Below are 48,889 nucleotides of genomic sequence, written 5' to 3'. Positions count from 1 at the left end.
ACAGTGACCTCCTATATGTTTAAATTTTGGTTATCTAAAAAATGTGGATAACTTAAAAGAATGAGCATAGTCGATTTTAGCATTTTTTTAAAACTTTTTCCACAAGCAATTGTTCAATGTGGAAAAAAAGTACACAAGGGTGAAAAAAGTTTTCCACAGGGTGTCGACACTTGCGGAAGAAAGTGGTTGTTGAATGAGTTATCCACAAAAAGTTGAGAATAATTAAGCTTGACACAATCATGTTTCAATAACTTATCAACAGCTAAAAAAACACCTGTGTAAAACTTTTTAACAGGCTGTTTTTTTGTGTAAAACTAGTGGAAAAATGGCTGTGAACAGAAAAAAATGTGGAAAACTATCCACAAGCTACTCACAGGAAAATTTAATTTGTGGATAATTGAAACGAATCTTTCTCAGGAAATATTTCTTAAATTTTATTGACAAAAGACCCTATTACTCGTTATACTATCAAAGTATGTCTATATATTGATGGATAGTTACAATTTCAGGAGGTGTAATTGCATGAAAAGAACGTATCAACCAAACAAACGTAAACGCCAAAAAGTTCACGGATTCCGTAAACGTATGAGCACTAAAAATGGCCGTCGCGTATTAGCAAGCCGTCGTCGTAAAGGTAGAAAAGTTATTTCTGCTTAATGATGGTCTGGTCTTTTAAACAGTCAATTTCTAAGAACCCTTAGTTATCTCCATAATTTTTTGGAAGATGTGAAGATAACTAAGGGTTCTTTTTCTGTTTTCAATAAAAGAAAGCAGGATTCTATAGAAAAGGCTACTAAAAAAGAGCGGAAATATGCTATTATTATTAAGAAGTAAAAAAATATAGAAACAAAGGGATGCCGATGAAAAAGTCCTACCGTGTCAAGAAAGAAAAAGAATTTCAACAGGTGTTTAATAAAAAACAATCTTGTGCAAATCGTCGTTTCGTGGTGTACGTTTTAGAGAAACCACAACAAGTCCATTTTCGAGTGGGGATTTCTGTTGGGAAGAAAATTGGAAACGCGGTCACAAGAAATGCTGTGAAGCGGAAAATCCGCGCGAGTTTATTTCAATTAAAAGACCGTATCTCTCCAGAAATTGATTTTATCGTGATTGCACGTCCAGGATTGGAAAAGTTATCGTCTGAAGAAGTGAAAGCTAATTTAACACATGTGTTAAATTTAGCTAAAATATTAGATGTAAGAGAGGGAATTGAGTAGTGAAGAAGTATAAGCGCTTATTATTAATGGCTGGGTTAGTGACCTTAGTCTTTGTTTTATCCGCCTGCGGAACCGCGCCCGTAAGTGAAAGTAGTACAGGAATTTGGGATCGATACATTGTTTATTATTTTGCCCAAGCGATTAAGTTCCTATCATTAGGCGGCAGTGTCGGAATTGGGATTATCCTATTTACGTTAGTCATCCGGATTATTTTATTGCCGTTGATGCATTTCCAAACGAAGAGTATGCGTAAAACACAAGAGTTGCAACCGCAATTAAAGGCCTTGCAACAAAAATATTCTTCAAAAGATCCTGAAACACAACGCTTATTCCGAGAAGAACAGCAACGTTTGTATGCAGAGAATAATGTGAATCCTTACATTGGCTGTTTACCACTGTTGGTTCAACTACCAATCATGATGGCTTTGTATCAAGCCATTTCACGCGTGCCTGAGTTAAAAGAAGGAACGTTCTTGTGGTTAAGCCTCGATAAGCCGGATCCGTATTTAATTTTACCGATTTTAGCAGCTGTCTTTACGTTTGCTAGTACGTATCTTTCAAGTATGAGCCAACTAGAAACAAATGCCTCACTGAAAATTATGAATTACGTTATGCCAGCGATGATCTTCTTTATGGGGATTTCATTAGCCAGCAGTTTATCTCTTTACTGGGTGGTCTCAAATGCCTTCCAAACAGGGCAAACATTGTTATTAAACAATCCATTCAAAATCCGTAAAGAGCGGGAGGAAGCAGCACGTCAAGCCAAAGCACGGGAGCGAGCGCTTGAACGAGCAAAAAGTCCTAAGAAAAAAGGGAAGAAAAAATAAAGGAGGTCGTTCAGATGCCGATTTATGAAGGAAATACAATCGAAGAAGCAACGCAGAAAGGCTTACAAGCACTTGGTTTAACCAAAGAGGATGTTACAATTGATGTGTTAGACGAAGGAAAAAAAGGATTTTTAGGTCTAGGAAAAAAACTTGCCCAAATTTCAATGGAACCAACGATTAGTGAGCAAGTCACAGAAGCGGTCGAAGAAACAGTGGAAGATATTGTTGTTGCCGATGAAGCAACAGCAGTGGAAGAAGCAGTTGAGGAATTAACCGAAGCAATTCCTAGTCTCTCAGAGGAATCAACACATTCTTTAGAAAATCTGGAAGACGAAGCTGCTATTACTGAATTAGCGATGTATTTAACGAATATTTCAAATGAACTGAACGCCCCTGCCATGGTTCGCATAGCGCGCGAGAATGGCAATATTATCTTCCATTTAGAAACAGAAAAACAAGGTATCTTAATTGGAAAACACGGAAAAGTGTTAAATGCGTTACAGTATTTAGCGCAAGTCTTTATTCACCGCATTGCAAGCAATAAGCTATCGATTGTTGTGAATGTCGGAAATTATCGTGAAAAACGTCATGAAATTTTGGAACGTTTAGCGAAACGCACCGCGGAAAAAGCCAAACGTACTGGGCGGCCAGTCTTCTTGGAACCAATGCCGGCTTTTGAAAGAAAACAAATTCATCACACGCTAAGTAAAGATGAGCAAATCAAAACCCATTCTGAAGGGGATGAACCTTATCGGTATTTAGTGGTTGAACCAGTTAAGAAGTATTTTTAAACAAACAAAGAAACGTTGGCAACTCTCAGCAGGGACTGAATAGTTGCTAACGTTTCTTTGTTAAATGATTTTTTAGCCATCTTCGTTTCTTTTTTTATGTTATGATAATCAGTAATTACTCCAGTAGTAAATTCAAATGAAAAAGTTTTGTAAAGAGACGTAGGGGGAGCAACAGGTATGCGTACGGAGAAAATACTGGTTGTAGATGATGATGCAGCAGTTCGTCGCTTGATTTGGAAAGCATTACAATCAACAGGTATTCTTATTTACCAAAGTGAATCAATTGAAAAAACAAAAGATATCGTGTCCAGAGTTACCTTTGATTTGTTCATTTTAGATGATAACTTGGAACATGACAGCGATGGTTACTACTTAGTCCAAATGATTAGAGAGAAATATCCACTAGTGCCAATTATCTTTTTTAGTAGCAAAAAAGAAGAAGAGGATATTATTGCAGCCTTGGAAATGGGCGTGGATAGTTATATAACGAAACCTTTTTCCTTGAATGTTTTTAAGGCTCAGGTGATTGCTTCGTTGAATCGAGCTCGAATGATTCGAAAACAATTGAATGTTTATAAAAAAGAAGAGCTACAGGTAGGCGATTTCCGTTTTGATTATGGTCGTTATCAACTATTTAAAAAGGATTTACCTATTTCATTGTCTTCGAAAGAAGTTCAATTAATTCAATTTTTTCTGGAGAATCCCGAGCAAGTATTCTCTAAAGAACAAATTTACAGCAGTGTTTGGGGTACTGGGGATGTCGATGCGAATACGATTATGGTTTTTATTAATCGTTTACGAAGTAAATTAGAAGAAAACCCGAAAGAACCTTGTTACCTTCGGACCGTTTGGGGCATTGGTTATACCTTTACGCCAGATGGTTGCGTACAAAAAAAATGAAAAAAGGCCCGCAGTTGCACGAGCGACTGCGGGTCTTTTTTGCTTATTCAATTTGCCGACGTTCCATTTCTTTCAAAATAAATTGAAGCGAACGATTTAGATGTTCATGGGTTAAAAGTGTGATCTGGTCAATATTCTTTGTTTTCATTCCGCGGAAAATTAACCAATGTTCTTCTAGGGCAATACTACGACGTTCTGAGGCACGAATCGCAATATCTCTGAAATAGATTAAGTAAGCATGGAGATCAGTCACAATTTTTTTTAAACGTAGCATCTGACTCTTAGTATAAATAAAGGAATTAAAATCTGAAAAGTTCTGTAGTAAGTCATCTACTTGGTTATTTTTATTGTATTGTTCTCCTTCGAGAAGTAAGGCTTCCAATTCATCAAAATCTTCTGGTGTCATGAGTTCCATGGCTTTAATGGTTGCTAAAGTGTCCAAAGATTTACGAATATCATAAATTTCATAAGCATCTTTCATACTGATCCCTTTAACCACGATACCCACCATAGGTATATGTTCCACCAATTGTTCTTTGACCAATTCTTGTAAAGCAAAGCGAATGGGCGTCCGACTAATGTTTAATTGCTCGGAAAATTCTTTTTCGTTAATCCGTTCACCTGCAGGAATATCCCCTAAAATAATGGTTTTTTTAAAGGCTTCGTAGGTACAAATTTTTAGAGGTTTACTGCTGGTTAAATCTAAGTTCCGTTTTACTGCTTCAACCGTTGGATTCATATGAGGCACCTCCCTATAGGTTATTTTTATAGATAATAAATATAATATTAAAAATGAAAATATAACGCAAGAAAAGACAAAATGAAAAGAAAACCGAGGAGAAAAGGTACTCCTACGGTTTCAGCGACGACGTTTAATTTTGTGGAATAAATAAAGGCATGTGACCTAAAGCAACAATTGTTACAACGAAAATAACGAAAATTCCTAAGGCATATTTTGCCGATTCTTTTTGCCATTGACCCATATCTAAACCAGTTAAACGTAATAGCAAGTAAATAAATGCCACTAATGGACTTAATAAGTGGAACGCTTGCCCCATTAAGGAAGCTAAAGCCATAGACATATTGTCAAATCCATAAGAACGTCCAGCTTCTGCTAGGACTGGTAAGACACCGAAATAGAAACCATCGTTTGAAATAAAGAATGTTCCTGGTGCTGAAATGAACGCAATCACTAAGCCCCAAGCGCCGGCTAATTGTTTTGGAATAATATTAACAAAGCTATTTGCTAAGGCATTGGCCATACCAGAACCTTGGAATAAGCCCATGAAGACGCCAGCAGCAAAAACTAAGATAACTACTTGCACAGCATCACCAGCATTTGCACTGATGCGGCTGCTTTGATCTTTTAATTTTGGATAGTTGATCATTAAAGCGATACAAGTACCAACTAGGAATAATAATAACGGTGGCATTTCAATCCACGAAGGCAAACCTAATTGACCAACGAATGAACTTAGGACTAACCAACCGATTAAGATAATCGTTAAAATACCATTGAATGCAAAATTCTTTGGACGACGAATTTCTAATAACTCAGGATCGTTAACAATAGTCATTTCTTCCAATTCTTTATCAGTAAGCGTTGTCACGCCTAAGCGAGCACGTTCTTTTTTCCCCATGCGATAAGCAACAAAGAAGATAACATACAATACAGATAAAATCATACCAGGTGCTAAATAAGAAAGAATATCGGCATCAACTTCTAGTACGGCCATGGCACGAGCTGTTGGACCGCCCCAAGGTAATAAGTTCATAATGGTGTTTTGTAAGATAACAAGCACACCTAAATTCATCAATTTCATATTAAGTTTTTTGTAGATGGGAATAAACGCAGAACAGCAAATCAAGGTCGTGGTTGTTCCATCTCCGTTTAAGGAAACAGCAGCAGCAACTACCGCAGTAGCCATCAAGACTTTCATTGGATCGCCTTTAGCAAAGTAAATCATTTTTTTAGTGATTGGGTCAAACAAACCAGCATCCAACATAATAGAGAAGTAAAGAATGGCAAATAATAACATAATACCAGTTTTTGAAGTAGTTGAAATCCCATCTAAGACGAAATTCCCAATGTTGACTTCAGGGACAACACCGTCAGCACCAGGTGGCGGACTCGCTACTCCAGTTGCAATTGCAATCAAAGTAAAAATAAGAGGAATAATTACTAAAGATGTAAACGGTGACAATTTCTTTTTCATGATTACATACATAAAGATGATAATCATACCATAAGCTAAAATAGTGAGTAACATGTTTTTCTTCCTTTCTTTTTTAGAACTTTTTTGTAAGCGTTAACAACCGGTGTTAATAAAAAAGAATAGCCATGAGAAATGTTTCACAGTATTCTGGTTTACAACAAAAAATATTTTTTGTGTTTGTCTATAGTGTGAGAATATACAAACTTTCGCAGAGAATAAATAGCCTAAAACAAAAAGAACATCAAAAAAACAATTCAACAATCAAATTCTTATTAATAACTTAATATAATATTAATAGAATCTTAACGTCTGATAAATGCTTATATACCAATGTTTACAGAGTTTTTTTCACAAAATAAACAATAAAAGAACAATCTGAGCTAGTGTTTTCACTAGGTTTTTTAACGGTTTTTTCTATAATGAACGTATACCAAGAATTAGTGAAAGGAGAGACAATATGGGCCTATTTAAGTCCTTATTCAAGAAAGAGCAACACACGCAGGATACCGAGATTAATGAAAGCGTTATCCAACGTGAAGCGGATAACTTGGAAAAGCGATGGATAGATATACCAGCATATATTCCTGCTGAGCCAAAAGAATATCAATTGGTAAGTATTGTGGCCACTGCCATCGCAGCAGGAGAGTTTCCAGAAAGTCGTTTTGTTATCAAAAAAATCGCAAAACGAAATCCAGAAGCAAAAGAAGTTGCCATTATTGCAGCCAGTATAGCTGCAGAGCTTTCAGAAGAGTCTCAGCTAGTTGTCAAAAGAATTTCAAAACAAAACCTTGAGGAGGATCATTATGTTACGCAAATTTAAAATTTCAATTGATGGGAAAGAATATTTAGTCGAGATGGAAGAAATCGGTGGCGTCCCACAACCAGCACCTGTTGCGCCACAACCAACAGCGCCAGTTGCTACGACAGAAACACCAGCCCCTGCTGTTGAAGAAGCCCCAGCGCCAGCAGCACAGCCAGCCGCCCCAGCAGGAGCAGATGCAATGCCTGCGCCAATGCCAGGAACTGTGTTAAAAGTATTAGTCAATGTTGGTGATACGGTGTCTGAGAACCAACCATTGTTAATTTTAGAAGCAATGAAGATGGAAAATGAAATCGTTGCAGGAAAAGCAGGTACGGTAACAGGAATTCATGTTACCCAAGGCCAAATTGTGAATCCAGGGGAACCATTAATAACAATTAACTAGAATTAATTTAAGAAGAGGAAGTGATTTGTGTGGAGACACTGATTCAAGGTGTTATAGGAATGGGCCAAGAACCAGGACGCATTGTGATGATGCTGATTGGTGGACTATTAATGTATTTAGGAATAAAAAAAGAGTATGAACCAACACTTTTAGTGCCGATGGGTTTAGGAACGATTTTAGTGAACTTTCCCAATTCCGGCGTATTGAGCGCTGGCGGCGAGCCAGGTCCGTTTAATGTTCTTTTTGATTTTGGAATAAAAACAGAGTTATTCCCGTTATTATTATTTATTGGGATTGGGGCAATGATTGATTTCGGGCCATTGTTACAAAATCCGTTTATGTTGATGTTTGGTGCCGCTGCACAGTTTGGGATTTTCTTTACAGTTATTATGGCTGTTTTATTAGGTTTTGATTTAAACGATGCTGCTTCGATTGGGATTATTGGTGCCGCTGATGGTCCAACGTCTATTTTCGTAGCAAATACCTTACATTCAAAATACATGGGGGCCATAATGGTTGCCGCTTACTCCTACATGGCGTTAGTTCCGATTATTCAACCAGTAGCGATTAAAGCAGTGACGACGAAAGCCGAACGTCGGATCCGTATGACTTATCGGGCCGGTGAAGTTTCTCAAACAGCGAAAATTCTTTTCCCGGTTGTTATTACGATTGTCGCAGGGTTAATTGCGCCGGTGTCATTACCATTAGTTGGTTTCTTAATGTTTGGGAACTTATTAAGAGAATGTGGCGTTTTGGATCGTTTATCCATTACAGCTCAAAATGAATTGGTCAATATTATTAGTATCTTGCTAGGACTATCTATTTCCGTTAGCATGAACTATGCAGAGTTCTTAAAAGTCGATACGTTGATGGTTATTGGCTTAGGGTTAGTCGCCTTTATTATGGACTCAGTCGGCGGCGTGCTTTTTGCTAAATTCTTGAATTTATTTAGAAAAGAAAAAATCAATCCAATGATTGGTGCTGCGGGTATTTCCGCTTTCCCAATGTCTAGTCGGGTCATTCAAAAAATGGCTACAGATGAAGACCCACAAAACTTTATTTTAATGCATGCTGCTGGTGCCAACGTTTCAGGACAAATCGCTTCTGTAATTGCTGGTGGCTTACTATTAGCCTTTTTAACATAGGACGGAAAGGAGAACGAATACATGTCTGTTAACATGGAAGATTTAAAAATTGCTTTTGAACTGTTAGGTTTTGGTTGGGGCGGCGTTTTCGTTGTTTTATTTATCATTTATCTAGCGTCTAAATTACTAACAAAATTATTTCCAATTAAAAAATAAAGGAGGTTATTGCTGTGAGCAGCGTATATACAATGAAAAGAATCTGGTTGCAAAAAGATAAAAAAGCTTATCAAGCTTGGCGCGAATTAATGGAAAAAGCCGAATTGCAAACGACAGAAGCACTTGATTACACCGTTGGCATATATGATGACACAGCATTAATCGCCTCTGGCTCGCTTTCAGGCAAAACGATTAAGTGCGTGGCCGTTTGTAAAAAATATCAATCTGAAAATTTGTTAACCCAATTGGTGGTTCATCTACTTGAAAAACTGAGAGAAGAAAACCAATTACACAGTTTTTTGTATACAAAACCAAAAAATGAACAAATTTTTCAGTCGCTAGGCTTTCAAAAAGTGGTTGCGAATCAAGAGGTGCTATTTATGGAGCAAGGCAAACCAGATTTTGCCGATTATCTTGGTTACCTGACACAACATAAAAAAGCAGGGCCAGCCAGTAGCATTGTCATGAATGCAAATCCTTTTACGAAAGGCCATCAGTACTTAGTCGAAAAAGCAGCCCAAGAAAGTCCGCACGTTTATGTGTTTGTTTTATCTGAAGATAAATCGCTATTTTCAAAAGAAGCACGTTTCGCAATGGTGCAAAAAGGGGTCGCCCATTTACCCAATGTGACAGTCCTATCTACAGAAGATTACTTAGTTTCGTCTGCGACTTTTCCTACCTATTTTTTGAAAGAAAAAGCGCCATTAGAGGTAGCTGCAATTCAAGCAACGCTTGATGCAACGTTATTTAAAGAAAGAATTGCGCCAATACTTGAAATTCAGCAACGTTATGTGGGAGAAGAGCCTTATTCAGAAGTGACCGCTGTCTACAATCAAGCAATGCAACTAGTTTTCGGACAAACGATAACGCTAACCATTGTCCCGCGATTAGCGAGTGATGGAGAGCTGATTAGTGCGACGAAAGTTCGCAAAGCGATGGCTGAAGGCGACAAAGAGACACTCAAGAAGTTTTTACCAGCAACAAGTTATCAATACTTAGTAGAACACAAGAAACTAATGAGGTGAAGAAAGTGAAGATTATCAAAAATGCTACTGCAGGGACAGTAGAATCAAGTGATATTATGATTACCGTCCAACCCATTGAATCAACAGAAAATACCATTGAATTAGAAAGTAGTGTCGAAAAACAATTTGGCAATCAAATTCGTCAGGTGATTACGACAACTTTGGAACATTTAGATGTCCAAGGCGTTGCGGTCAAGGCGATTGATAAAGGGGCATTAGATTGTACGATCAAAGCTCGGATGATTACAGTTTTACATCGAGGCGCTGAAAAAGAAACGTATGATTGGAAGGAGTTGGACTCATGGAACGTTTAAGAAGAACAATGATGTTTGTCCCTGGAGCGAACGCAGCAATGCTAAGAGATGCACCTTTGTATGGGGCAGATTCAATCATGTTTGATTTAGAAGATGCAGTTTCATTAAAAGAAAAAGACTCTGCCCGTGTTTTAGTCCATTCTGCTTTGAAAACTTTCGATTATGGCAATATTGAAATTGTTGTTCGGATCAATGCTTTAGATGCCGGTGGCGCAGAAGATATTGAAGCAATGGTCTTAGCTGGTGTCGATGTGATTCGTTTACCAAAAACAGAAACAGCCCAAGATATCATTGATGTCGAGGCAGTCATTACAGAAGTAGAACAGCAAAATGACATTCCCGTAGGAACAACGAAAATGATGGCTGCCATCGAATCGGCTGAAGGTGTTCTAAATGCGCCCGCGATTGCCAAAAGTTCAACTCGCTTGATTGGCATCGCGTTAGGCGCCGAAGACTATGTTACCAATATGAAAACACGGCGCCATCCAGATGGCCAAGAACTATTCTTTGCTCGTAGCATGATTTTACATGCCGCTCGAGCAGCTGGGATTGCAGCTATTGATACGGTCTATTCAGATGTAGACAATACGGAAGGCTTTGAAGCCGAAGTTCGTTTGATTAAACAGCTAGGTTTCGATGGGAAATCGGTGATTAACCCTCGTCAAATCCCATTAGTTAATACTATTTATGCGCCAACAGAAAAAGAAATCCAGAATGCTAAGGAAGTAATCTGGGGCATTCGGGAAGCCGAAGCAAAAGGTTCCGGTGTTATCTCCGTAAATGGAAAAATGGTTGATAAACCAATTGTTGAACGAGCTGAACGGGTCATTGCGTTAGCATTGGCGGCTAAATTAATTACCGAGGAGGAAATATAGACATGGTAGTAAATAAAGTAGGCAAAGACATTCCTCAATCTTATGCAGAGCAATACGGCATTTATGAAGGAGAATTAGCACACATTGATGCTTATCAAGAAGCGAGCCGAGCAATTAAACCAGTGAAACCTCGGGAGACAAAACTTTTAGGAAGTATTCGTGAAGCAATTGAAAAAACAGGTTTAAAAGATGGCATGACCATCTCTTTCCATCACCATTTCCGTGAAGGAGACTATGTGATGAATTTAGTTTTAGCCGAGATTGCCGCCATGGGGCTGAAAAACATTTCGATTGCACCTAGTTCAATTGCAAATGTTCATGAACCTTTGATCGAACACATTAAAAATGGAGTAGTCACCAACATTACTTCTTCAGGTTTGAGAGATAAAGTAGGCGCCGCTATTTCAGCAGGTATCATGGAAAATCCTGTGGTGATTCGTTCACATGGTGGCCGGGCACGGGCAGTAGCAGCAGGCGATATCCATATTGATGTAGCTTTCTTAGGTGCACCAAGTTCAGACGCTTATGGAAATGCGAATGGAACCAAAGGAAAAGCTACCTGTGGTTCTCTTGGATATGCGATGGTCGATGCAAAATATGCGGATCAAGTGGTCATCATTACTGACACATTAGTACCATATCCTAATACCCCTATCAGTATTCCACAAACAGATGTTGATTATGTGGTAGAAATTGATGCAATTGGTGATCCAGATGGAATTGCCAAAGGCGCAACACGTTTTACAAAGAATCCTAAAGAATTATTGATTGCTGAATATGCCGCAAAAATAATTACACATTCTCCTTACTACAAAGAAGGCTTCTCATTCCAAACAGGAACAGGTGGCTCTTCACTAGCAGTTACGCGGTTCATGAGAGAACAAATGCTTAAAGATGGTATTAAAGCAAGTTTCGCTTTAGGCGGAATTACGAATGCAATGGTGGAACTTTTGGAAGAAGGCTTAGTAGAAAAAATTATTGACGTCCAAGACTTTGATCATCCATCAGCTATTTCTTTAGGGGAAAATGCCAATCATTATGAAATTGATGCCAATATGTATGCTTCACCGCTTAGCAAAGGGGCGGTTATTAATCAATTAGACACAGCTATTTTATCTGCTTTAGAAGTGGACACAGATTTTAATGTAAATGTCATTACTGGTTCAGATGGTGTTATCCGTGGTGCTTCTGGCGGACATTCCGATACAAGTATGGCTTGTAAAATGAGTCTAGTGATTGCACCACTTGTTCGTGGACGGATTCCAACAATTGTTGAGCAAGTAAATACAGTCGTTACACCAGGTACGAGTGTCGATGTCGTAGTAACAGAAGTCGGCATTGCAATCAATCCAAAAAGAACAGACTTAATTGATTGTTTTAAAACTTTAGATGTTCCTCAGTTTACGTTAGAAGAGTTGAAAGACAAAGCCTACAACATTGTTGGCACCCCGGAACCAATTAAATATGGAGACAAAGTCGTTGCGTTAATTGAATACCGAGATGGTAGTCTAATTGATGTGGTACGCAATGTTTAATGGGGAAAAAGTAACACTTTTAGAGATGTTGGATGCTCGCGAACAAAGAGCTGCCACACAGAAGGAGTTGTTAGAAACAGCACCAGAAGCTAGTCTCTTATCTGCCACAATGAATATTCCTGGAGAAGTGAAAAATTCGCCCACCTTAACGGCTGTTTTTTTAGAAGTAATTGACGAAGTCGAGCAACAATTGCTGGATCAAGTACCGATTGTTAATTTTTACCGGAATGAAAAGACAGGTCCTGAATATTATTTGGCGGTTTCGTTAGCCCCACAAGAATTAAAACAAAGAATGGTCAAAATTGAAGAAACACATCCTTATGGTCGTTTAGTGGACCTAGATGTTTTATGGGGAAATGAAGAACTAAAAAGCCTTCATCGAGGAGATTTAGGCTTGCCACCACGGCGCTGTTTTATTTGCCAAGAAGAGGCGAAAGTCTGTGGACGAAATCGACGTCACAGTCTTGAAGCAATGCAAGAAAAAATAACAGAAATAATTTTGACACGAAAGGAGCAGCCAAGTGAGTAAAAAAATTCGTTTTACAGAAACGGTGCTACGGGATGGACAACAAAGTTTAATTGCAACACGGATGCCAACCTCAGATATGCTGCCGATTATTAAAACAATGGACGAGGCAGGATTTCATGCATTAGAAATGTGGGGCGGGGCAACGTTTGATTCCTGTGTCCGCTATTTAAACGAGGATCCTTGGGAACGTCTTCGCCAAATTCGCAAAGAAGTTAAAAATACCAAACTTCAAATGTTATTACGAGGACAAAATTTACTAGGATATCGTCATTACGCTGATGATGTGGTGCGGGCCTTTGTCGAAAAATCAGTTGAAAATGGGATTGATATTATTCGTATTTTCGATGCCTTGAATGATGTCCGTAATTTACAAACAGCAATTCAAACAACAAAAGAAGCTGGCGGACACTGTCAAGCAGCGATTTCTTATACCACGAGTGAAATTCATACCATCGATTACTTTGTAAAATTAGCCAAAGAATTAAGTCAAACAGGAGCGGATTCCATTTGTATTAAGGATATGGCAGGCGTTTTGACGCCACAAACGGGTTTTGAATTAGTGAGCAAAATGAAAGATGCCATTGATTTACCTTTAGAGGTGCATACGCATGCGACTAGTGGTATTTCTGAGATGACCTATTTAAAAGTTGCTGAAGCAGGTGCGGATATCATCGATACAGCTATCTCTTCTTTCGCTGGCGGTACGAGTCAACCAGCCACAGAATCTGTAGCCATTGCGTTAGAAGATTTAGGCTTTGAAACAGGTTTAAATATGGAAAAAGTAACAGAGATTGCTGACTATTTCAATCCGATTCGTGATCGTTTTAGAAGTGAAGGCATTTTAAACCCTAAAGTTAAAGATACGGAACCGAAAACCTTGATTTATCAAGTGCCTGGTGGTATGTTATCAAACTTATTAAGTCAATTAACGGAGCAAGGTTTACAAGACAAATATGAAGAAGTTTTAGCTGAAGTACCTAAAGTAAGAGCGGATTTAGGGTATCCACCACTAGTTACGCCGCTTTCACAAATGGTCGGAACACAAGCTTTAATGAATGTGATTTCTGGGGAAAGATATTCCTTAATACCGAATGAAATCAAAGATTATGTGCGCGGAGAATATGGCAAATCACCAGCACCTATCGCAGAAGAGATTAAGCAAAAAATCATTGGGGATGAAGAAGTAATTACTTGTCGACCAGCGGATTTATTGAAACCAGAGTTGCATAGTTTAGAAAAGGAAATCCAACAATACGCAAAATCTGAAGAGGATGTCCTATTATATGCGATGTTCCCACAACAAGGAAAAGACTTTTTAGGACGTCGTGAAGATCCTTTTTACGATGTACCGTTACAGAAAGTGACAGTCAAACTTGACTTGCCAGAATAGAACGGGCAAGTGCTCCGCAAATGTATAAAGAAGCAAGGGTTTGAGCGACGATAACGGTTGTTCAAACCCTTGCTTCATCAAATAGAAAAAAGGCAGCCCGTGAAAGGAAGTGACAATGTGTTAGAAGAAGTTCTAGCAATTCATCAAAAAAATATTGGTGTGCTAAGTCTTGAAGCAACAGAAGCGGTATTAAACCATCATGATTTAGCCAAAATGTATACACCTGGTGTCGCAGAATTGAGTTTAATGATTGCCCAAAATCATGAATTAGCGCGCGAGTGGACCATTAGTGGTAAGTTAATTGCGGTTATTACAGATGGGTCAGCTGTTCTGGGTCTCGGCAATATGGGCACGCAAGCGGGCTTGCCAATTGTTGAAGGCAAAGCTTTACTTTATAAAAATTTGGCGGGGGTCGATGCTATTCCTTTAGCACTGGAACAAAAATCAGTTGACGAGATGGTTCAAACAATTGAAAATTTACAAAATAGTTTTGCAGGAATCCATTTAGAAGATATTTCTGCACCAAAATGTTTTGAAATTGAAGAAAAACTTCAACAACGTTTGAACATTCCTGTGTATCATGATGACCAAGAAGGCACAGCCATTGTCGTTTTAGCTGGGCTAATCAACGCAGCCAAAATTAAAGGAAAACCTTTAAATCAATTGCGTGTGGTGATTAACGGAGTTGGTGCTTCTGGTGTAGCGACCGCTAAGTTATGTATTCAAGCGGGAATTACGCATCTTACCTTAGTAGATCGCCAAGGTGTTTTAAGAGAAGAAGACCCGACATTGAATCCTTACCAACGTGCTTTGCTTCGACAGGTAATAAAACCATCAGTAGAAAACAAAGATTTAGCCACCGCTGTCGTCAATCAGGACGTTTTTTTAGGCTTATCAGAAGCGGATGTGCTAACGCCAGCCCTGATTAAATCAATGAACCAAGACCCAATTATCTTTGCTTTAGCAAATCCTAAACCAGAAATTGAACCAGCCCTCGCCCAAGCCAATGGCGTCCGTTTATTAGCAACTGGTTCTTCCAAATATCCGAATCAAGTGAACAACATTTTAGCTTTTCCAGGTCTTTTTAAAGGGTTATTGGCAGCGAAAGGCAGAAAAGTCGATGTCGGTTTGCAAATGACAGTAGCACGAAGCTTGGCCGCTATGATTTCAGAACCCACAGCAGAAAAATTCATACCTAATGTATTTGATGGCGGCGTAGTTGACACGGTTTTTAATGCTGTACTAGACTATATAAAACAAGAAAAGACCACGGCACAGAAGAAGGGACGTAAAAGGCAATGACAAAGCAAGCAAGGAGTAAATTAGCGCAGCAAGCACAATTGGCACTACTCTATGAAGTGACCTGTTTAAATAAACCAGGCTTGGTGGATCCAGTCGATGCAGGCGCCCATCAAGATATGGATGTTTTCACTTTTTTAGAAAGTAGTGTGGTTTTGACTCCTTATTTTGAAACCTTCGTTCAAGCTGGGACAGAGCTACGTCATTTGCCGATTGAGGCAACATTTCGCGCGATTCGACAAGTTGGTTTAGAAGCAGAACGAGCGATGTTTGAGGCAACAGAAGGGATCAATACACATAAAGGAGCAATTTTTTCTCTAGGTATTTTTTTAGCTATCTGTGGTCGTTTAATGATTTGGGAGACCCCTTGCACCTTACAATTGTTTCAACAAACGCTTCAAACAATGACGCAAGACTTACTGGCCGACTTTGAAAACCTCGCTACGAATGAGCTAGAAAAACTAACTTGGGGTGAACGACTATTTGTTCAGCATGGCTTGACTGGAATCCGTGGTGAGGCGCAACAAGGGTATCCCGCTGTATTTGAACAGGGAGTGCCTTATTATCAAAAACATCAAGGCACACAACAACAAAAACTCATTGATACGCTCCTTTATTTATCGCTCTATGTTGAGGATACGAATTTGATTAAACGAAGTCAAAATGTCCAAATTTTTGAAATATATCAACCGTTAATCCAGGAATATTTTGCTTTAGGGGGGACACAAACGTTACGGGGAACCCTTTGCTTAGAAAGATTGAATCACTTATTCAAAGAAAAAAATTGGAGTATTGGCGGCAGTGCAGATGCTTTAACTTTGGTGGTGTTTTTAGATAAACTAATGAAATTAAATTGGCTGACGCCTTAATTAAAAAGATAGTTACAACGCTGATTTGGTCAGTTGTTTTGACCTTATATGCCTATGGAAAGGTCTCAAGAGAATTCAAGAAAGCGATTGACAAATACCACGAAACACAGTATATTTTATTACGAAATCATTCTTATCAGAGTATACAAATACGATGATAAACAGTTGAAGCGAATCTTGATTTGCTTTTCCTAAACCTGATTCTTTTAGAATCAGGTTTTTGTTTATCTAAAAGGCGGCATTCGTTCAAAAACGGCTGTCGTCTTTTTTTTATGAAATTTTTTTAATATAAAAAATTTCATAAAAAAATCTTAAAAACAGAAAAAATTGTTATAGATTAGAGTCATTTTTTTGATGTAAAGTTTTTATGACTTACAGCCATAAAATTGATAAAAACAGTCAAAGAAGCAGAAAAAATAATAGTGGAATTTCTCAAAAAAATAAAAAAATTTTCCGTTATTTAATTATCGATTTATCAAACGATAAGTTATAATAAAATAATTTATTTATCTTTAATGATTGGGGAGAAACGTATAAACTTCCTCATTTTCCTCTCATTGTATAATAACTCACTAATGAATTAGTGAGTTTTTTAACATATTTAGGATGCTTGTTATCAAATGAATTTTTATATAAAAATTCACAGCATTATATTTTGAAAAGCTGAGGAAATGTACTAAACTGCAGGTGTTAAATCCATTTAAATCGCTAAAGGGGGAGATGAACAACTAGGGGAAGCTAATGATCTTGGTATTTATCGTTTATTTTAAAGAAAAGAGGGACGATCAGATGAAAAAGAAAATTGTTGAGGATTTTAATCGGAAAAGTCAGCATAAAAAATGGACAAAACGCAAGATGCTTAATTTAGCAATATCAAGTGGTTTATTATTTACGTCATTAGCAATCCCTGTAAGTATAGCTGTTACCTCTGGCACAATCAGTGCATCAGCAGCGGTCTTGGATATCGAACTATTATCAAATGTTACGTCAAATAATGACAGTGGTACTTCAACGAGTAATCGTTGGACAGCCGCAAACCAAAATCAACCAGTTAATTTCACGGTTTCTGGTGGCGCTTTAGCAGATGCTTCCGCTGTGTTTAGTGGACAAAAACAAGCGGTGTTAGTGGTTCCTCCTGAGTTAAGAGGAAATGTAGCTGCAGCAGGCAGCGCAGCAATCAATACCAACGTTACGATTGATCTTTCAAAAGTTACTTTTTTGACTGCCGTTTTGAATGCAGCCAATGATTTAACCAATGTCATTACTCAAATTACCAGTGGAGCGTTAGGGAATTTAACTGGTGTTGATATTGATCTGACGGAAGTGAATCGTCAGTTGGAATTAGTGAATAACATTGAAAACTTAGGTGCTGCTTCATTTACAGCTCCGGAAACGTTAGCAGCTGACGGCTCATACATTAGTGCACCGATTAGTGATGGTTTAGGGTTAGTTTTAGCCCAAAATGTTTCAAACATCTTACAAGATTTGAATGCGGCCGTTCAAGCTTTGGAGGCAAAAGGAACCAGTATCCCAAGTAATCTTGTCGCTACAGCCATAAATGCAGCCTTGCTTCCTGTCAAAGGCACGGTAAACGTGGCTGTTTCAGGTGCTTTGCCTTTATTAGCGGTTGGTGGTTCAGGTGTGAATGAGTTAGTGGATGCTTCTTTACTAGGCGCAACTACGGTTACTTTACCAACTACCGTTTCAACACCTCAAAATTTATCCAATAATTTAGATGCTCGTTTTGTAGGAACAGTCGTTCAAACAGATCTTTTAGACGTTAATTTATTAGCAACAGCAGACGGTGTATCCAACATTTATTTTGCTGCAGGTACTACTAGTGAAGTAACCGCACCTACCGTAACAGGAGTAACAGGCAATTCAACAGCAGGTTACGAAGTTAAAGGAACTGCCGACGCCAATGCCACGGTTGAAATCCGAAATGCAGGAGGTGCCGTGATAGGTACAGGTACTGCTGATGGGACAGGGGCATTTACAGTTACCATTCCCGCAGGTGAAGCAGGCGCCAATGAAACGTTAACCGCCGTAGCGAAAAACGCCAGCGGTACAGAAAGTACGCCAACAACGTTCCAAACACCAGCGGATGAAGCAACCGTAACCGCACCAACAATCACAGGAGTGACAGGTAATTCAACGGCAGGTTACGAAGTTAAAGGAACTGCCGATGCCAATGCCACGGTTGAAATCCGAAATGCAGGAGGCACCGTAATAGGCACAGGTACCGCTGATGGGACAGGAGCGTTTACAGTTACCATTCCCGCAGGTGAAGCAGGTGCCAATGAAACGTTAACCGCCGTAGCGAAAAACGCCAGCGGTACAGAAAGTACGCCAACAACGTTCCAAACACCAGCGGATGAGACAACCGTAACCGCACCAACAATCACAGGAGTGACAGGTAATTCAACGGCAGGTTACGAGGTTAAAGGAACTGCTGATGCCAATGCCACGGTTGAGATCCGAAATGTAGGAGGCACCGTAATAGGTACAGGTACCGCTGATGGGACAGGGGCATTTACAGTTACCGTTCCCGCAGGTGAAGCAGGCGCCAATGAAACGTTAACCGCCGTAGCGAAAAACGCCAGCGGTACAGAAAGTACGCCAACAACGTTCCAAACGCCAGCGGATCCTAATACGCCCGTGGCGACGCCAATTGTTGAGACTGTAACAGGTAGTACAACAAAAGGCTATGAGGTCAAAGGGACTGCTGAAGTTGGCACCACCATTGAGGTTCGCGATGCAGCTGGCACGGTCCTTGGTACTGCAACAACTGGAACTGATGGAAAATATACAGTGACTTTAGCTCCAGGAACAGCAACAGCAAATCAAACGCTGAGCGTTGTAGCGAAAAACGCTAGTGGCACGGAAAGTCAACCAGCAACGGCGACAACACCAGCTGATGTCACTGCACCAACAGTTGATAACATCACAGGTAACTCTGGTTCGGGTTATGAAATTACAGGAACAGCAGACCCTAACACAACAATCGAAGTTCGTGATCCAGCTGGGGCAGTCATTGGTACAGGTACCTCTGATGCGAATGGTGATTTTACTGTCACACTACCAACGGGAACGACCAATCCTGGGGATACGTTAACAGTGATTGGAAAGGATAACGCGGGAAATGAAAGTCAACCGACTGAAGTCCTTGTTCCTTCTGATGCCACGGTTACAGCACCAACTGTAACAGGAGTAACAGGTAATTCAGTTGCTGGTTATCAGGTGACAGGCACCGCTGATCCGAATGCTACCATCGAAATTCGTGATGCAGATGGGAACGTGATTGCAACAGGGACTGCCGATGGGACTGGTTCCTTTGCTGTGAACCTTCCAGCTGGGACGGCAAATGCGAATGAAACATTGACAGCGTTAGCCAAAGATCCTGCTGGCAATACAAGTACACCGACAACCTTCCAAACACCAGCAGATGAAGTAGTGGCACCGCCAAGTGTCGACAAAGTAACCGGGAATACAACACAAGGATATCAAGTGACAGGTACCGCTGAACTTGGCACCACCATTGAAGTTCGTGCAACAGACGGAACAGTTTTAGGCACCGCAACAACTGGACCGACTGGCCAATATACTGTGACGTTAGCTTCAGGAAAAGCAACAGCGAAACAAACAGTGAATGTAGTTGCTAAAAATGATACTGGACTTGAGAGTCAACCAACTACAGCTATGACACCCGCTGATGTTACCACACCAACAATTGGTGACATTACTGGAGATTCAACAACTGGTTATGAAATCACTGGGACGGCGGACCCTAATACCACCATTGAAGTACGGAACCCAGATGGAACAATTATTGGTACAACGACAACGGATGATCAAGGAAACTTTACTGTGGACCTTCCATCGGGAGCCGCTAATCCTGGTGATACATTAACAGTTGTTGGAAAAGACGGTGACGGCAATGAAAGTCAACCAACGGAAGTGACGGTCCCTGAAGATGCAACCGTAGCAGCACCAACTGTGACGACTGTTACAGGAACAACTGCCACTGGGTATCAAGTAACCGGCACGGCAGAGCCAAATGTCACCATTGAGATTCACAATGAAGCAGGTTTAGTTATTGCTACGGGAACGACTGATGGTGCTGGCGCCTTTACAATCACTCTTCCGACGGGCACAGCAACAGCTAACGAAGCCTTAACTGCCATTGCGAAAGATGCTGCTGGGAAAGAAAGTAATCCGACTGCTTTCAAAACACCTGCTGATCCAGATGCACCAGTCGCGACACCTACTGTTGACAAAATCACTGGTAGCACGACAAAAGGCTATCAAGTAGTAGGAGCAGCAGAAGTTGGTACAACAGTTGAGGTGCGTGATGCCGATGGCACAGTCCTTGGCATGGCAACTACTGGAACTGATGGCAAATACACAGTGACTTTAGAGCCAGGGAAGGCCTCAGCTAACGAAACAATAACTGTCGTAGCGAAAAATGCAACAGGAAAAGAAAGTCAGCCAGCTACAGCAACTACACCAGCCGACTTAGCCACACCAACCATTGATTCTATTACCGGAAATTCTGGTAAAGGTTACGAAATCACTGGAACGGCGGAGCCAAAAACCACTATTGATGTCCGTGACGCAGACGGAACCATCATTGCTGCTACCACTGCTAACGAAACCGGCCAATATACGGTGACTCTACCAGCTGGCGTAGTGACACCAGGAGAAACGATTACGATTATTAGCAAAGATGGCGCTGGCAATGAAAGTCAACCAGCTACAGCCGTTATTCCAGCGGATGTTGTTTTAGCGGCGCCAACTATTACGAAGGTTGAAGGAAACAAAGCCAATGGCTATACAGTCACTGGAACTGCTGATCCAAATGTCACGGTTCAATTTTACAATAGCAGTGAACAATTATTGGCAAGTGGCAATACAACTACTGGAGGCACCTTCTCCGTTCATATTGCAGCAGGGTTAGCAACAGAAAAAGAAACGTTAACCGCACTAACCACAGATACACAAGGAAATGTGAGTCCTAAAACCACATTTATGACGCCAGCCGATATTACGGGAGAACCAGAAATTAAAATTGCGGCACCAACTGTTTCTTCAGTTTTAGGAACGTCTAAAGCCGGCTACCTCATCAAAGGAACAGCTGAACCAAACCGAATCATTCAAATTAGTAACCGACTATTAAGAAGTGTGATTACTGTAGGTGCCACCGATGCTGAAGGCAACTTCGCTATCCAATTAACAGCGGGACAAGCGACTGCTCAACAAAGTTTACTTGCGACAGCTACCGATGGCGCAGGACATTACAGTACGGCTACAACCTTCATGACACCAGCCGACCCAACGAATCCTGGAGGAGGCAATGGTAACACTGGCGGAAATAACGGCAATACAGGCGGCAATACAGGAAACAATGGCGCAACTGGCGGGAATAATGGGAATGGTTCAAACACAGGTTCAAATCCAAATGGAGGTTCTGGTTTAGGCACAACAGGTTCTGGCTTAGGTTCACTAGGCAATGGCATCGGTACAAATGGTAGTGGCTACCACCCTAAACTAAGTACCATCAGTTATGGCACTGGAAATCACGGGAAAACAGGCTTCTTACCTAGCACAGGTGAAAAAGAGTCTTCAGCCGTGACAACAAGTTTGTTTGGCGCCTTTGTCGCACTCCTTGCGAGCATGGGAATCATCAAACGCAAACGTAAAAACTAGCTCTCTCCTTTAATTCCTATAGATGAGAAAACGTATTGTTGAGAATTCCCCACTCAATGATACGTTTTCTCGTTCCATTTAATGAAGAAAAATTGCCAAATAGAATAAAATGTGCTATTCTATTTTCAGAAAATCGAAGGAACAAGCAGTGAAAGTGCTAAATCCAACCTGAATTTTTTAATGCAGGAGGAGTGGGCGCTTTTTTTGTTGTTATGAAGAAAGGAAGCTAATTATGCAATCAGCTACAATGGAATTTGATACAATTGCGGCGATTTCTACGCCGCCGGGTGAAGGTGCGATTAGTATTGTTCGTTTAAGTGGCGAGCAAGCAGTTGCTATTGCAAACAAAGTTTATCGGTCAGGCACTAAAGATTTAGCTAAAGTCCCCACGCACACGATTCATTATGGTCATATTGTTGATCCGCAAAACGATCAATTGATTGATGAAGTCATGCTTTCTGTGATGCGGGCACCGAAAACATTTACACGAGAAGACGTGGTAGAAATTAACTGTCATGGCGGCATTGTCGTGGTGAACCAATTATTGCAATTACTGTTACGTGAAGGCGCACGAATGGCCGAACCTGGGGAATTTACAAAACGTGCTTTTCTAAATGGCCGAATGGATCTTTCACAAGCAGAAGCAGTGATGGACTTAATCCGTGCTAAAACGGATAAAGCGATGAATGTTGCATTGAACCAATTGGATGGTAACTTGTCGGCGTTAATTCGTTCATTAAGACAAGAAATTTTAAATACTTTAGCACAAGTAGAAGTTAATATCGATTATCCAGAGTATGATGATGTCGAAGAATTAACCACGAAATTACTTTTAGAAAAAGCCGAATTTGTGAAAGCGCAGATTCAACAATTATTAACGACCGCTAAACAAGGAAAAATTTTGCGAGAAGGTCTAAGTACAGCAATTATTGGCCGACCAAATGTCGGGAAATCCAGTTTGTTAAACCATCTGTTACGAGAAGAAAAAGCTATCGTTACAGATATTGCTGGAACGACACGTGATGTCATTGAAGAATACGTTAACGTTCGCGGCGTTCCTTTAAAATTAATTGATACAGCGGGGATTCGCGAAACAGAAGACATTGTGGAACGAATTGGTGTCGAACGTAGCCGCAAAGCGTTAGCAGATTCGGATTTAATTTTGTTAGTCTTAAATCAAAGCGAAGAATTGACAGAGGAAGATCGTCAACTGTTGGAAGCAACGAAAGGCTTAAAACGCGTTATTCTTTTAAATAAAATGGACTTACCGACAAAACTGGATCCTAACGAATTACAAGAATTAGTCCCTGCAGAAGAAATTTTATCCGTTTCGGTGTTGTCAAACACAGGCTTAGACCAGTTAGAAGCGAAAATTGCTGATCTTTTCTTTGGCGGCCAAACAGGCGAAAAAGATGCTACCTATATTTCTAATACACGTCATATTGCTTTGCTAGATCAAGCAGCGCTTTCGTTACAAGAAGTGATTAACGGCATCGAAGCAGGTATGCCAGTCGATTTAGTTCAAATTGATATGACCCGTTGTTGGGATTATTTAGGGGAAATCGTCGGCGATAGTGTCCAAGATGAATTAATTACACAGTTATTTAGTCAATTTTGTTTAGGAAAATAAGACAAGAGAGGAATTTTTTATGAATCAATATCAAGCAGAATCATATGATGTTATTGTCGTCGGTGCTGGACATGCTGGCTCTGAAGCAGCCTTAGCAGCCGCACGAATGGGCGTTAAAACGTTACTTTTAACGATTAATTTAGATATGGTTGCTTTTATGCCATGTAACCCTTCTGTTGGTGGACCTGCCAAAGGAGTCGTTGTCCGAGAAATCGATGCATTAGGCGGCGAAATGGGTAAAAACATTGATAAAACCTACATCCAAATGCGGATGCTAAATACTGGTAAAGGTCCAGCAGTGCGTGCGTTGCGCGCGCAAGCTGACAAACATGCCTATGCGACAGAAATGAAACATACCATTGAAAAAGAAGAAAATTTAACCCTTCGTCAAGGGATTGTTGAAGAATTAATCGTGGAAGATGGCGTTTGTCGTGGTGTTGTAACTTCAACAGGTGCCGCATACCGTAGTCAAGCAGTGGTGATTACTGCCGGTACTGCCTTGCGTGGCGAAATTATTATTGGTGAATTAAAATATTCATCAGGACCAAACAATTCGCAACCTTCCGTTGGTTTAGCCAATCATTTAAAAGAATTAGGTTTAGAAATCGATCGCTTTAAAACAGGAACGCCGCCGCGAGTAAAATCAAGTACGATTGATTATTCTGTGACAGAGGAACAACCAGGCGATAAAGAACCCAACCACTTTAGTTACAGCACGCCAGATAGTGCCTACAATCAAAACCAAGAACCTTGTTGGTTAACTTATACGAATGAAACAACGCATGAAATTATTCAAAAAAATCTACACCGCGCCCCAATGTTTACTGGGATTGTGGAAGGTGTGGGCGCTCGGTATTGCCCATCCATCGAGGACAAAATTGTTCGTTTTGCAGACAAACCAAGACACCAATTGTTCTTGGAACCAGAAGGGTTGAATACCGAAGAAGTTTACGTCCAAGGCTTATCTACTTCTTTACCAGAAGATGTCCAAACAGAAATGCTTCATTCTATTGAAGGATTAGAAAAAGTAGAAATGATGCGTACAGGTTACGCCATTGAATACGATGTGGTAGTCCCTCACCAATTACGCCCAACATTAGAAACAAAGGTCATTGAAAATCTTTATACAGCAGGTCAAACGAACGGAACTAGTGGCTACGAAGAAGCTGCTGGTCAAGGCTTGATGGCAGGAATTAATGCTGCATTGAAAATTCAAGGCAAAGAGCCTCTTGTTTTAAAACGTAGTGACGGCTATATTGGCGTCATGATTGACGATTTAGTTACAAAAGGCACTAACGAACCTTATCGCTTATTAACGTCACGTGCGGAGTATCGTTTGATTTTACGACATGACAATGCGGACTTACGTTTAACAGAAATGGGTCATGAAATTGGCTTAGTCAAAGAAGAACAATATGCCGCCTATCTAGTCAAAAAAGCGGCTGTTGAAGCGGAAATTGCCCGCTTAGGCAAACATCGGATTAAACCAACCAAAGAAGTGCAAGCATTTTTGGAAACCAAAGGCGCTGCTGGCTTAAAAGATGGTATTTTAGCTAGAGATTTTCTGAAACGCCCAGAAATCAGTTATCAAGAAGTCGCTCAATTTATCCCCGCACCTGAAGAGGCACTCGATCCGAAAGTGATTGAACAAGTAGAAATTCAAATCAAGTACGAAGGCTACATTAAAAAAGCCATGGAAAAAGTTGAGAAACTAAAACGCATGGAAGCAAAACGCATTCCAGAAAACATCGATTACCAAGCGATTAACGGCTTGGCTACAGAAGCAAAACAAAAACTACAAAAAATCCAACCAGAAACGATTGCCCAAGCAAGCCGTATCAGCGGTGTGAACCCCGCTGACATTAGCATTTTGATGGTCTACATCGAACAAGGAAAAATCGCGAAAGTGCAAGGATAATAAAAATTTGAAGCAGTTGCTTCTTCACGGATGATTGATTGTGAAGAAGCAACTGCTTTTTTGTTTTGAATTAGTCTACTTTTTTTTCTAAACTGCAAAAAAAGACTGTCTTAAATAATTTCACAAACTGACCTATACTGAAAGCGCAAACAAATGATAGGAGTGGAACAAATGACAGATTGGTTAGGAATTAAAGGAAAAGTAGTGATTGTTACAGGAGGCTCATCTGGTATTGGTCGCAGCATTGTTGAAAGCTTGTTAGCACAAGAGGTCTATGTCGCTAATTTTGATATTTCAGCATCAGAAACGCAACATGAGCATTTACTCTTTGTGAAAGTCAATGTAACTTCTCGAGCAGAAGTAGAAGCGGGTGTCGCTCAAGTGGTGGAAAAATTTGGAACCGTAGATGGCCTAGTAAATAATGCCGGAATCAATATTCCTCGTCTATTGGTGGATAAAAATCATCCTCATGGGCCTTATGAATTATCGGATGAGGTATTCGACAAAATTGTAGCCATCAATCAAAAAGGGCTCTACCTAATGAGCCAAGCAGTGGGCCGGATTCTTGTACAAAAACAAGCAGGTGTCATTATTAATATGTCTTCAGAAGCTGGATTAGAAGGCTCCGAAGGGCAAAGCGCCTACGCTGCAACGAAAGCAGCGGTCAGCAGTTATACACGTTCATGGGCTAAAGAGTTAGGAAAATCAAACGTCCGTGTCGTGGGGCTTGCGCCAGGTATTATGGAAGAAACGGGCTTGCGCACTTTAGCATACGAAGAAGCATTGGCTTATACACGAAATATTTCTGTTGAGCAATTGCGAGCAGGTTATTCAAAAACAAGTACGATTCCATTAGGTCGTAGCGGAAAACTCCATGAAGTCGCTGACTTAGTATGCTATTATTTATCAGACCGTTCAAGCTATATTACAGGCATCACCACAAACGTAGCTGGAGGTAAAACAAGAGGATAGAGGTGGGAAAACTAAATGACGCTAGTAAATAGATGGTACCAAGTAATAAAATTACTAGTTGATCACAAAGGAATGAGCTTACAGGAATTGCAAGAAAAATTAGCCGCAAGTCCTCAAACAGTTCGTAAAAACATTGATACATTGAATGATGAATTAATCGGTATCGCCCAAATTATTCAGAAGGAAAATCTCTTTCAGTTAGAAATCAATAACTTTGAAGGTTTTGAAGAGGTTTTGTCTGGACGGCTAAAAAGGGAATCTGATTTTAATTCTTCAAGCAAGCGTGTTTCCTACATTATCAAACGATTAATAGAAGAAGATCAATTTATTTCAACTTATGATTTATCCGAAGAACTCGCCGTTAGTCGCGGCACAGTTAATAAAGACATTAAGCGCATGAAAGAGCTGATTGCTCCTTGGCAGGTTGCGGTTGTAGGTACGCCAAACCGTGGCATTCATTTAGAAGGAAAAGAGTTTGATTTACGCTTACTTCATGTGAATTACGTCCAAGAATATTTTGAAGAACAGTTTCTTCATGAAACTACCAAACAAATGATACAAAAAATAATCAAAGAAACAAGACTAGCAAAACAAGATAGTTTTCTTTTACGAAGAGTGGTTTCAATTGTTTTGCAGCGTGTTTTAGCTGGAAAACTCATTACGGAACTACCACTAGAATATGTTGATTATGTTCGTCATAACGAGCAGATTGAAGAACTGATGTATCACTTGGAAATAACCTATAATGTAACGTTAAGCCAATGGGAACGTTCCTTTATCAGCTTTCCTTTTAACATCAACACAAACCATATTCGTAATTCTTTATTGGCTGATGAAGGACTCTTAGCTGACTATTTTCAAAAAATGATGAAAAAAATTCATCATTCAGTTGTTGTTGAATTTGATGAGGACTTCTTGTTTTCAGAAATGAAAGATCATTTAAGAAACGTGATGAATCGACTCGTTTTTCATGTGGAGTGTCACGATTTATTTTACGGAGAAATTGAACGACAATATCCTTTGGCCTATGAATTAGCCAAGATTGGCTTGCAAGAATTGGGCCGTTTGTTAAATCGTTGTGTGCCGACGGTTGAATTTGGATATCTCGCTTTGTATTTTGAACTAGCATTGAGAGGGAACTATGAAGCGGGAGCCAAAAAAGAAATTGCTGTAATCTGCAGTACAGGTCATGGAACGGCCTTGATCATTCAGCGGCAATTGGAAAAAGTTTTGGGTCCAGACATCCAGATTGCCCATTTTTCTGAAGAAGAGGCAGAGAGAAGAGAATTGAATCAATATTTTGCTATTTTTACAACCATTCCCTTAAAAAATATTCGACCACAAACACCGATGATCCATTTAACTAATTTATTTAACGATACTTGGCTCAGAAATGAGTGGCAGAGAGCAAAAGAAATTCGTTCCGTGGAATCTCAAAATATTCATATGACCTATCAATTATTAGAGAATACTCAAGGTTACCGAGCGAATATTCAGAAAATGATTGCTGATTTAGAAGCAGAAAAATTAGTAGATCCTCAATTTATCGAACGAATTTTTACTAGAGAAGATCAACAAACAACTATTTTTGAATCGGGGATTGCCTTTCCCCATACAATTAATCAAGCCTTACCAACGATTATTTTATCGATTGGGGTTTTTGAAGAATCACTGGTTACACCAGAAGGTAAAGTTGATGTTATTTTGCTGTTGGGTATTCCAGAAGAGCTGACTGCCACTGTTGAAGCAGAGTTACTACAACTATATGACCGCTTGTTTACAATCGCAGGAGACGAACGTTTACGTAATGAGTTACGGAAGCAACGAGATGTTTTAGCGGTTAAAGAGTGGATGCAAAGGAAGGGGATTATCATATGAGCTTTATCTACGTATTCGGAGCGCTTTTTTTAACAGCTTACTTCGTTCAGATAGCTATGGGAATGAAACAGATTAAACACTTTAATCAAAACTACCAAGAATTGCGACAATTAGGGAAAGTCGCGATTGGTCGACGTGCAGGGAAGTTAAAAGCAGGCACGATTATCTTGTTTGCTGTGGATTCGCAAGGGAAAATCTTAGCCGCTAGAAAGATGCAAGGTGTCACCGTTCTAGCTAAATTTCATCCCTTACCTCAGTACGTGAACGAGGATATTCATTATATGGATCATTACCATCCACTCGTACAAAAGGAAAATAAATTAACCCAACAAGCGATGGAAAATGCACGAGAAATTTACTTACGTGTTGAGCTTGGCAATTATCAAGAAACACAACCATTAACGCTGCTTAATGGAGCCAAAATTCAATGGCAATTATGGAAAAATAAAGTACAAACAAAATTGAAAGGAAGTGTCGAGTAATGTCTTATATTACAAAATTTGCGGAAGGATTTATGCACCTTTTCCAAACAGGAGCAGAAACATTTATTTCTTGGATGACAGGCATCGTACCTGTTGTTTTGATGTTAATGGTAGCTATGAATACTTTAATTGCTTTTCTAGGAGAAGAAAGAGTAACCAAAGTAGCCAAACTTTCTGCCAAAAATCCTGTTACGCGATATTTAGTGCTGCCTTTTTTATCCGCTTTTATGTTAGGCAATCCAATGTCCTTTACGATGGCACGATTTTTACCAGAATACTATAAACCTAGCTATTATGCTGCACAAGCGCAATTTTGTCATACCAGTAATGGAGTTTTTCCTCATATTAATCCTGGTGAATTGTTCGTTTGGTTAGGGATTGCGCAAGGGATTGATACGTTAGGACTAAATTCGATGGACCTAGCGATTCGCTATATGTTTGTAGGGATATTAATGAATTTTATTGGCGGTTGGGTTACCGATTTCACTACCGCCTATGTTTGCAAACAACAAGGAATTACCCTTAGTAAAACAGTAGAGATTGCTGTGGATTAGAAAGGAGCAAGGTGAGATGACGTACAATAGTATTAAGGTAGTTAAAGGAAATGGCGGTTATGGTGGGCCCTTAGTGATTACACCGACAGAAGAAAAACATAAATTTATTTACATTACAGGTGGCGGCGAGAAACCCGCAATTGTTGATAAAATCGTAGAATTGACAGGAATGGAAGCGGTCAATGGTTTTAAGACATCGATTCCAGATGATGAAATCGCATTAGCCATTATTGATTGTGGAGGCACTCTTCGTTGCGGAATTTATCCTAAAAAAGGAATTCCTACTATTAACGTTGTTCCAACTGGCAAAAGTGGTCCCTTAGCACAATACATTAATGAGACAATTTATGTTTCCGCTGTAGGCCCGAAACAGATTACATTGACATCAGAAGAAGCTGCTGCTGATACAGAAAAGCCCACCTCGAAAAAAACAGAATTTAAATATGATACAAGTAAAAAAATTACTGAACAAAAAGCGGAACAACAAAGTTTTGTTGCGAAAATTGGTATGGGTGCAGGAAAAGTTGTAGCGACATTCAACCAATCAGCCCGTGAAGGCGTACAAACGATGATCAACACAGTGATTCCGTTTATGGCATTTGTTTCTTTATTAATTGGTGTGATTCAAGGTTCAGGAATTGGTGAATTTTTTGCCAATATCATGGCGCCATTGGCAGGAAACATTGTGGGGTTAACAATTATTGGTTTTATTTGTTCTCTGCCGTTTCTTTCTCCTCTATTAGGTCCTGGAGCAGTAATCAGCCAAGTAATTGGTACGTTAATTGGTGTGGAAATTGGGAAAGGCAACATTCCGCCACAACTAGCTCTACCAGCATTGTTTGCTATTAATACACAAAACGCGTGCGACTTTATTCCCGTGGGCTTAGGCTTGGAAGAAGCTGAAGCCGAAACCGTTGAAGTCGGGGTCCCTTCTGTTTTATATTCTCGTTTCTTAAATGGTGCCCCTCGAGTACTAGTTGCTTGGTTAGCAAGTTTTGGATTGTATAGTTAAAAAATTTTTTTGGAGGATGGGAAATGTCAGTATTTACAACAAAGGTTCAGTCTATTGGACCAGAAGCCGAATTATTTAAAGAAGAAAAAATGGTCATCTTATTTGGAAAAGATGCACCAGATGCTTTAGCAGATTATTGTTATAACATTGAGGTTCAGCCAGTCACAGAAGCGATTACGGACAAGCAAACGTTAGTGATTGATGAACAAACTTACCAGATTACCGCTGTAGGCGAGGTAGTATTAACTAATTTAGACACATTGGGTCACATTACTATTAAATTTGATGGCGCAACAACACCTGAATTACCAGGTACATTATATGTTGAAGAAAAAGCTATTCCTGAAATAACTGTTGGTACAACAATCACTATTCTATAATTATCGTTTAAGGGAGGAACGTAAAAGATGGAATTTATGCTAGATACAATTAATCTTGAGGCTATTCGAAAGTATCAGAAAATTTTACCACTGGCAGGCGTAACGTCTAATCCTAGTATTGTTAAGCAAGCAGGAAAAATTGACTTCTTTGCGCAGATGAAAGAAATAAAAAAAACGATTGGACAAGCGAGTTTGCACGTCCAAGTGGTCGGTCAAACGACAGAAGAGATGCTAGAAGATGCCCAAACCATTGTACAACAATTAGGCCAAGAAACATTCATTAAAATCCCAGTCAATGAAGCAGGCTTGGCAGCCATCAAACAACTAAAGCAGGCAAATTATCGGATAACAGCAACCGCTATTTATACAGAATTTCAAGGTTATCTAGCGATTGCGGCAGGTGCAGATTATTTAGCGCCGTATTATAATAGGATGGAGAATTTAACAATTGATTCTCAAAAGGTTATTGAGCATTTAGCTGCAGAAATTAAACGGACGAACGCAAAGAGTAAGATCTTAGCTGCTAGTTTTAAAAACGTGGCACAAGTTAATCAAGCCTGTCAAATGGGGGCGCAAGCGGTCACTATCGCACCAGAACTCGTGACACAAGGCTTGGCAATGCCCGCCATTCAAAAAGCAGTAACTGATTTTCAGGAAGATTGGGTTGCTGTTTTTGGAGTAGAAACGGTAAAAGAATTAACATAAAAAGAACGAGAAGAAAAAGCGGCCATTTTTCTTCTCGTTCTTTTTTTGTTTCACATGAAACATCTACGATTATTCACTTGCTCAAAAATTAGACAATTTCCTTTATTTGTCAAAGAATTTCTTAAAAAAAAGGGTTATCTTTTGGGTATTTTTTTTGGTAGCAGTATGATGAGGGTATCAAATGATAGGAGGAAACGAGAATGAGATACACAAATGGAAATTATGAAGCATTTGCTCGACCAAGAAAACCAAAAGGTGTAGATGACAAGAGTGCCTACATCGTTGGTGGTGGCCTAGCAGGTTTAGCAACGGCTGTTTTCTTAATTCGTGACGGTCAAATGAAGGGCGAAAATATTCACATTTTTGAAGAACTCACGCTGTCTGGCGGTTCTTTAGATGGTAAATTTATTCCCCATGATGGCTTTGTCACTCGCGGCGGACGCGAAATGGAAAACCATTTCGAGTGTTTGTGGGATCTATTTCGTTCGGTACCATCATTAGAAGTAGAAGATGCCTCTGTCCTAGATGAGTTTTACCGGTTAGATTTAGATGATCCGAATTCTTCAAATTGCCGCATTATTCATAACCGTGGCGAACGTGTCCCAGATGATGGACAATTTACTTTATCCAAAAAAGCACAAAAAGAAATCGTTGATTTATTTATGACTTCTGAAGATCAATTAATTGGCAAAAAAATTGAAGATGTTTTCGGCGAAGAATTTTTTGAATCCAACTTTTGGATCTATTGGTGTTCAATGTTTGCTTTTGAAAAATGGCACTCTGCCATTGAAATGCGCCGCTACATCATGCGCTTTATCCACCACATCAAAGGTTTGCCTGACTTTACAGCCTTGAAATTTACCAAATACAATCAATACGAATCGTTAGTGAAACCATTATTAAGCTTTTTAACCAATCAAGGGGTAGACTTTCAATATGAAACAACGATCAATGATATCCAAGTCGACATCAAAGGAGCTACTAAAGTTGCTCGGCGATTATTGTTGACACAAGCGGGCAAAACCAAAGAAATTCCTTTAACTGAAAATGATTTAGTCTTCGTAACGAATGGCTCAATTACTGAAAGTTCGACGCAAGGAGATCATCATACACCAGCACCAATTACTCATGAACTAGGGGGAAGTTGGAATCTCTGGAAAAACTTAGCAAAACAATCCCCAGAATTTGGGCACCCAGAAGTTTTCTGTGAAAATTTACCAGATGAAAGTTGGTTTGTCTCAGCAACGATTACGTGGGAAAATTTCGATATTGAACCGTATCTTTCTCGGTTAACACATCGTAAATTACGCACAGGAAAAATTGTCACAGGTGGTATTATTACTATCAAAGACTCTAATTGGATGATGAGTTTCGCTATGCATAGACAACCGCATTTTAAAGAACAAAATGATCAACAATCTATAACTTGGGTATATGGATTACTTTCTAATAAACCAGGAAATTATATCAAAAAACCAATCGAACAATGTACCGGCCAAGAAATTACGCAAGAGTTACTTTATCATTTAGGGGTCCCAGAAGGGGAAATTGAACGTATTTCAGAAGAATCGGCTACCACTATTCCGGTGTATATGCCGTTTATCACTTCTTACTTTATGTTAAGAGAACCAGGCGATCGACCATTAGTTGTACCAAACGGCTCTAAAAATCTTGCTTTCATTGGGAACTTCGCAGATACTGAACGAGATACGGTGTTTACAACAGAGTATTCTGTACGGACAGCGATGGAAGCTGTTTATCAATTGCTAGAGGTTGAACGCGGAGTACCAGAAGTGTTTGCTTCTGCATACGACTTGCGCGTCTTAGCAAACTCTGTTTATTATTTATCTGACAAGAAAAAATTAACAGAAATGGATATGCCGTTCGTGGAACGCAAAATGGTTGAACACTTTGTGAAGAAATTTGAGGATACGTATATTGGTGATATTTTAAGAGAAAATCATTTAATTTAGTTGAAAAAGCGAGTGTAAATCACTCGCTTTTTTGGTTGTTTTATTAACCGTTGAATAAATATTCGTTATTGTGTATATTTCTTTTGTGATTTTATGGATATTAAATATATAATATGTTGAATGGGAGTAGCCAGTGGGCAACTTCGCAAAAAAATCTTAATTTCTGAAGAGACTTTTTCAAAATTTTGTTGAAAAGAAGGCGCATTTTTACCATAGTTTCTTCACATTTAACGGCTATTATTTAAACATACCCGATAAACAAAACCCTAACAAAACACTTTTTCATTTTTTAACTCCTCCGCCCGCCCTTCCCCAAAGGGCGGGTTGTTTTTTTGCGTTAAAGCAGTTGGCATTTTGTGGGGAAAGGATTATCATTATAGAAGAAGTATATAGAAAAAGGCGGCGAGAAGATGGGACGTTGGCAAGAATTACAACAAGCAATGAGTGCTGGTGTAGAGGCGGCGATTGACGCTGGCTGGGACCGCCAAGCTGTTTATGGATTAGTGGAAAGCGCCATAAAAGACACGCGTTTCTTGCCACTTGAGCAAGCGAAAACAGCAGTCGCGGAACTATTTTCTGAAGTGGAAGAAGTGGGCTCTTCAGCGTATGAGCGATTATTTCGCTTTTCGGCTTATCGTCCGCAAGAAAAGCTCTCGTTACTGTTATGGCAATTAGGTGCAGTGTTGGATCAGCATGGCATGTTGCAATTAGTAGGTCCTTATCGTTTCTCGAAGACGATTGCACCGCATGCGACGTTTTGGCATTTGTTGGCAAAAACAGTTCAAAAAGCCTATCCGTTAGGTCTTCTTGGGAGCTTTAACCAAGAGAAAGCGAAAAAGATACATCAATTAAGAATGTATATTGATCGTCAAAATATCACGTATATCCGCGATTTTTTTAAACAAGAAGGGGACACCGATGAACAGGCATTAAAACGCTATGTTTTTGCGGCCAAGCCGCAAGGGATGGGCGGGCGGAAGCTGAAAAAAAGCTCTGCTCGTTTGCACAACAAATACCCTGAGGGGGCATCTTATTCTTTAATTAATAAGAAACGATTGACGCCTAATTTTCACAGTGAGTTTATTTTGAATGAAGAAGGTACCTTTGTAACCCAGTGGGATGTGTTAGTTGAGGACTGGCGAGGCAGATTAATTAGTAATCCAGCCTATTATCAAGCGGCCAAAAACAATGAATACCAGGAAAAAGTCTTGAATGGTGAATCGTTTAATTATGCAAATCGGAATAATCGTACCCATGAATTACTAGATAGTTCACCACCAGGGAGATTTGATCATCAATTACGAAAAACAGCCAAAAAAGGTTGGTTAAGTCCCCGTATCCAAGAATACGACTACCGCAGAGAACGACAAATAAAGTGCGATGATTATAGTAAGTAAAACAAGCCAATGTTTCACATGAAACATTGGCTTGTTTTACTCTTAGAGAAAGGCGGTTTTCGTTGCCGCCAATTGAACATTTTGGCCCGTGGCTAGAGACTTTTTACCACATAAAAAGGCGGATTTTTCTTTTATCATTCAGGCAAAAATCTTCCGAAAAGCATTGCAAGAAATTGCTATTTGCGTTAAAGTAGGAAAAGATGATTGTGAAACATTTTTCTGTTTCACAAAAAAGGAAGGAGTCTTTATGCTACCCGAAGAATTTAGACAACTATTAGCCGCAAAAGGCATTGAATTGACAGACCAACAGATGACACAATTTGACCAATATTTCCATTTATTAGTAGAATGGAATGAAAAAATGAATTTAACAGCCATTACAGAAGAAAAAGAAGTTTATTTGAAACATTTCTATGATTCTGTTTCGTTGGCATTCTTTGAAGATTTTGCCAGTGACAAAGCCATTTGTGATGTTGGCGCAGGCGCAGGATTTCCAAGTATTCCTTTGAAAATTGTTTTTCCTTCATTAAATGTCACAATTGTTGACTCTTTAAATAAACGAATTACTTTCCTAACAGAGTTGGTGAATCAACTAGGTTTGGCTAATGTTTCTTTGTATCATGATCGTGCAGAAACATTTGGTCAAAAAGCAGAATTTCGTGGCGCGTTTGATTACGTTACAGCGCGAGCAGTTGCACGATTAAATGTTTTAAGTGAACTGTGTTTACCCTTAGTTAAAAAAGAAGGCTATTTTTTAGCCTTAAAAGCATCGAAAAGTGAAGAAGAAATTAATGAAGCAAAACCTGCAATCGCTACATTAGGCGGTCAATTTCAGAAAGAAGTTGGTTTTACTTTGCCGATTACGGCAGACGAACGCCACATTGTCGTGATTCAAAAGAAAAAAGAAACCCCTAAAAAATATCCCAGAAAACCTGGATTACCAAATAAACAACCGATTAAATAAGATGGAGGCACACACATGACACGAATTATTTCTGTAGCGAACCAAAAAGGCGGCGTTGGTAAAACAACGACCACTGTAAATTTAGGCGCATGTTTAGCAAACTTAGGCAAAAAAGTCTTACTGATCGACATTGATGCACAAGGAAATGCTACCAGTGGCATGGGTGTCCCTAAACCAGATGTCGCACACGATGTGTATGATGTCCTTGTAAATGAAGAACCAATCACTAGCGTGGTTCAACATACCAGCCGTGAAAATTTAGATATTGTCCCTGCAACTATTCAATTAGCAGGCGCTGAAATTGAATTAACTTCAATGATGGCTCGAGAATCGCGCTTGAAATTAGCAATTGATGAAGTAAGAGACATGTATGATTTCGTTTTAATTGATTGCCCGCCTTCTCTAGGGCATTTAACAATCAATGCTTTTACAGCAAGTGATTCGATTCTAATTCCTGTTCAATGTGAATATTACGCATTAGAAGGCTTGAGTCAATTGCTAAATACGATTCGCTTGGTTCAAAAACATTTTAACCCTGAATTGAAAATTGAAGGGGTCTTGTTAACCATGTACGATGCTCGGACCAATTTAGGTGCCGAAGTCGTGGAAGAAGTCCGTAAATATTTCCGTGAAAAAGTCTATGATACGATTATTCCAAGAAATGTCCGTTTATCCGAAGCACCAAGTCATGGTTTACCAATCATTGACTATGATATTCGCTCAAAAGGTGCCGAAGTGTATCAAGCACTAGCAAAGGAAGTGTTGGAGAATGAATAAAGGCAAAGGTTTAGGCAGAGGCATCGATGCCTTGTTTCAAGATATCGCAAAGCTAGAAGATGTCGACGTTAAGAACGAACAAGTGACAGAAATTCTATTAAACGAACTTCGTCCCAATCCTTACCAACCGCGGAAAACATTTGATGAAACCTCTTTACAAGAACTTGCAAACTCGATTCTACATTCCGGTGTGTTTCAACCGATTATTGTTCGTAAATCGGCAGTTAAAGGCTATGAAATTATTGCAGGTGAGCGTCGGTTCCGGGCTTCTAAATTAGCCGGCAAAGAAAAAATTCCCGCAATTATTCGCGAATTTGATGAAGAATCCATGATGCAAGTTGCTGTTTTGGAAAACTTACAAAGGGAAGATTTAAATCCGCTAGAAGAAGCAGAAGCCTATGAAATGCTAATGAAAAATTTGAAATTAACACAAGCGGAAGTCGCAGAACGTTTGGGCAAAAGTCGCCCGTATATTGCCAATTATTTACGGTTGCTAACCTTACCAGATGCGGTCAAAGCAATGGTTCAAAAACAAAGCATGTCAATGGGTCAAGCACGGACGTTATTAGGTTTGAAGAACAAAGAACAGCTATTGCCATTAGCTAATCGTTGTATTAAAGACAATTTAACGGTTCGACAATTAGAACAACTTGTCGCTGAATTTAACGAAACACAAGGCAAAAAGGGCAAAAAAGCGAAAAAAGCCATCAAGGAAAAACCCATTTATATTCGTGAAAGTGAAGACCGCTTAATGGATAAATTTGGGACAACCGTAGCGATTCAAGAAAAAGAAGGCAAAGGAAAAATTGAAATTGAGTACTTGTCCTCTTCGGATTTGGCTAGAATTTTAGATATTTTAGATATTCATTTTGACGAGGAATAAAAAGCAAAGTGAGAAAGTAAGACAGAAAGTCACAAATCCTTTTGCTAGTTTCGTTAAAAAATGGTATTGTAATCATGGTATTTTTATATAAGTAAGAGAAGAAAGAAGGCTTGGAACATGTATGATTTAGGCGATATTGTCGAAATGAAAAAGCCGCATGCTTGCCAAGCAAATCGTTGGCAAATCATTCGCATGGGCGCTGATATCAAAATCAAGTGCACGAATTGCGGGCATATTGTCATGATGCCGCGTCGTGATTTTACTAAAAAATTAAAAAAAGTAATCGAGAAAAAAGCAGACTAATGCTTTGATGCCTCTAATAGAAAAGAGAATAGACTGAGAGAAAGAGTGGAAAACAAATGGCACTAACAGCTGGAATTGTCGGCTTACCAAACGTTGGTAAATCGACCCTATTTAACGCAATTACAAAAGCAGGAGCAGAAGCTGCAAATTATCCCTTTGCAACGATTGATCCGAACGTCGGCATGGTTGAAGTACCAGATGCCCGTTTACAACGCTTGACAGAACTAGTAAAACCGAAAAAAACAGTTCCCACAACGTTTGAATTTACAGACATCGCCGGAATTGTTAAAGGTGCCAGCAAAGGAGAAGGGCTGGGAAATCAGTTTTTAAGTCACATTCGTCAAGTAGATGCAATCTGTCACGTGGTTCGTTGTTTTGATGACGAAAATATCATGCGTGAACAAAATCGGGATGCGGATTTCGTTGATCCTTTAGCAGACATTGATACAATTAATTTAGAGCTAATTTTAGCAGATTTAGATTCAATCAATAAGCGCTATACTCGCGTGGCTAAAATGGCGAAAGCAAAAGATAAAGAAGCGGTGGAAGAATTAGCTGTTTTAGACAAAATTAAACCAGTTTTAGAAGAAGGTTTATCTGCTCGTACGATTGAATTTACGCCAGAAGAAGAGAAAATTGTTAAATCTCTTTTCTTATTAACCACAAAGCCGGTCCTTTATGTAGCAAATGTTTCAGAAGATGAAGTGGCGGATCCAGACAACAATGAGTATGTACAACAAGTTCGTAATTTTGCAACCAGTGAAAATGCGGAAGTAATCGTGGTTAGTGCGCGAGCAGAAGAAGAAATTGCTGAATTGGATTCTGAAGAAGACAAGGCTGAATTTTTAGAAGCAATGGGTATTGAACAATCTGGCTTAGATCAATTGATTCGTGCGGCGTACGATTTGTTAGGCTTAGCTACCTACTTTACAGCTGGTGAACAAGAAGTTCGTGCGTGGACGTTCCGTAAGGGAATCAAGGCACCTCAAGCAGCTGGGATTATCCACAGTGATTTTGAACGAGGCTTCATTCGTGCGGAAACTGTTTCTTATGAAGACCTAGATAAATATGGCAATATGCAAGCTGCCAAAGAAGCGGGCCGTGTTCGTTTAGAAGGAAAAGACTACGTCGTTCAAGATGGCGATGTTATGTTGTTCCGTTTTAACGTTTAAGAAAAGACCCATGCCCAACAAGCAATTTGTTTTGGGCTAAGCCCACATATTTAAGGCCATTCAGCCGTTTAGAAAGAGGTTCCCTCTACATGAGGGTGAGGAGGATACAACTATGGAAGCAGAAGCATTACGAGCAATCGTGGCTGAGAATCGTCAATTAGAACAGAATTTGACTAAAAGAAATGAACAATACATTTTTGACTTAAAAAAATCATTAAAAGCGGCTAATTTATCTGAAGAAGAGCTAGCATTGGCTCTACACGGTATTTTGCCAGAATTAGTAGCCGGTCAAAAAACAGGCAAAACAGCCCGTCAGTTATTTGGCACTGTTTCAGAACGGACGGAAGCAATTTTAAATAAACCAGCAGAAGTCAAAGAACCAGCGGGCTGGATGATTTGGCTCGACAATACCTTACTATTGCTTGGTTTATTAACAATCATGTTAGCGGCGATGTCTCTATTTTCAAAAGGAACCGCACAGCCTCTCGGATTAACCACATATATCTTAGGTGCGATGGCTGGGGGTTATGTTTTCTATCTAATGCACAAATATGTTTACCGTTTTGATCGTCAAGGTGGCGACAAAAGCAAACGTCCTGGTTGGTTAAAAACGACCGCCATTCTATTTGGTGGGATGTTCTTGTGGATTGCAGTTTTCGCCGGTTCAGCGATGCTGCCACCAGTGATCAATCCCATCTTAGATCCGATGATTGCTTTAGTAATCGGTGCGTTAGCCTTTGTAGCACGCTATTTCTTCAAGAAAAAATACAATATTCAAGGTAGTTTCATGACACGTCAATAAACGGCGCGGGCTCAATTGTGAATGCGCTCGGCTGACGCAGAAACTGCAACAAGCAAAGTCGCTCTCTCAATAGAGCGTTTTAACAGTTAAAGCCTGGGGGATTAGTCGAAAAAACTAGTGTCCCAGGCTTCTGTTTTCAGAAGTTTGCTAAAGAAAGGAGCCTCTTATGGGACAACAAGTGAAGTCTTGGTGCCGTCAACACGAGCGGCTACTCATTTTTATTAGTTTTCTCTTATTAAGTGGACTTTCTCTTTATTTTGTCTATTTTCAAGAGAATTTTTTACGAGCAAGTGATTTCCGCTTTCATCAAAATCGGGTGGAAGGTCTCGCATTAGCAATTAAAAACAACGACTGGTTTCCTAAAATCAATTATTTTTTCTTGGGAGGCTATGGCTATGCCTCTAGTTTGTTTTATCCAGATGCGTATCTTTATTTGCCTGCGCTTTTGCGTGTTCTGGGGCTTTCCTTTGTCGCTAGTATGGCGATTTTTGTGTTTGCGGTAAACTTGGCAACATTTAGTCTTACTTATTATGCAGGCCGATTAATGGCGCTCTCTAAAAAAAGAAGCTATCTCTTTGCCATTTTGTATGGCTTATCTATTTACCGCATGCAAGACTTGTTTAATCGCCAAGCGTTAGGAGAATTTTTGGCGCTAAGTTTTTTTCCGTTGGTCTTAGCGAGCCTGTTTTTATTACGAAAGGGAACCACGAAATGTTGGCCGTTGTTAACGCTGGCGATGACTGGGATTGGGTTGGCTCACTTTATTTCTATTGAAATGGTTTCTATTTGGATTGGGTTATACATTCTGTTTTATTGGCAGCAGTTTTTTAAAAAGGAGGTCCTGTGGGCATTAGCGAAGGCTGCAGGTCTGACACTACTTTGGCTGGCCTTTTATCTTTTACCAGTTGCTGAACAAATGAAAAATCAAGTATTTAAAGTTACGTCCAATCCACTCACTTATATTTCCGAAAGAAGTTATCCCATTGATTCTCTTTTCTTTAATAGTTTAAAGAGCAGTGTTTTTCACGCGAAAACAGCGAATCTAGGAACCCTTTTGTTTGTAGGGCTTGTTGTAGCAGTGGTTTCGCTTGCCAGCAAAAAAATTCAGAACAAACGGTTTATTGGTTTGACGCTAGTACTCTTATTGATGGTTACTACGCTTTTTCCTTGGCACTGGCTGAACCACACGCCTTTAAATACGATTCAGTTTCCTTGGCGTTTTTTAGGGATTCTTTCTGTAATGCTCGCTTTTTTCATTGCACAAGACGAATGGGGCGTTTTCCGTAAATCTTGGACCGTGGCTTTGTTGGTTTTCCTTGCCATCAGCAATTTAGGCATTTATCAATATCAAAGTATTCAGTCACAACAAGGCCGCCTGTTAACAAAAGCTGAGTATGAGCAGCCAGCGCCTTTTTATATCGGTGCGGGCCATGAATATTTGCCAGATGAAATCAATTATCAGGAATTATTGAAACAGAAAAAACGACAACTTGATTATTCGGAAGAACAAGTAACCATTACAAACGTTAGAATGCCTTATGGGAAAATTTCATTTGACTACCAAGTGGTGAATCAATCAGCGAAGGTGACCGTTCCTTTTATTTATTACTTAGGCTATCAAGCCACGATTCAAATGAAAAACCAAACGGGCGCTAAAAAAATGAGCCTAACCAATCAAGGAGGCTTAGCCGCTCTTTCTTTATCTGGTACAGGACATGTCGACATCCGTTACCAAAGAACAAAAGTGCAAAAAATAGGGACAATGATTACCTTGCTTTCTGTTGGCGGTTTTGGATTTAGCCGATTTTTACAACAAAAAAAGAAACACAAGATAAAAGAACAACGATGAAAATAGGACTTTAATTAGGAAGAGTTGAATAAAGGACAAACCGATTTTGGCGTTTTGTCCTTTATTCCTCATTGATTATTTAAACAAATCTAGTTGACTTCCTTAGTATTATCTGTTATTTTCATATATAAAATTAAGTTGAGGAGTGGACAAAAAAATGTCAAATTGGGAAACAAAATTTGCGAAAAAAGGTCTTACATTTGATGATGTGCTATTAATCCCTGCAGAAAGCCATGTCTTACCAAATGATGTAGACATGAGTGTACAATTAGCTAAAAATATCAAGTTAAATATTCCATTGATGAGTGCCAGTATGGATACTGTTACAGATAGTAATATGGCAATTGCGATGGCTCGTCAAGGTGGACTAGGTGTCGTACATAAAAATATGACTGTCGCCCAACAAGCAGACGAAGTACGTAAAGTCAAACGTTCTGAAAGCGGCGTTATCATTGATCCATTCTTTCTAACACCAACAAACTTAGTAGCGGATGCAGAAGAATTAATGAGTCGTTACCGTATTAGCGGTGTGCCAATTGTAGAAACAATGGAAAACCGTAAATTAGTCGGAATTATTACAAACCGTGATATGCGTTTTGTAACCGACTACCAAATCAAAATTGAAGAAGTCATGACAAAAGATCATTTAGTCACTGCGCCAGTAGGCACATCTTTAAAAGATGCAGAAAAAATCTTACAAAAACATAAAATCGAAAAATTACCAATCGTTGATGAAGCAGGTCGCTTAAGTGGCTTAATTACAATTAAAGACATTGAAAAAGTGATTGAATTCCCAAATGCTGCCAAAGACGAACATGGTCGTTTACTTGTAGCGGCAGCAGTCGGTGTCACTAGTGATACGTTCGAACGTGCGGAAGCATTATTAGAAGCAGGTGCCGATGCGATTGTTATCGATACTGCACATGGCCATAGTGCCGGCGTTATTCGCAAAATTAAAGAAATTCGTGAAACGTTCCCTGAAGCAACATTAATTGCTGGTAATGTTGCCACTGCTGAAGCAACCAAAGCATTGTATGATGTCGGCGTTGACGTTGTCAAAGTTGGTATTGGACCTGGTTCAATTTGTACAACACGTGTCGTTGCTGGTGTTGGTGTTCCTCAATTAACAGCGATTTATGATGCTGCTTCTGTAGCTAGAGAATATGGTAAAGCAATTATCGCTGATGGCGGTATTAAATATTCTGGTGATATCGTGAAAGCCTTAGCTGCTGGTGGACATGCTGTAATGCTAGGAAGTATGTTAGCAGGTACAGATGAATCTCCAGGCGAATTTGAAATTTATCAAGGCCGTCGTTTCAAAACTTACCGTGGCATGGGCTCATTGGGTGCAATGGAAAAAGGATCAAGTGATCGTTACTTCCAAGGAAGTGTCAATGAAGCAAACAAATTAGTGCCAGAAGGAATCGAAGGACGTGTCGCCTACAAAGGAAGCGTTTCTGATATTGTCTTCCAATTAATCGGTGGCTTGAAATCAGGGATGGGTTACGTCGGTGCAGCAGACCTGAAAGCGTTGCGTGAAGAAGCACAATTTGTTCAAATGAGTGGTAACGGATTGAAAGAATCACATCCACATGACGTTCAAATCACAAAAGAAGCACCAAACTATTCTGTTCAATAAAATAAAAGCTGATTTTTTTGAAATTTAAAAGAGGCAGACGTCATTTCGACGTCTGCCTCTTTTTCTGTAGAATGAAGGAGTTGCTTCTGTTTCCACCGTTTATCAATATTTAAGCCTGTAATAAAAATCCAAAGTGATTTTTGTTACAGGCTACTTTTCCTATAGAATAAAAGCCGTTATCTGATATCAGACAACGACCTTCATCTTCCCTTTATTTAATAACTGTTAGGTTACCCATGTAAGGAACTAGGACTTCTGGTACAGTCACAGAGCCATCTTCGTTTTGGTAGTTTTCTAAAATAGCAGCGACTGTCCGTCCCACGGCTAAACCAGAACCATTGAGTGTATGCGCATATTGGACTTTATCGTTTTCATCACGGTAACGAATCATCGCACGGCGCGCTTGGAAATCTTCACAGTTTGAGCATGAACTGATTTCACGGTATGTCTCTTGAGCAGGAATCCAAACTTCCAAGTCATAAGTTTTCGCAGCTGAGAAGCCCATGTCACCTGTTGAAAGAGCCATGACACGGTAAGGTAATCCTAGTTTTTGTAGAATTTCTTCGGCATTATTCGTCATTTTTTCTAATTCCTCATAAGAATGCTCTGCATCACTAAATTTAACCATTTCGACTTTATTAAATTGGTGTAAACGAATTAACCCACGTGTGTCACGACCAGCGCTACCAGCTTCAGAACGGAAAGAAGGGCTCAAGGCCGTAAAGTAAATCGGTAAATCCTTGCCATCTAAAATTTCATTGTTGTAGTAATTAGTTAACGGGACTTCTGCCGTTGGGATTAACGTTAAATCCGTATCTTGTAATTGGAAGACATCTTCTTTAAATTTAGGAAATTGGCCAGTTCCGAACATGGCGGTGTCATTAACGATATAAGGCGTAATCATTTCTGTATAGCCATGTTCATAAACATGTAAATCTAACATGAAGTTGTATAACGCACGTTCTAAGCGAGCACCTAAGCCTTTGTAATAAACAAAACGGCTACCAGCTACTTTGGCACCACGTTCAAAATCTAGAATGCCTAAGTTTTCAGCGACTTCCCAGTGTGGTTTTGGTTCAAAAGCAAAAGTTCTTGGTTCACTCCAACGACGTACTTCTACATTTTCTTCTTCACCAGCACCAACAGGTACAGAATCATCTGGCAAGTTCGGTAAAGTAGTTGTGATCCCACGTAGCTCTTCGTCAATAGCGTTAATTTCTGCATCTAATGCTTTAATATTGCCGCCGACTTCTTTCATTTCCGCGATTTTAGCCGTTGCATCTTCTTTGTTCCGTTTTAATTGAGCAATTTCAGCAGACACATCGTTCCGATATTTTTTCATTTCTTCGACTTTGACTAATAAATCACGGCGACTTTCATCTAAACGCAGAAATTCCACTAAGATTTCTTCTTTCACACCACGGGTTTGTAGCTTTGCTTTTACTTCGTCAAAATTTTGACGCATCATTTTTACATCTAACATATTTTTTCCTCCTCAAAATTAGTACATAATCAATAATAACTGTTGTAGAAAACAACAAAAAAGCCATCTCACCCCAAAAATAAATATTCTTGGGACGAAATGACTGGAAATCTCGCGGTACCACCCAAGTTCAGTAATGTTACTGCCCTTGATTTGCAGATAACGGCTGCAGACCGTTCCAACTTATTTCGCTGGACACCAGGAAGAGACGGACTTCTTTATAGATGAATGTTTGCTCGCACCCCCGCAAACTCTCTGGAATTCAGTGCCATAAATACTTTTTCTCTTAGTTTTCTCTTTTCTATAGAATACCGAAAAAGTTCAGGGATGTCAATTAACTCTCTGATTTCTTGTTGGTACGCTGTAAGGGTAGATGAATAATAAAGGAAGTCCACTTTTGATCAGACTTCGCATAAATATATCCACCATGTAAAGCGACAATACTTTGTGCAATAGCCAGACCTAAACCAGTACCACCCGTTTCTTGTGATCGGGATTCTTCGACACGATAGAAGCGGTCAAACAACTGATCTAAAGAATGTTTAGGAATAGCTGGTCCATCATTGCGAACAGCGATAATTGCTTCGGTGCCGACTTTGTCTACTTCCATCACAATATGATGGCCGCCTTTGCCATATTTCAAAGCGTTTGAAAGAAGGTTGTTAAAGACTCGGACTAGTTTTTCCGTATCGCCTTCCATCATTAAAGAAGCTGGATTGGCTTTTACTTGGATTTGCATATTAATCTTTTTCGCTTCCAATTCAAAATCGGCAGCAAGCTGTTCAATTAATTGTGCCATATCAAAAGTCGTCGTATGAATCGGTACACTTGGTTGACGGACTTTTGTATATTCAAAAAGATCATCAACTAATAATTTCATTTGTTTCGCTTTGACGTAAGCGGTATGCGTATATTTCAGTAAATCTTCTTGGCTATGAAATTGACGATCTTCAATCAATCCCAGATAACCAATAATAGAAGTTAACGGTGTACGAATATCATGACTGACATTCGTAATTAATTCATCTTTTGATTTTTCAATTCGCCGTTCATCTTCAATGGCTGCGACAGTACTATCCACCAGACCGTTAATACTCGTCACGACTTTTGCTAAATCACCACTTAATTCAAACGGAATGCGGTGATTGTAATTACCGTCAGCGATGTAATGTAACTCACTGATAATATGACGCAATTGCATTTGGTGGTAGCGACGAATTAAGCGCCAATAGAGAACGGCTGCATCTACTAAAAAGAAAATGGGTAAGACAAATTTATTCCAGCTCCAAAACAAATCAGTATTTAATTCTTTAGCGACCGCATCCTTAGTGGCCCAGATGACACCAGCTAAGGGCGAGTTTTCACTAAGTAGTTGTCCTAAAAGGAACATAATTGAGACATTTAATAGTAGTAATAAAACAATTGTCACAATTGCTTCTGCTAATAACTCGCTGATTTCTTTAGAAGTTAAGGTAATTCGTTTTTGTTTTTCAATCTTTTTAGGTTTAACGAGCATCGATCTTATATCCAACTCCCCACACTGTTTGAATGACTTTTTCTCCACCAGTTGCTTCTTCAATCTTATCTCTTAAATGACTGACGTGAACCATCACGGTTTTAGCAGAAACAATACTTTCTTGTTGCCACACACGCTCAAAAATTTCATCCGCACTAAACACACGATTTGGATGACTAGCTAATAGATAGAGGATACCAAACTCAAGAGCGGTTAATTGAATTTCTTTTCCTTCTATTGTTTTGACTTCGTGAGAGTCCTTATTAATCATTAATGGGCCGACTTCTAATTCATCGGGTTCTTCTTTGGTTAATTGCATTTGGCTTCTACGTAAAATAGACTTCACCCGAGCCATTACTTCTAAAGGATTAAAAGGCTTGGTGACATAATCGTCTGCACCAGCAACTAAGCCTTTGATTTTATCCATATCGGTTGTTTTTGCTGTTAACATAATAATTGGAATTTGCGATTCTTTTCGAAGTTCTTTCACTACTTCCATTCCATCCATGATTGGCATCATAATGTCCAAGATTAATAAATCGATATCTGGTGTTGTGTGCAATTTGGATAATGCTTCTTTTCCATCATAAGCTTTCACGACTTCGTATCCTTCATTATGAATATAAATACTCAATAGTTCTACAATTTCTTTATCATCATCTGCAACTAAAATTTTCATAAGCGTTCATTTCCTCCATATATAAAAAAATCTCTTTTCCATATTTTAACAAATAATTGCTAAAAAGGACAAAATCCTTGATATATTACGATAAATTTAGAAGATTTTGCTAAAAGTTAATAAACTATAGCCAAAAAAGGATGAAAGGGGGTAAAAAGCGAACGAAAATACCTATACCAATCATAATAATCGGTATTGAAAAAAAGTTTAAAAAAAGTGAAAATAATGATTGACCAATGCTTGAAATCTTGGTATATTATTACATGTCGCAAGGCGAGTCACACAGCTGAGCGATTCAGAAATCAATAATTAAATAACAATTCTTGATTTCAAATCTCTCGAAAAAAGTTTGAAAAAACAACAAAAAAGTTGTTGACAAATAACAAGCGAGATGATAAGATATAGAAGTTGTCACAACAGACAACAACAACCGAGCAAAACAACTTAAAAAAACTTTTTTAAAAAAAGTTCTTGACATTCAAACGAAAGTTTGTTATGATATAAAAGTTGCTGCGAGGTAACGTAGACCTTTGAAAACTGAACAAAGAATAGATGAACCAAATGTGTAGGGCGTCTTGATTCAATTCAAGACAACAAACATTTTTAACAAGCAAGCAATATGCTAGCAAACAAATTGAGCTTAACAATCGCAAGATTGTTCTAACTTTTATTATGAGAGTTTGATCCTGGCTCAGGACGAACGCTGGCGGCGTGCCTAATACATGCAAGTCGAACGCTTCTTTCCTCCCGAGTGCTTGCACTCAATTGGAAAGAGGAGTGGCGGACGGGTGAGTAACACGTGGGTAACCTACCCATCAGAGGGGGATAACACTTGGAAACAGGTGCTAATACCGCATAACAGTTTATGCCGCATGGCATAAGAGTGAAAGGCGCTTTCGGGTGTCGCTGATGGATGGACCCGCGGTGCATTAGCTAGTTGGTGAGGTAACGGCTCACCAAGGCCACGATGCATAGCCGACCTGAGAGGGTGATCGGCCACACTGGGACTGAGACACGGCCCAGACTCCTACGGGAGGCAGCAGTAGGGAATCTTCGGCAATGGACGAAAGTCTGACCGAGCAACGCCGCGTGAGTGAAGAAGGTTTTCGGATCGTAAAACTCTGTTGTTAGAGAAGAACAAGGACGTTAGTAACTGAACGTCCCCTGACGGTATCTAACCAGAAAGCCACGGCTAACTACGTGCCAGCAGCCGCGGTAATACGTAGGTGGCAAGCGTTGTCCGGATTTATTGGGCGTAAAGCGAGCGCAGGCGGTTTCTTAAGTCTGATGTGAAAGCCCCCGGCTCAACCGGGGAGGGTCATTGGAAACTGGGAGACTTGAGTGCAGAAGAGGAGAGTGGAATTCCATGTGTAGCGGTGAAATGCGTAGATATATGGAGGAACACCAGTGGCGAAGGCGGCTCTCTGGTCTGTAACTGACGCTGAGGCTCGAAAGCGTGGGGAGCAAACAGGATTAGATACCCTGGTAGTCCACGCCGTAAACGATGAGTGCTAAGTGTTGGAGGGTTTCCGCCCTTCAGTGCTGCAGCAAACGCATTAAGCACTCCGCCTGGGGAGTACGACCGCAAGGTTGAAACTCAAAGGAATTGACGGGGGCCCGCACAAGCGGTGGAGCATGTGGTTTAATTCGAAGCAACGCGAAGAACCTTACCAGGTCTTGACATCCTTTGACCACTCTAGAGATAGAGCTTTCCCTTCGGGGACAAAGTGACAGGTGGTGCATGGTTGTCGTCAGCTCGTGTCGTGAGATGTTGGGTTAAGTCCCGCAACGAGCGCAACCCTTATTGTTAGTTGCCATCATTTAGTTGGGCACTCTAGCGAGACTGCCGGTGACAAACCGGAGGAAGGTGGGGATGACGTCAAATCATCATGCCCCTTATGACCTGGGCTACACACGTGCTA

42 protein-coding genes, 1 rRNA gene and 1 other annotated feature (1 of these 44 cut by a window edge) are annotated in these 48,889 nt (G+C 39.7%); of the genes, 38 read left to right on the top strand and 5 right to left on the bottom strand.

What is annotated here, in order from left to right; genetic code table 11:
- Positions 1–522: 522 nt before the first annotated feature.
- The 5 genes from rpmH (at position 523) to IGL86_RS13000 (ending at position 3,735) form a co-directional block, all read left to right on the top strand.
- Positions 523–657, top strand: coding sequence for a 50S ribosomal protein L34 (rpmH, locus tag IGL86_RS13020; protein WP_002356012.1), 135 nt, complete (start codon positions 523–525; stop codon positions 655–657).
- Positions 658–860: 203 nt separating this feature from the next.
- Positions 861–1,217 (top strand): ribonuclease P protein component, encoded by a 357-nt coding sequence (rnpA, locus tag IGL86_RS13015; RefSeq protein WP_033625232.1) that lies wholly within the window; start codon positions 861–863, stop codon positions 1,215–1,217.
- Positions 1,217–2,044, top strand: a complete 828-nt coding sequence (locus IGL86_RS13010; protein WP_002356010.1) for a YidC/Oxa1 family membrane protein insertase — start codon at positions 1,217–1,219, stop codon at positions 2,042–2,044. Before rnpA ends, IGL86_RS13010 begins: the two co-directional genes overlap by 1 nt.
- 14 nt (positions 2,045–2,058) lie before the next feature.
- Positions 2,059–2,835: an RNA-binding cell elongation regulator Jag/EloR gene (gene jag, locus IGL86_RS13005; protein ID WP_002361456.1), complete on the top strand. Its 777-nt coding sequence runs from the start codon at positions 2,059–2,061 to the stop codon at positions 2,833–2,835.
- Positions 2,836–3,012: 177 nt separating this feature from the next.
- Positions 3,013–3,735 (top strand): response regulator transcription factor, encoded by a 723-nt coding sequence (locus IGL86_RS13000; protein WP_002363545.1) that lies wholly within the window; start codon positions 3,013–3,015, stop codon positions 3,733–3,735.
- Between the two features lie 43 nt (positions 3,736–3,778).
- On the opposite strand, the gene IGL86_RS12995 is transcribed toward IGL86_RS13000, so the two are convergent.
- Entirely contained in the window at positions 3,779–4,474 is a 696-nt protein-coding gene (locus tag IGL86_RS12995) for a GntR family transcriptional regulator (RefSeq protein ID WP_002356006.1), read from the bottom strand.
- A gap of 133 nt (positions 4,475–4,607) precedes the next feature.
- Positions 4,608–6,005 (bottom strand): CitMHS family transporter, encoded by a 1,398-nt coding sequence (locus IGL86_RS12990; RefSeq protein WP_002410309.1) that lies wholly within the window; start codon positions 6,003–6,005, stop codon positions 4,608–4,610.
- A 403-nt stretch (positions 6,006–6,408) separates the two neighbouring features.
- Between IGL86_RS12990 and IGL86_RS12985 the strand changes: the two genes are divergently transcribed.
- The 32 genes from IGL86_RS12985 (at position 6,409) to guaB (ending at position 43,289) form a co-directional block, all read left to right on the top strand.
- The gene (locus IGL86_RS12985; protein ID WP_002356004.1) at positions 6,409–6,771 is read left to right on the top strand and encodes a hypothetical protein; all 363 of its coding nucleotides are present in this window, start codon (positions 6,409–6,411) and stop codon (positions 6,769–6,771) included.
- Entirely contained in the window at positions 6,755–7,156 is a 402-nt protein-coding gene (locus IGL86_RS12980; protein ID WP_002363547.1) for an acetyl-CoA carboxylase biotin carboxyl carrier protein subunit, read from the top strand. Before IGL86_RS12985 ends, IGL86_RS12980 begins: the two co-directional genes overlap by 17 nt.
- Positions 7,157–7,185: 29 nt before the next feature.
- On the top strand, positions 7,186–8,301 hold the full coding sequence (locus IGL86_RS12975; RefSeq protein ID WP_002383526.1) for a sodium ion-translocating decarboxylase subunit beta: 1,116 nt from the start codon (positions 7,186–7,188) through the stop codon (positions 8,299–8,301).
- 21 nt (positions 8,302–8,322) lie between these two features.
- Positions 8,323–8,457 (top strand): OadG-related small transporter subunit, encoded by a 135-nt coding sequence (locus IGL86_RS12970; RefSeq protein WP_002356001.1) that lies wholly within the window; start codon positions 8,323–8,325, stop codon positions 8,455–8,457.
- A 32-nt stretch (positions 8,458–8,489) separates the two neighbouring features.
- Entirely contained in the window at positions 8,490–9,482 is a 993-nt protein-coding gene (gene citC / locus IGL86_RS12965) for a [citrate (pro-3S)-lyase] ligase (protein ID WP_033626112.1), read from the top strand.
- Between the two features lie 5 nt (positions 9,483–9,487).
- Positions 9,488–9,796 carry a citrate lyase acyl carrier protein gene (citD, locus tag IGL86_RS12960; RefSeq protein ID WP_002355999.1) on the top strand — a complete coding sequence of 103 codons (309 nt, stop codon included), beginning with the start codon at positions 9,488–9,490 and terminating at the stop codon, positions 9,794–9,796.
- The gene (gene citE, locus IGL86_RS12955; protein ID WP_002355998.1) at positions 9,784–10,671 is read left to right on the top strand and encodes a citrate (pro-3S)-lyase subunit beta; all 888 of its coding nucleotides are present in this window, start codon (positions 9,784–9,786) and stop codon (positions 10,669–10,671) included. The genes citD and citE overlap by 13 nt, the downstream gene beginning before the upstream one ends.
- Positions 10,672–10,673: 2 nt before the next feature.
- Complete coding sequence (gene citF, locus IGL86_RS12950) at positions 10,674–12,206, top strand: citrate lyase subunit alpha (protein ID WP_002355996.1); 1,533 nt, start codon at positions 10,674–10,676, stop codon at positions 12,204–12,206.
- On the top strand, positions 12,199–12,735 hold the full coding sequence (citX, locus tag IGL86_RS12945; RefSeq protein WP_002390266.1) for a citrate lyase holo-[acyl-carrier protein] synthase: 537 nt from the start codon (positions 12,199–12,201) through the stop codon (positions 12,733–12,735). Before citF ends, citX begins: the two co-directional genes overlap by 8 nt.
- Positions 12,728–14,125, top strand: coding sequence for an oxaloacetate decarboxylase subunit alpha (locus IGL86_RS12940; RefSeq protein WP_002355994.1), 1,398 nt, complete (start codon positions 12,728–12,730; stop codon positions 14,123–14,125). The genes citX and IGL86_RS12940 overlap by 8 nt, the downstream gene beginning before the upstream one ends.
- Before the next feature lie 117 nt (positions 14,126–14,242).
- Complete coding sequence (locus IGL86_RS12935) at positions 14,243–15,427, top strand: NAD(P)-dependent malic enzyme (RefSeq protein ID WP_010707911.1); 1,185 nt, start codon at positions 14,243–14,245, stop codon at positions 15,425–15,427.
- Entirely contained in the window at positions 15,424–16,293 is an 870-nt protein-coding gene (gene citG, locus IGL86_RS12930; RefSeq protein ID WP_016618488.1) for a triphosphoribosyl-dephospho-CoA synthase CitG, read from the top strand. Before IGL86_RS12935 ends, citG begins: the two co-directional genes overlap by 4 nt.
- 741 nt (positions 16,294–17,034) lie before the next feature.
- Positions 17,035–21,999 carry an Ig-like domain-containing protein gene (locus tag IGL86_RS12925; RefSeq protein ID WP_430605620.1) on the top strand — a complete coding sequence of 1,655 codons (4,965 nt, stop codon included), beginning with the start codon at positions 17,035–17,037 and terminating at the stop codon, positions 21,997–21,999.
- Positions 22,000–22,231: 232 nt separating this feature from the next.
- Complete coding sequence (gene mnmE, locus IGL86_RS12920) at positions 22,232–23,629, top strand: tRNA uridine-5-carboxymethylaminomethyl(34) synthesis GTPase MnmE (protein ID WP_002355989.1); 1,398 nt, start codon at positions 22,232–22,234, stop codon at positions 23,627–23,629.
- Positions 23,630–23,648: 19 nt separating this feature from the next.
- Positions 23,649–25,547: a tRNA uridine-5-carboxymethylaminomethyl(34) synthesis enzyme MnmG gene (mnmG, locus tag IGL86_RS12915; RefSeq protein WP_002355988.1), complete on the top strand. Its 1,899-nt coding sequence runs from the start codon at positions 23,649–23,651 to the stop codon at positions 25,545–25,547.
- Positions 25,548–25,718: 171 nt separating this feature from the next.
- Positions 25,719–26,519, top strand: coding sequence for an SDR family oxidoreductase (locus IGL86_RS12910; RefSeq protein WP_033625624.1), 801 nt, complete (start codon positions 25,719–25,721; stop codon positions 26,517–26,519).
- A gap of 15 nt (positions 26,520–26,534) precedes the next feature.
- Positions 26,535–28,397, top strand: a complete 1,863-nt coding sequence (locus IGL86_RS12905) for a BglG family transcription antiterminator (RefSeq protein WP_104845542.1) — start codon at positions 26,535–26,537, stop codon at positions 28,395–28,397.
- Positions 28,394–28,879: a transcriptional regulator GutM gene (locus IGL86_RS12900; RefSeq protein WP_033625626.1), complete on the top strand. Its 486-nt coding sequence runs from the start codon at positions 28,394–28,396 to the stop codon at positions 28,877–28,879. The genes IGL86_RS12905 and IGL86_RS12900 overlap by 4 nt, the downstream gene beginning before the upstream one ends.
- The gene (gene srlA, locus IGL86_RS12895; protein ID WP_002355983.1) at positions 28,879–29,433 is read left to right on the top strand and encodes a PTS glucitol/sorbitol transporter subunit IIC; all 555 of its coding nucleotides are present in this window, start codon (positions 28,879–28,881) and stop codon (positions 29,431–29,433) included. The genes IGL86_RS12900 and srlA overlap by 1 nt, the downstream gene beginning before the upstream one ends.
- Before the next feature lie 16 nt (positions 29,434–29,449).
- The gene (gene srlE / locus IGL86_RS12890; protein WP_002355982.1) at positions 29,450–30,445 is read left to right on the top strand and encodes a PTS glucitol/sorbitol transporter subunit IIB; all 996 of its coding nucleotides are present in this window, start codon (positions 29,450–29,452) and stop codon (positions 30,443–30,445) included.
- A gap of 23 nt (positions 30,446–30,468) precedes the next feature.
- On the top strand, positions 30,469–30,825 hold the full coding sequence (locus tag IGL86_RS12885) for a PTS glucitol/sorbitol transporter subunit IIA (protein WP_002355981.1): 357 nt from the start codon (positions 30,469–30,471) through the stop codon (positions 30,823–30,825).
- Positions 30,826–30,852: 27 nt separating this feature from the next.
- Positions 30,853–31,530, top strand: coding sequence for a fructose-6-phosphate aldolase (locus IGL86_RS12880; RefSeq protein WP_002367532.1), 678 nt, complete (start codon positions 30,853–30,855; stop codon positions 31,528–31,530).
- Between the two features lie 200 nt (positions 31,531–31,730).
- Positions 31,731–33,503 (top strand): oleate hydratase, encoded by a 1,773-nt coding sequence (locus IGL86_RS12875; RefSeq protein ID WP_002361446.1) that lies wholly within the window; start codon positions 31,731–31,733, stop codon positions 33,501–33,503.
- 410 nt (positions 33,504–33,913) lie between these two features.
- A complete protein-coding gene (locus IGL86_RS12870) occupies positions 33,914–34,900 on the top strand; it encodes a DUF3114 domain-containing protein (protein WP_002404164.1) in 987 nt (328 codons plus the stop codon).
- 247 nt (positions 34,901–35,147) lie between these two features.
- Positions 35,148–35,864, top strand: coding sequence for a 16S rRNA (guanine(527)-N(7))-methyltransferase RsmG (gene rsmG / locus IGL86_RS12865; protein WP_002355977.1), 717 nt, complete (start codon positions 35,148–35,150; stop codon positions 35,862–35,864).
- Positions 35,865–35,879: 15 nt separating this feature from the next.
- Entirely contained in the window at positions 35,880–36,641 is a 762-nt protein-coding gene (locus IGL86_RS12860) for a ParA family protein (RefSeq protein ID WP_002355976.1), read from the top strand.
- Positions 36,634–37,524, top strand: coding sequence for a ParB/RepB/Spo0J family partition protein (locus tag IGL86_RS12855; RefSeq protein WP_033625627.1), 891 nt, complete (start codon positions 36,634–36,636; stop codon positions 37,522–37,524). The genes IGL86_RS12860 and IGL86_RS12855 overlap by 8 nt, the downstream gene beginning before the upstream one ends.
- 117 nt (positions 37,525–37,641) lie before the next feature.
- The gene (locus IGL86_RS12850; RefSeq protein ID WP_002355974.1) at positions 37,642–37,827 is read left to right on the top strand and encodes a DUF951 domain-containing protein; all 186 of its coding nucleotides are present in this window, start codon (positions 37,642–37,644) and stop codon (positions 37,825–37,827) included.
- A 56-nt stretch (positions 37,828–37,883) separates the two neighbouring features.
- The gene (gene ychF / locus IGL86_RS12845) at positions 37,884–38,999 is read left to right on the top strand and encodes a redox-regulated ATPase YchF (protein ID WP_002355971.1); all 1,116 of its coding nucleotides are present in this window, start codon (positions 37,884–37,886) and stop codon (positions 38,997–38,999) included.
- Positions 39,000–39,111: 112 nt separating this feature from the next.
- Positions 39,112–39,801 (top strand): DUF1129 domain-containing protein, encoded by a 690-nt coding sequence (locus IGL86_RS12840; RefSeq protein WP_002363563.1) that lies wholly within the window; start codon positions 39,112–39,114, stop codon positions 39,799–39,801.
- 166 nt (positions 39,802–39,967) lie between these two features.
- On the top strand, positions 39,968–41,650 hold the full coding sequence (locus IGL86_RS12835) for a 6-pyruvoyl-tetrahydropterin synthase-related protein (protein ID WP_033625628.1): 1,683 nt from the start codon (positions 39,968–39,970) through the stop codon (positions 41,648–41,650).
- A 157-nt stretch (positions 41,651–41,807) separates the two neighbouring features.
- Positions 41,808–43,289, top strand: a complete 1,482-nt coding sequence (gene guaB, locus IGL86_RS12830; RefSeq protein WP_002355966.1) for an IMP dehydrogenase — start codon at positions 41,808–41,810, stop codon at positions 43,287–43,289.
- A 211-nt stretch (positions 43,290–43,500) separates the two neighbouring features.
- Here the strand turns inward: guaB and serS are convergent, their stop codons facing one another.
- The 3 genes from serS to IGL86_RS12815 form a co-directional block, all read right to left on the bottom strand.
- Positions 43,501–44,772 carry a serine--tRNA ligase gene (gene serS / locus IGL86_RS12825; protein ID WP_002355965.1) on the bottom strand — a complete coding sequence of 424 codons (1,272 nt, stop codon included), beginning with the start codon at positions 44,770–44,772 and terminating at the stop codon, positions 43,501–43,503.
- A gap of 87 nt (positions 44,773–44,859) precedes the next feature.
- Positions 44,860–45,066, bottom strand: a binding site (T-box leader).
- A 40-nt stretch (positions 45,067–45,106) separates the two neighbouring features.
- Positions 45,107–46,288: a sensor histidine kinase gene (locus IGL86_RS12820; protein ID WP_002363566.1), complete on the bottom strand. Its 1,182-nt coding sequence runs from the start codon at positions 46,286–46,288 to the stop codon at positions 45,107–45,109.
- Positions 46,278–46,967, bottom strand: coding sequence for a response regulator transcription factor (locus tag IGL86_RS12815; protein WP_002355963.1), 690 nt, complete (start codon positions 46,965–46,967; stop codon positions 46,278–46,280). Before IGL86_RS12815 ends, IGL86_RS12820 begins: the two co-directional genes overlap by 11 nt.
- A 668-nt stretch (positions 46,968–47,635) precedes the next feature.
- Between IGL86_RS12815 and IGL86_RS12810 the strand changes: the two genes are divergently transcribed.
- Positions 47,636–48,889: ribosomal RNA gene (locus tag IGL86_RS12810) — 16S ribosomal RNA — on the top strand (it continues 307 nt past the right edge of the window).

Source organism: Enterococcus sp. DIV0774 (assembly GCF_050539095.1).
Taxonomy (GTDB): domain Bacteria; phylum Bacillota; class Bacilli; order Lactobacillales; family Enterococcaceae; genus Enterococcus; species Enterococcus faecalis.
Note: the sequence above shows the minus strand (reverse complement) of the source record. Positions and strands in the feature narration are given on the sequence as shown.

What these genes read in the sequence shown, in the direction of transcription:
- rpmH (WP_002356012.1), top strand. Translation starts at nt 523, where the DNA reads ATGAAAAGAACGTATCAACCAAACAAACGTAAACGCCAAAAAGTTCAC.
- rnpA (WP_033625232.1), top strand. Translation starts at nt 861, where the DNA reads ATGAAAAAGTCCTACCGTGTCAAGAAAGAAAAAGAATTTCAACAGGTG.
- jag (WP_002361456.1), top strand. Translation starts at nt 2,059, where the DNA reads ATGCCGATTTATGAAGGAAATACAATCGAAGAAGCAACGCAGAAAGGC.
- IGL86_RS13000 (WP_002363545.1), top strand. Translation starts at nt 3,013, where the DNA reads ATGCGTACGGAGAAAATACTGGTTGTAGATGATGATGCAGCAGTTCGT.
- IGL86_RS12995 (WP_002356006.1), bottom strand. Translation starts at nt 4,474, where the DNA reads ATGAATCCAACGGTTGAAGCAGTAAAACGGAACTTAGATTTAACCAGC.
- IGL86_RS12990 (WP_002410309.1), bottom strand. Translation starts at nt 6,005, where the DNA reads ATGTTACTCACTATTTTAGCTTATGGTATGATTATCATCTTTATGTAT.
- IGL86_RS12985 (WP_002356004.1), top strand. Translation starts at nt 6,409, where the DNA reads ATGGGCCTATTTAAGTCCTTATTCAAGAAAGAGCAACACACGCAGGAT.
- IGL86_RS12980 (WP_002363547.1), top strand. Translation starts at nt 6,755, where the DNA reads ATGTTACGCAAATTTAAAATTTCAATTGATGGGAAAGAATATTTAGTC.
- IGL86_RS12970 (WP_002356001.1), top strand. Translation starts at nt 8,323, where the DNA reads ATGTCTGTTAACATGGAAGATTTAAAAATTGCTTTTGAACTGTTAGGT.
- citC (WP_033626112.1), top strand. Translation starts at nt 8,490, where the DNA reads ATGAAAAGAATCTGGTTGCAAAAAGATAAAAAAGCTTATCAAGCTTGG.
- citE (WP_002355998.1), top strand. Translation starts at nt 9,784, where the DNA reads ATGGAACGTTTAAGAAGAACAATGATGTTTGTCCCTGGAGCGAACGCA.
- citF (WP_002355996.1), top strand. Translation starts at nt 10,674, where the DNA reads ATGGTAGTAAATAAAGTAGGCAAAGACATTCCTCAATCTTATGCAGAG.
- citX (WP_002390266.1), top strand. Translation starts at nt 12,199, where the DNA reads ATGTTTAATGGGGAAAAAGTAACACTTTTAGAGATGTTGGATGCTCGC.
- citG (WP_016618488.1), top strand. Translation starts at nt 15,424, where the DNA reads ATGACAAAGCAAGCAAGGAGTAAATTAGCGCAGCAAGCACAATTGGCA.
- IGL86_RS12925 (WP_430605620.1), top strand. Translation starts at nt 17,035, where the DNA reads ATGATCTTGGTATTTATCGTTTATTTTAAAGAAAAGAGGGACGATCAG.
- mnmE (WP_002355989.1), top strand. Translation starts at nt 22,232, where the DNA reads ATGCAATCAGCTACAATGGAATTTGATACAATTGCGGCGATTTCTACG.
- mnmG (WP_002355988.1), top strand. Translation starts at nt 23,649, where the DNA reads ATGAATCAATATCAAGCAGAATCATATGATGTTATTGTCGTCGGTGCT.
- IGL86_RS12910 (WP_033625624.1), top strand. Translation starts at nt 25,719, where the DNA reads ATGACAGATTGGTTAGGAATTAAAGGAAAAGTAGTGATTGTTACAGGA.
- IGL86_RS12905 (WP_104845542.1), top strand. Translation starts at nt 26,535, where the DNA reads ATGACGCTAGTAAATAGATGGTACCAAGTAATAAAATTACTAGTTGAT.
- IGL86_RS12900 (WP_033625626.1), top strand. Translation starts at nt 28,394, where the DNA reads ATGAGCTTTATCTACGTATTCGGAGCGCTTTTTTTAACAGCTTACTTC.
- srlA (WP_002355983.1), top strand. Translation starts at nt 28,879, where the DNA reads ATGTCTTATATTACAAAATTTGCGGAAGGATTTATGCACCTTTTCCAA.
- srlE (WP_002355982.1), top strand. Translation starts at nt 29,450, where the DNA reads ATGACGTACAATAGTATTAAGGTAGTTAAAGGAAATGGCGGTTATGGT.
- IGL86_RS12885 (WP_002355981.1), top strand. Translation starts at nt 30,469, where the DNA reads ATGTCAGTATTTACAACAAAGGTTCAGTCTATTGGACCAGAAGCCGAA.
- IGL86_RS12880 (WP_002367532.1), top strand. Translation starts at nt 30,853, where the DNA reads ATGGAATTTATGCTAGATACAATTAATCTTGAGGCTATTCGAAAGTAT.
- IGL86_RS12875 (WP_002361446.1), top strand. Translation starts at nt 31,731, where the DNA reads ATGAGATACACAAATGGAAATTATGAAGCATTTGCTCGACCAAGAAAA.
- IGL86_RS12870 (WP_002404164.1), top strand. Translation starts at nt 33,914, where the DNA reads ATGGGACGTTGGCAAGAATTACAACAAGCAATGAGTGCTGGTGTAGAG.
- rsmG (WP_002355977.1), top strand. Translation starts at nt 35,148, where the DNA reads ATGCTACCCGAAGAATTTAGACAACTATTAGCCGCAAAAGGCATTGAA.
- IGL86_RS12860 (WP_002355976.1), top strand. Translation starts at nt 35,880, where the DNA reads ATGACACGAATTATTTCTGTAGCGAACCAAAAAGGCGGCGTTGGTAAA.
- IGL86_RS12855 (WP_033625627.1), top strand. Translation starts at nt 36,634, where the DNA reads ATGAATAAAGGCAAAGGTTTAGGCAGAGGCATCGATGCCTTGTTTCAA.
- IGL86_RS12850 (WP_002355974.1), top strand. Translation starts at nt 37,642, where the DNA reads ATGTATGATTTAGGCGATATTGTCGAAATGAAAAAGCCGCATGCTTGC.
- ychF (WP_002355971.1), top strand. Translation starts at nt 37,884, where the DNA reads ATGGCACTAACAGCTGGAATTGTCGGCTTACCAAACGTTGGTAAATCG.
- IGL86_RS12840 (WP_002363563.1), top strand. Translation starts at nt 39,112, where the DNA reads ATGGAAGCAGAAGCATTACGAGCAATCGTGGCTGAGAATCGTCAATTA.
- IGL86_RS12835 (WP_033625628.1), top strand. Translation starts at nt 39,968, where the DNA reads ATGGGACAACAAGTGAAGTCTTGGTGCCGTCAACACGAGCGGCTACTC.
- guaB (WP_002355966.1), top strand. Translation starts at nt 41,808, where the DNA reads ATGTCAAATTGGGAAACAAAATTTGCGAAAAAAGGTCTTACATTTGAT.
- serS (WP_002355965.1), bottom strand. Translation starts at nt 44,772, where the DNA reads ATGTTAGATGTAAAAATGATGCGTCAAAATTTTGACGAAGTAAAAGCA.
- IGL86_RS12820 (WP_002363566.1), bottom strand. Translation starts at nt 46,288, where the DNA reads ATGCTCGTTAAACCTAAAAAGATTGAAAAACAAAAACGAATTACCTTA.
- IGL86_RS12815 (WP_002355963.1), bottom strand. Translation starts at nt 46,967, where the DNA reads ATGAAAATTTTAGTTGCAGATGATGATAAAGAAATTGTAGAACTATTG.